This window comes from Campylobacter sp. RM9333, assembly GCF_020137705.1.
GTDB lineage: Bacteria > Campylobacterota > Campylobacteria > Campylobacterales > Campylobacteraceae > Campylobacter_E.
The window spans coordinates 1-49,203 of sequence record NZ_JACGAY010000014.1 but is presented as its reverse complement, the minus strand read 5'-3'; the positions used below and the strand labels follow the sequence as shown (position 1 = coordinate 49,203).

Annotated in this window: 49 protein-coding genes, 1 tRNA gene, 2 pseudogenes and 1 CRISPR repeat array; of the genes and pseudogenes, 21 read left to right on the top strand and 31 right to left on the bottom strand. The window is 27.5% G+C overall.

Annotation, left to right across the window (positions count from 1 at the left end; genetic code table 11):
* Window positions 1-83 precede the first annotated feature (83 nt).
* The 6 genes from AVBRAN9333_RS06150 (at window position 84) to AVBRAN9333_RS06125 (ending at window position 8,354) form a co-directional block, all read left to right on the top strand.
* Entirely contained in the window at window positions 84-641 is a 558-nt protein-coding gene (locus AVBRAN9333_RS06150; RefSeq protein WP_336609612.1) for a response regulator transcription factor, read from the top strand.
* Window positions 613-759, top strand: a complete 147-nt coding sequence (locus tag AVBRAN9333_RS06145; RefSeq protein ID WP_336609611.1) for a helix-turn-helix domain-containing protein — start codon at window positions 613-615, stop codon at window positions 757-759. The genes AVBRAN9333_RS06150 and AVBRAN9333_RS06145 overlap by 29 nt, the downstream gene beginning before the upstream one ends.
* A gap of 40 nt (window positions 760-799) precedes the next feature.
* Window positions 800-1,807: a sensor histidine kinase gene (locus tag AVBRAN9333_RS06140; protein ID WP_336609610.1), complete on the top strand. Its 1,008-nt coding sequence runs from the start codon at window positions 800-802 to the stop codon at window positions 1,805-1,807.
* Window positions 1,808-1,882: 75 nt separating this feature from the next.
* The gene (locus AVBRAN9333_RS06135; protein WP_336609609.1) at window positions 1,883-5,998 is read left to right on the top strand and encodes a hypothetical protein; all 4,116 of its coding nucleotides are present in this window, start codon (window positions 1,883-1,885) and stop codon (window positions 5,996-5,998) included.
* A 161-nt stretch (window positions 5,999-6,159) separates the two neighbouring features.
* The gene (locus AVBRAN9333_RS06130; RefSeq protein WP_214150245.1) at window positions 6,160-7,431 is read left to right on the top strand and encodes a hemolysin family protein; all 1,272 of its coding nucleotides are present in this window, start codon (window positions 6,160-6,162) and stop codon (window positions 7,429-7,431) included.
* Window positions 7,428-8,354 carry an exopolyphosphatase gene (locus AVBRAN9333_RS06125; RefSeq protein WP_214118727.1) on the top strand — a complete coding sequence of 309 codons (927 nt, stop codon included), beginning with the start codon at window positions 7,428-7,430 and terminating at the stop codon, window positions 8,352-8,354. Before AVBRAN9333_RS06130 ends, AVBRAN9333_RS06125 begins: the two co-directional genes overlap by 4 nt.
* 112 nt (window positions 8,355-8,466) lie before the next feature.
* Here the strand turns inward: AVBRAN9333_RS06125 and AVBRAN9333_RS06120 are convergent.
* Window positions 8,467-8,543 (bottom strand) — tRNA-Met (locus AVBRAN9333_RS06120).
* Window positions 8,544-8,758: 215 nt separating this feature from the next.
* Between AVBRAN9333_RS06120 and AVBRAN9333_RS06115 the strand changes: the two genes are divergently transcribed.
* Window positions 8,759-9,073, top strand: a complete 315-nt coding sequence (locus AVBRAN9333_RS06115) for an HU family DNA-binding protein (RefSeq protein WP_214118724.1) — start codon at window positions 8,759-8,761, stop codon at window positions 9,071-9,073.
* Window positions 9,074-9,103: 30 nt separating this feature from the next.
* Here AVBRAN9333_RS06115 and AVBRAN9333_RS06110 read toward each other — a convergent pair whose 3' ends face one another.
* From AVBRAN9333_RS06110 to msrP, 3 genes are read right to left on the bottom strand one after another with little or no spacing between them, the layout of a single operon-like run.
* The gene (locus tag AVBRAN9333_RS06110; RefSeq protein ID WP_214150241.1) at window positions 9,104-9,778 is read right to left on the bottom strand and encodes an MqnA/MqnD/SBP family protein; all 675 of its coding nucleotides are present in this window, start codon (window positions 9,776-9,778) and stop codon (window positions 9,104-9,106) included.
* Window positions 9,759-10,244, bottom strand: coding sequence for a hypothetical protein (locus tag AVBRAN9333_RS06105; protein WP_336607622.1), 486 nt, complete (start codon window positions 10,242-10,244; stop codon window positions 9,759-9,761). The genes AVBRAN9333_RS06110 and AVBRAN9333_RS06105 overlap by 20 nt, the downstream gene beginning before the upstream one ends.
* Complete coding sequence (msrP, locus tag AVBRAN9333_RS06100; protein ID WP_336609608.1) at window positions 10,244-11,110, bottom strand: protein-methionine-sulfoxide reductase catalytic subunit MsrP; 867 nt, start codon at window positions 11,108-11,110, stop codon at window positions 10,244-10,246. The genes AVBRAN9333_RS06105 and msrP overlap by 1 nt, the downstream gene beginning before the upstream one ends.
* A 99-nt stretch (window positions 11,111-11,209) precedes the next feature.
* Here msrP and AVBRAN9333_RS06095 point away from each other — a divergent pair, with 99 nt between their 5' ends.
* The 4 genes from AVBRAN9333_RS06095 to AVBRAN9333_RS06080 all read left to right on the top strand — a co-directional run bounded on the left by AVBRAN9333_RS06095 (window position 11,210) and on the right by AVBRAN9333_RS06080 (window position 14,404).
* The gene (locus tag AVBRAN9333_RS06095; RefSeq protein WP_214118718.1) at window positions 11,210-12,127 is read left to right on the top strand and encodes a branched-chain-amino-acid transaminase; all 918 of its coding nucleotides are present in this window, start codon (window positions 11,210-11,212) and stop codon (window positions 12,125-12,127) included.
* Window positions 12,128-12,299: 172 nt separating this feature from the next.
* Window positions 12,300-13,361 (top strand): SPFH domain-containing protein, encoded by a 1,062-nt coding sequence (locus AVBRAN9333_RS06090; RefSeq protein ID WP_214118716.1) that lies wholly within the window; start codon window positions 12,300-12,302, stop codon window positions 13,359-13,361.
* Window positions 13,361-13,876, top strand: a complete 516-nt coding sequence (locus tag AVBRAN9333_RS06085) for a DUF2393 family protein (protein ID WP_214120301.1) — start codon at window positions 13,361-13,363, stop codon at window positions 13,874-13,876. Before AVBRAN9333_RS06090 ends, AVBRAN9333_RS06085 begins: the two co-directional genes overlap by 1 nt.
* 9 nt (window positions 13,877-13,885) lie before the next feature.
* Window positions 13,886-14,404, top strand: coding sequence for a DUF2393 family protein (locus tag AVBRAN9333_RS06080; RefSeq protein WP_214118712.1), 519 nt, complete (start codon window positions 13,886-13,888; stop codon window positions 14,402-14,404).
* Window positions 14,405-14,620: 216 nt separating this feature from the next.
* A CRISPR array of direct repeats spans window positions 14,621-15,084; the repeat unit is 36 nt; unit sequence GTTTCAATCCCCTAAAACGGGGCAATGTTCTCTAAC.
* Window positions 15,085-15,152: 68 nt separating this feature from the next.
* Here the strand turns inward: AVBRAN9333_RS06080 and AVBRAN9333_RS06075 are convergent.
* The 7 genes and pseudogenes from AVBRAN9333_RS06075 to AVBRAN9333_RS06045 all read right to left on the bottom strand — a co-directional run bounded on the left by AVBRAN9333_RS06075 (window position 15,153) and on the right by AVBRAN9333_RS06045 (window position 19,795).
* Window positions 15,153-15,308 (bottom strand): hypothetical protein, encoded by a 156-nt coding sequence (locus AVBRAN9333_RS06075; protein ID WP_336608986.1) that lies wholly within the window; start codon window positions 15,306-15,308, stop codon window positions 15,153-15,155.
* 422 nt (window positions 15,309-15,730) lie between these two features.
* Window positions 15,731-16,522, bottom strand: coding sequence for a hypothetical protein (locus tag AVBRAN9333_RS06070; protein WP_336609607.1), 792 nt, complete (start codon window positions 16,520-16,522; stop codon window positions 15,731-15,733).
* Between the two features lie 27 nt (window positions 16,523-16,549).
* On the bottom strand, window positions 16,550-16,783 hold the full coding sequence (locus AVBRAN9333_RS06065; protein WP_214118708.1) for a tautomerase family protein: 234 nt from the start codon (window positions 16,781-16,783) through the stop codon (window positions 16,550-16,552).
* On the bottom strand, window positions 16,784-17,977 hold the full coding sequence (aroC, locus tag AVBRAN9333_RS06060) for a chorismate synthase (protein WP_214118706.1): 1,194 nt from the start codon (window positions 17,975-17,977) through the stop codon (window positions 16,784-16,786).
* Window positions 17,970-18,638, bottom strand: a complete 669-nt coding sequence (gene rnc / locus AVBRAN9333_RS06055; RefSeq protein ID WP_336607624.1) for a ribonuclease III — start codon at window positions 18,636-18,638, stop codon at window positions 17,970-17,972. Before rnc ends, aroC begins: the two co-directional genes overlap by 8 nt.
* Before the next feature lie 66 nt (window positions 18,639-18,704).
* Window positions 18,705-19,094: pseudogene (rnhA, locus tag AVBRAN9333_RS06050) on the bottom strand (ribonuclease HI); the annotation flags it as partial.
* Window positions 19,091-19,795 (bottom strand): tetratricopeptide repeat protein, encoded by a 705-nt coding sequence (locus AVBRAN9333_RS06045; protein ID WP_214118702.1) that lies wholly within the window; start codon window positions 19,793-19,795, stop codon window positions 19,091-19,093. The pseudogene rnhA and the gene AVBRAN9333_RS06045, both read right to left, overlap by 4 nt.
* 46 nt (window positions 19,796-19,841) lie before the next feature.
* Between AVBRAN9333_RS06045 and dnaG the strand changes: the two genes are divergently transcribed.
* Complete coding sequence (gene dnaG, locus AVBRAN9333_RS06040; RefSeq protein WP_336609606.1) at window positions 19,842-21,569, top strand: DNA primase; 1,728 nt, start codon at window positions 19,842-19,844, stop codon at window positions 21,567-21,569.
* Window positions 21,570-22,541 (top strand): argininosuccinate synthase domain-containing protein, encoded by a 972-nt coding sequence (locus AVBRAN9333_RS06035; protein ID WP_214118699.1) that lies wholly within the window; start codon window positions 21,570-21,572, stop codon window positions 22,539-22,541. It begins immediately after the preceding gene.
* A gap of 107 nt (window positions 22,542-22,648) precedes the next feature.
* Here AVBRAN9333_RS06035 and AVBRAN9333_RS06030 read toward each other — a convergent pair whose 3' ends face one another.
* The 16 genes and pseudogenes from AVBRAN9333_RS06030 to AVBRAN9333_RS05955 all read right to left on the bottom strand — a co-directional run bounded on the left by AVBRAN9333_RS06030 (window position 22,649) and on the right by AVBRAN9333_RS05955 (window position 39,294).
* Complete coding sequence (locus AVBRAN9333_RS06030; RefSeq protein WP_336609605.1) at window positions 22,649-23,626, bottom strand: hypothetical protein; 978 nt, start codon at window positions 23,624-23,626, stop codon at window positions 22,649-22,651.
* A 14-nt stretch (window positions 23,627-23,640) separates the two neighbouring features.
* The gene (locus tag AVBRAN9333_RS06025) at window positions 23,641-24,606 is read right to left on the bottom strand and encodes a hypothetical protein (RefSeq protein ID WP_336609604.1); all 966 of its coding nucleotides are present in this window, start codon (window positions 24,604-24,606) and stop codon (window positions 23,641-23,643) included.
* A gap of 64 nt (window positions 24,607-24,670) precedes the next feature.
* Window positions 24,671-25,678, bottom strand: a complete 1,008-nt coding sequence (locus tag AVBRAN9333_RS06020) for a hypothetical protein (RefSeq protein WP_214120485.1) — start codon at window positions 25,676-25,678, stop codon at window positions 24,671-24,673.
* A 328-nt stretch (window positions 25,679-26,006) separates the two neighbouring features.
* Entirely contained in the window at window positions 26,007-26,927 is a 921-nt protein-coding gene (locus AVBRAN9333_RS06015) for a hypothetical protein (RefSeq protein WP_214118587.1), read from the bottom strand.
* A 380-nt stretch (window positions 26,928-27,307) separates the two neighbouring features.
* The gene (locus AVBRAN9333_RS06010; protein ID WP_214118591.1) at window positions 27,308-27,499 is read right to left on the bottom strand and encodes a hypothetical protein; all 192 of its coding nucleotides are present in this window, start codon (window positions 27,497-27,499) and stop codon (window positions 27,308-27,310) included.
* Window positions 27,496-29,322 (bottom strand): RNA polymerase sigma factor RpoD, encoded by a 1,827-nt coding sequence (rpoD, locus tag AVBRAN9333_RS06005; protein ID WP_214118593.1) that lies wholly within the window; start codon window positions 29,320-29,322, stop codon window positions 27,496-27,498. Before rpoD ends, AVBRAN9333_RS06010 begins: the two co-directional genes overlap by 4 nt.
* A 64-nt stretch (window positions 29,323-29,386) precedes the next feature.
* Entirely contained in the window at window positions 29,387-30,013 is a 627-nt protein-coding gene (locus tag AVBRAN9333_RS06000; RefSeq protein WP_336609603.1) for a uracil-DNA glycosylase, read from the bottom strand.
* The gene (locus tag AVBRAN9333_RS05995) at window positions 29,994-30,515 is read right to left on the bottom strand and encodes a ribonuclease HII (RefSeq protein ID WP_214118597.1); all 522 of its coding nucleotides are present in this window, start codon (window positions 30,513-30,515) and stop codon (window positions 29,994-29,996) included. Before AVBRAN9333_RS05995 ends, AVBRAN9333_RS06000 begins: the two co-directional genes overlap by 20 nt.
* Complete coding sequence (locus AVBRAN9333_RS05990) at window positions 30,502-31,554, bottom strand: hypothetical protein (protein ID WP_336609602.1); 1,053 nt, start codon at window positions 31,552-31,554, stop codon at window positions 30,502-30,504. Before AVBRAN9333_RS05990 ends, AVBRAN9333_RS05995 begins: the two co-directional genes overlap by 14 nt.
* Complete coding sequence (pckA, locus tag AVBRAN9333_RS05985; RefSeq protein ID WP_336609601.1) at window positions 31,551-33,110, bottom strand: phosphoenolpyruvate carboxykinase (ATP); 1,560 nt, start codon at window positions 33,108-33,110, stop codon at window positions 31,551-31,553. The genes AVBRAN9333_RS05990 and pckA overlap by 4 nt, the downstream gene beginning before the upstream one ends.
* Before the next feature lie 32 nt (window positions 33,111-33,142).
* Window positions 33,143-34,465 (bottom strand): annotated as a pseudogene (locus tag AVBRAN9333_RS05980) (sodium-dependent transporter); the annotation flags it as partial.
* 396 nt (window positions 34,466-34,861) lie between these two features.
* A complete protein-coding gene (locus tag AVBRAN9333_RS05975) occupies window positions 34,862-35,614 on the bottom strand; it encodes a UDP-N-acetylmuramate dehydrogenase (protein ID WP_336609600.1) in 753 nt (250 codons plus the stop codon).
* Entirely contained in the window at window positions 35,604-35,873 is a 270-nt protein-coding gene (locus tag AVBRAN9333_RS05970) for a hypothetical protein (RefSeq protein ID WP_214120447.1), read from the bottom strand. Before AVBRAN9333_RS05970 ends, AVBRAN9333_RS05975 begins: the two co-directional genes overlap by 11 nt.
* On the bottom strand, window positions 35,873-37,078 hold the full coding sequence (gene eno, locus AVBRAN9333_RS05965; protein ID WP_336609599.1) for a phosphopyruvate hydratase: 1,206 nt from the start codon (window positions 37,076-37,078) through the stop codon (window positions 35,873-35,875). Before eno ends, AVBRAN9333_RS05970 begins: the two co-directional genes overlap by 1 nt.
* A complete protein-coding gene (recA, locus tag AVBRAN9333_RS05960; protein ID WP_214118609.1) occupies window positions 37,056-38,111 on the bottom strand; it encodes a recombinase RecA in 1,056 nt (351 codons plus the stop codon). The genes eno and recA overlap by 23 nt, the downstream gene beginning before the upstream one ends.
* Window positions 38,112-38,124: 13 nt before the next feature.
* On the bottom strand, window positions 38,125-39,294 hold the full coding sequence (locus tag AVBRAN9333_RS05955) for an MFS transporter (protein ID WP_336609598.1): 1,170 nt from the start codon (window positions 39,292-39,294) through the stop codon (window positions 38,125-38,127).
* A 63-nt stretch (window positions 39,295-39,357) separates the two neighbouring features.
* Here AVBRAN9333_RS05955 and thyX point away from each other — a divergent pair, with 63 nt between their 5' ends.
* From thyX to AVBRAN9333_RS05940, 3 genes are read left to right on the top strand one after another with little or no spacing between them, the layout of a single operon-like run.
* Window positions 39,358-39,981, top strand: coding sequence for an FAD-dependent thymidylate synthase (gene thyX / locus AVBRAN9333_RS05950; protein ID WP_336607608.1), 624 nt, complete (start codon window positions 39,358-39,360; stop codon window positions 39,979-39,981).
* Complete coding sequence (locus AVBRAN9333_RS05945; protein WP_214118615.1) at window positions 39,968-40,834, top strand: menaquinone biosynthesis family protein; 867 nt, start codon at window positions 39,968-39,970, stop codon at window positions 40,832-40,834. Before thyX ends, AVBRAN9333_RS05945 begins: the two co-directional genes overlap by 14 nt.
* Window positions 40,831-41,349, top strand: coding sequence for a cysteine hydrolase family protein (locus AVBRAN9333_RS05940; protein WP_214118617.1), 519 nt, complete (start codon window positions 40,831-40,833; stop codon window positions 41,347-41,349). Before AVBRAN9333_RS05945 ends, AVBRAN9333_RS05940 begins: the two co-directional genes overlap by 4 nt.
* Before the next feature lie 51 nt (window positions 41,350-41,400).
* Here the strand turns inward: AVBRAN9333_RS05940 and AVBRAN9333_RS05935 are convergent, their stop codons facing one another.
* The 3 genes from AVBRAN9333_RS05935 to AVBRAN9333_RS05925 all read right to left on the bottom strand — a co-directional run bounded on the left by AVBRAN9333_RS05935 (window position 41,401) and on the right by AVBRAN9333_RS05925 (window position 44,795).
* Window positions 41,401-42,447, bottom strand: coding sequence for a hypothetical protein (locus AVBRAN9333_RS05935; protein WP_214118619.1), 1,047 nt, complete (start codon window positions 42,445-42,447; stop codon window positions 41,401-41,403).
* A gap of 97 nt (window positions 42,448-42,544) precedes the next feature.
* Window positions 42,545-43,696, bottom strand: a complete 1,152-nt coding sequence (locus AVBRAN9333_RS05930; RefSeq protein WP_214118621.1) for a hypothetical protein — start codon at window positions 43,694-43,696, stop codon at window positions 42,545-42,547.
* 7 nt (window positions 43,697-43,703) lie between these two features.
* Window positions 43,704-44,795, bottom strand: a complete 1,092-nt coding sequence (locus AVBRAN9333_RS05925; RefSeq protein WP_214150546.1) for an amidohydrolase — start codon at window positions 44,793-44,795, stop codon at window positions 43,704-43,706.
* A gap of 100 nt (window positions 44,796-44,895) precedes the next feature.
* On the opposite strand from AVBRAN9333_RS05925, the gene AVBRAN9333_RS05920 reads away from it, so the two are divergent.
* Both AVBRAN9333_RS05920 and AVBRAN9333_RS05915 read left to right on the top strand, forming a co-directional pair.
* The gene (locus tag AVBRAN9333_RS05920) at window positions 44,896-45,558 is read left to right on the top strand and encodes a hypothetical protein (protein ID WP_239803031.1); all 663 of its coding nucleotides are present in this window, start codon (window positions 44,896-44,898) and stop codon (window positions 45,556-45,558) included.
* Window positions 45,555-46,019 (top strand): YjiG family protein, encoded by a 465-nt coding sequence (locus tag AVBRAN9333_RS05915; RefSeq protein ID WP_214118626.1) that lies wholly within the window; start codon window positions 45,555-45,557, stop codon window positions 46,017-46,019. The genes AVBRAN9333_RS05920 and AVBRAN9333_RS05915 overlap by 4 nt, the downstream gene beginning before the upstream one ends.
* Before the next feature lie 31 nt (window positions 46,020-46,050).
* Here the strand turns inward: AVBRAN9333_RS05915 and AVBRAN9333_RS05910 are convergent, their stop codons facing one another.
* Entirely contained in the window at window positions 46,051-46,353 is a 303-nt protein-coding gene (locus AVBRAN9333_RS05910) for a c-type cytochrome (RefSeq protein ID WP_336608962.1), read from the bottom strand.
* Between the two features lie 163 nt (window positions 46,354-46,516).
* Between AVBRAN9333_RS05910 and AVBRAN9333_RS05905 the strand changes: the two genes are divergently transcribed.
* The 3 genes from AVBRAN9333_RS05905 to AVBRAN9333_RS05895 form a co-directional block, all read left to right on the top strand.
* Window positions 46,517-47,191 (top strand): response regulator transcription factor, encoded by a 675-nt coding sequence (locus AVBRAN9333_RS05905; protein WP_239803033.1) that lies wholly within the window; start codon window positions 46,517-46,519, stop codon window positions 47,189-47,191.
* Window positions 47,181-48,173 carry a sensor histidine kinase gene (locus tag AVBRAN9333_RS05900; RefSeq protein WP_336609597.1) on the top strand — a complete coding sequence of 331 codons (993 nt, stop codon included), beginning with the start codon at window positions 47,181-47,183 and terminating at the stop codon, window positions 48,171-48,173. Before AVBRAN9333_RS05905 ends, AVBRAN9333_RS05900 begins: the two co-directional genes overlap by 11 nt.
* A gap of 63 nt (window positions 48,174-48,236) precedes the next feature.
* Window positions 48,237-49,203, top strand: a 967-nt coding sequence (locus AVBRAN9333_RS05895; protein ID WP_336609596.1) for a cache domain-containing protein, incomplete at its 3' end; no start/stop codon positions are given.

Genomic DNA, 49,203 nt, shown 5'->3' with positions numbered 1-49,203 from the left:
TGATTGAAATATCCTAATTTAGACACTTTTTAGCTAAAAATAATATTAAAAAACTAAAATAAACATTTTTTAAGGAAGTAATTATGAATATTTTATTGCTTGAAGATGATTATTTATATGCTACTAGTATTTGTGAATATTTGCAAGATTTAGGATTTAGTGTTGATGTTTTTAGTGATGGCGACTTAGCCTGTAAAACTATCGCAAATAAATTTTATCATCTTTATATACTTGATATAAAAGTAATAAATACTAATGGCTTTGATGTATTAAGTTATATAAAAAGCTTAAATATTACTAACCCTATTATGATGATGACTTCAAGAACTGATATAGCAAGTATTAAAAAAGGATATGAACTAGGCTGCAATGAATACCTTAAAAAACCTTTTGAACTAGATGAATTAAAATATAGAATTAAAGAATTATTAAAACAATTTTTTAACACTCAAAGTAATGATACAATCACAATTTCAGGCGAGTTTGTATATGATTATATTTCTAAAAGTCTTAGCAAAAATAAAACTCTAATAGAGCTTACTAGTAAAGAAATCACATTGATTGAATATTTGTTAAGCAATAAATCAAGTTATGTAAATGTAAGCAGTATTTATGAATATGTATGGGGGGGGGGCAAATGAAGAATTTGAAACCAATGGTTCAAGCGATGTAAGAGTGTATGTAAAAAGAATTAGAGCAAAAACTTGCGATGATTTTATAATATCATCTAGAGGACTTGGCTATAAAATCAATGTCTAAGCAAACAATACTATTAACCCTTATAGCTTTAGTCATATCAATGTTAGCTATAAATATATTGAAATTAAGTGTAGCTAATGATAAAAACTCTACACTATTAGAACTAGCAAGTTATATAAATAAGGATTTAAATAACTTAAAAGATATAAAAATATGTATTTTCAATAATGAAGAAATTTTAAAATGCGAACTTGATATAAACTATATAAAAGATGATTTTATATATAAAACTCATAATTCTTTGCTTTATTACAAATTCCAAAAACAAATAAACAATACAACATACAATGTGGTGCTATCAAAACCTTGCGTTTATAACAAAAGCATAATCAATGCTGCTATAGTATTTGGTGGGGGAACTTTTATATTATTTGTTTTAATTTACTTAGTTTATAAAAACAATATCAAAAGTTTAATTTGGTATAAAAACACTATGAATACATTTTTTTATGATGCAATGCACGAGTTAAAAACGCCATTGGGTATAGCCTTATTAAATGCTGATATGTTAGAAAGTAATAAATATCAAAAAAGAATTAAAGCAGCACTAAATCAGATGAAAACAACATATGATGATGTAGGATTTTATATAGAAAATCCAAATGCTAAATACCCACTAAAAAATATTAATTTTTCTAATTTTTTAAAAACAAGAATTGATTTTTTTAATAGTATTGCTAGTATGAAAAGTGTGGAATTTCATTTAGAAATCACTAATGATTTATATGTATTAATCAGCGAAGTAGAGTTACTAAGAATTGTAGATAATAATATTTCAAATGCAATTAAATATACAAAAGTTAATTCTAAAATTACAATATCTTTAAACCAATCAAATGAAAAAATAATTTTTATAATACAAGATGAAGGAATTGGCATAAAAGATACAAAAAGAATTTGGCAAAGATATGCTAGAGAAGATTTGGCTAAAGGTGGATTTGGCTTAGGTCTTAATATAGTAAGAAATATTTGCAAAAAATACGATATTGCATACGAAGCATTTAATTATGAAAAAGGGGCTATTTTTAAATACTCTTTTAAATCATAATTTTTTAATTTAATCTTAATTTAAAAACTAAAAAATATAATTAATTAACTTAAAATCTTAACTAAAAGGTGCATAATGAAAAAAGTCCTCATATCACTACTCGTAATATCTAATCTTTATTCTTATGAATATACAAATAAAGTTCATCCTTTCGGAATGTATTTTGGAACTCAAAACCATAAACAACATACAGATATAGATTTAGCTGATTGCGTTATAAATAATACAAGAAATAATGATAAAGGCAGAAGCGCTTGTTTTCAACTTTATCAAATCTTTAACATAGATGATCATTTTAATAGAACTGATGCTGAAGACGAGCAAAGAATTATTGTAAATTGGGGATTTAATTGGGATTATGCTTGGGCTAAACTAGATTATCAAAATAGCATTGTGAAAAAATTTGGCTATTTTCAAGACAATCAATCATCTCATCATACCGATTCAAGAAGATTTAGAGAAAATGTATTTTGCGTAAATTACGAAGATAATGCAGCGGGAACTAATTATAATCCTAATAATTACGATGATTTTATTTCTCATCAAAACTCAAAACCTAAAAAGCTAGATAGTGTAAAAAATACTGAAATTACTTTTCCAATGAAATCTTATTTTTATGATGAATCTTATATTCAAGATGTGTTTAAAGAATTTGAAGTTAATACAACAGGCAAAATCATACTTTTAGCAAGTAGCAATAATGATTCAATTTTTAGCTATTTTTTAAGCGAACAATTACTAAATAATGAAAAAAACTCAAATGCTTATAGATTTGCAAATACTTATCTAGGCTATCAGCACGGCTCAAACACAACTTCTGATAGCGAAAACGCATACAATGATTTTGTAAGATTTATGAAAAGCAAAGGTTGTAGATTAAATCCTGACCAAGGATTTGCTAGCGGAATACCTTTAACGCTAGATGAGAACGAAGTAGGTGCGACCTTAACTGATAATGCTTATTATACAAATGATGAATGTGCTAAATATTCAGAACAATTTTTCTTAAAAAATAATGCCTTGTATTCTCCTAAAGAATTTTTAAAAGGTAATGCTAAATGGGGATTTTTAAATAATCAATATTTCGCACAAAATAAATCAGGACTAAGCAAATGCTACACATTTAATATGGAATATTACGACGGATATTATTTTTCTAGCAATGGATATTACAATGAAAAAAGTCAGTGGAAATCAAACGAACATAAAACCTATGATATAAAAGCTTTAAGGCTTAGGAATTTCGTTTATAACAACAATCAATCACTTGCAAATGCTAAATATATTCAAAGATTTTCTCCTTACATAGATACAACACAAGAAAGAAGTATTTATAGTATTCATAAAACTAGAGATGGAGCAATAGGCGAAAAAGCAATATATAAAGAAATCAAAAATTCAAAAGATTGTATAATCAAAGTTGCACCTGGATTATTTGATATACGAAAAGAATGTAAGAATTCAAAATACAAACAAAACGGCATAAGAGAAAGAGCTGGAATTATGCCTAAAGATATAGGTAATCAAGAAAATATAAGCACAAAAATCTTTAGCCTACATTTAAGACCAACTTCATTAAAAGAAGAATATAAATACTATAAAGATAATATGAAAAAATACACAGCAAGTCCAGGGGATTTATACGCTCATTTAAAAAATCCAAAATATTTTACATCTACAGATATTGTAAATTGGGGTAAAAATTATGGAGATGGGAAATTCCCTGCTGATACAATTGTAGGCATTTATAAAAATAAGCCTGCAATTAATGCTAATTTTAAATTCTTATTCTATCCTGATGCAAATAGCACTAAATTTAGTTTAATTTCAAAAGATTTAAATCCAGCAGGCAGTGCAAAGGTAGGAGATAAAACATATCCTATATTTAATAAAATTCCTGAAGTTCATATAACTCCATTTTATAATGGTCAAAACTTAGAAAAAAGATATGATTATACAAAGACTAAAGATGGAAATTATATAAAATGTTGTGATAAAGATTTAAGCAAATATTATGTAGATTTAAGAGTTCAAATTAGCACTTTAGCAAAAAATGGAAATGATTACGCTATAAAATCAAAGCAACCAAGTGTGATTTATTATGAATTAGATTTAGATTACGCTAATTCAGAAAACTTAGAATACTTCATAAGAGAACTTAGCTTTAAATTAAAAGAACCATCGTTAATAGAAATTACAACAGAAAGAATTTACGATAACGATAAAAGACCTATGTTTGAAGTAGATAGTAAAAATATTATAAAAGGTGTTAGTGAGACTGCAGCATTTATTTTAACAGATGAAGAAATAGTACAAAAACAACACTATTTTGGAAGTATTTGGAAAATACTAAATAGAAAACCTAGTCTAGGAGAAGATTTAAGACCTAGTATTAAAGATTTAAATGATAAAAAAGCAAAAATAGCTAATGATACATATACAAGAATGGTTGGAGATAATGTATATATAGGTTTTGTTCATGTAGCTGATAAAACTAGAATTAGTTTCTTTTCTAATACTGCAAGTGTAAATCACGATGATGGAAGAGCTACTAAGGTTTTAATATACGATAAAGATGATTTTAGAGTAAATCCTGATAATCAAATGATGGGAGATTTTATAATTGAATTTATCAATATAACTCCAGGTCGCCACGATATTTGCTATACTCAAAAAGATATGCAAGGTAAATTATTAACCCCTACTCCAATATGCAAAAACTTTATGGTAAGACCAGCTGAAATAAAAATAAATAATTTTGTTACTAAAGCAGGAGAAGGATTAAAAAAACCTTTACCAACTACTCTTAAAGCAAGTGTATTAGATACTCAAGATAGAAAATTAAGTATTAATTCAAATATAGGAATTAAAGAAGCTAAATTAAAAGTTACAAATAGCAAAGGTAGTTTTTATACATTTGATTTAGAAACAAGTGCTTATAACAAAATTAGTCAACTAAATCCTATTAATTTTAAACGCAATAATAAAGATTATAGTTTTGATATGGTAGTTGCTTATCCTTTTGCTGGAAGTGGAATTATTGAGTTTAAAGACAATGATTTTGTAGGAAGTGATATTACTAATAAAAAATGTGAAAATACTGGATTTTCAAATACAATCAACGCTAATGGAAAAATATCTTGCCATATATTAATTAAGCCTATTAATGCTGATTTTACTAGCTCATCTACTACGAATTTAAATAATATAAAAACATCTGATGGTTTATCTGATGCTGTTTTATTTTCTGATGAAGTTGTAGGACAAAGCGAAGCTGATTTGGGTAAATGTTCTGGTATAAATTGTGATTTTACACATTCACTAAATATACCTGTAAATATAGAAAATAAAGGCTCAAGTTCTGCTAATAGTTTAGAATATGTATATAAGTATTTTCCTAGCGATATTGATATAGATTTTGATTTAAATTTCTTAGATAATAACGATACTCAAGCTAGTAGTAGATATAGAATTTATACAAATAAATTAAGTATTAAAAATATGAATATCACAAATCAAAAAATCAAAATGACTTTAAGTGCTAGCAATACTACACTAAATGCAATTTTTGATTCAAAAATGCAAAATTTAGATAACGAAGTCAATAAAAATTTAAATACTCTAAGTAGCGTTGCTAAAAAATACGAAGCAAGTCCTGATGATTTAGAATTTATTACAAAAATAGGCTATACGAAATTTCAAAAAACAAATGACTTAGCACCTAGTAAAGACATTTTAAATAAGCCTGATGTGAATGAATTTAATCTTGATACCACAAGTAGCATAACAATAGATAAAGGAACTCCTGTTAATTTTACAAAAAATTATCCATTTATTTTTGCTTATGCAATGTATAAAGATACTAAAGCAGATGCGGGTAAAAAATATAAAAAATTATTACCGAGTGATTTAAAATTAAAATATATAAATACAACTGGTAAAATTAGCGAATTATACACAAGCACAACTACTAGCGGACATTATTATCTAAAACCAATTGCTGATATTATTAATAATATTTCTTTTACAAGTGATTACAATTCTAATATCAAAAAACTTACCGATGGAAGTATTGAACTTGAATTATCAAGCGATAAAAAGACTAATGAATACATAAAAGATTTAATTAGAATGCACTCAAATAGCGAAATTAGTGCAAAAGAAAGCTTTAGCGTAGAATACACTAAATAATTTTTTAGGAATTTAAATAAATCAAATTATTTTAAATTCCTTTTAATTTTTAATATAAAAATGCCTTTTTATAATTCTTACTATTTTTTAAGTTTGTATGTTTATAATTTTGGCTTTATTTTTTACAAGGAGATTTTTTGGACCCCAGTTATACGGCATTAATGCTGTTTTTAGCATTGTTTTGTGTTTTTTTAAATGGATTTTTTGTATTATCTGAGTTTAGTATTGTCAAGATTAGAAAAAGTAAGTTAGAAGAATTTGTAAATCAAAAAAGAGCTAATTCAAAACTAGCTTTAGAAATGTATAAAAATTTAGATACTTATTTATCAGCTACTCAATTAGGTATTACTTTAAGTTCTTTGGCTCTTGGTTGGTTAGGAGAAAGTTCTGTCGCTGTTTTATTAAATAAAATTCTATCAAGCTTTGATGTAAATCCTATAGCAATACATAGTATTTCTGTTGCTATTTCTTTTATATTAATTACACTACTTCATGTAGTTTTAGGAGAAATCGTTCCAAAAAGTATAGCAATTGCAAAAACTGAAAGCGTAGTTTTATGGATAGCAAGACCACTTTATTTATTTAGAATAATTTTTGCACCTTTCATAGTTACATTTGATTTCTTATCTTTATCTATATTAAAAATATTAAGAATAAAAACAAACGAGCACGCAGCTCACTCTGAAGAAGAAATTAAATTCATAGCAAGCGAAAGTCAAAAAAGTGGCGTTTTAGATGAATTTGAAACCGAACTTATACAAAATGCTGTTGATTTTAGTGATATTGTAGCAAAAGAAATAATGACTCCTAGAAGAGATATGATTTGCTTAAATAAAGTTAATTCATACGAAGAAAATATAAAAATAGTTCATGATTATAAACACACTAGATTTCCTTTTATAGATGCTAGTAAAGACAATGTTTTAGGTATGATTCATATTAGAGATTTATTAGATAATCAAAATAAAGATTTAAATGAATGTGTAAGAAAAGTTCTATTTGTTCCAGAAAATATTAGTATTTCAAAGGTTCTTGTTCAAATGAATAAAGAGCAAATTCACACAGCCATAGTAATTGATGAATATGGTGGAACAGCTGGGCTTTTAACTATGGAAGACATTATTGAAGAACTTGTTGGAGATATAAACGATGAGCATGATAAAAAAGAACAAGATTTCAGAAAAATTAACGATAATGTTTATATAGTAAATGGAAGACTAGATATTGAAAGTGTTGAAGAAATTCTAGATATTAAATATGATGATGAATTAGAAGAACTTACAATTGGTGGTTATGTCTTTAATCGTTTAGGACATGTTCCAAGTGAAAAAGAAAGATGTGAAGATGAGCATTGTTATTATGAAATAAAACAAATGCAATCAAATAGTATAAAATACTTAAAAATAATCAAAAAAACAAAGGAAAAACTATGAATAAATATAGATTAATTACTAGAAGTGATATGGATGGACTTGTATGTGCTGTTTTGCTTAAACATATGGATTTAATAAGTGATATTAAATTCGTTCATCCAAAAGATATGCAAGATGGAACAATAGAAATTACAAATAATGATATTGTTACAAACTTACCATATTGCCCTAATGCTTATTTAGTGTTTGACCATCACGAAAGCGAAAGTATTAGAAACGGAAAAGCAGATAATCATATAATTATTCCAGATGCACCAAGTGCTGCTAGAGTTGTTTATGATTATTATGAAAAACAAGGCGTAAAATTTCCTGAAGAATGGCACGATATGATGGTAGCTGTTGATAAAGCAGATAGCGCTCAATTTTTAATGGAAGATGTACTTGAGCCTAAAGGTTGGGAATTCTTAAGCTTTTTAATGGATAGTAGAACTGGACTTGGTAGATTTCACGATTTTAGGATAAGCAATTATAACCTTATGATGGATTTAATTGATTATTGTAAAAATCATAAAATTGATGATATTATGAAATTACCTGATGTAGTAGAAAGAAGCGATTTATACATTAAATACGAAAAAGAGTTTAAAGAACAACTAAAAAGATGCTCTAAAGTTTATAAAAACCTTGTTGTTTTAGATTTAAGCAAAGAAGAAATCATTTATCCAGGTAATCGCTTTATGATTTATGCACTTTATCCTGAATGCAATATATCAATTCATAAAATCTTAGGATTTAGAGGTCAAAATATGGTTTATGCGACAGGTAAAAGTATATTTAATAGAACTAGCAAAACAAACATAGGTGAGTTAATGTTAAAATACGGCGGTGGCGGACACGAAGCTGCTGGGACTTGTCAAGTTGCTCACGAAAATGCAGATATTGTATTAAATGAATTAATTGCTAAAATTAACGCTGATGGTTAATCTTTCTTGCTCGTTTTAAATTCTTATATTTAAAACGAGTTTTCTAATAAAAATCAAAAAAATATAAAAACTATAAAAAATAAAATTGGAAAAATTATTTGAAGTTATGAAATGGTGCTTAGGGGGAGACTCGAACTCCCGACCTCCGGCTTATGAGACCAGCGCTCTAGCCAGCTGAGCTACCTAAGCGTGAATAAAAAAAGCAAATTATATATATTTTTGCTTAAAATTTTATAAAATTAAAAATATTTCTAATAAATTGCGTATTAAACTTGCCAACTATGCTATTTAAAAACTAATTTTGCTATATTTTTACACAAATACTAATATTTTTTTTGTTTTTTAGCTAAATATTGTTTTTTTATTGTAAAATAGGGCTTTTAATCAATATTAAGGAGTTTTAGATGACTAAAGCAGATTTTATTTCATTAGTTGCTGAAAAAGCAGAAATTACTAAAAAAGATGCTACAACTGCAGTAAATGCTGTATTTGAAGCACTAGCTGAGTCTTTAGAAAAAGGTGAATCAATTCCATTTAATGGTTTTGGAACTTTCTCAACAACTGATAGAGCAGAAAGAACTGCAAGAGTTCCAAGCACAGGTAAAGAAATTAAAGTTCCAGCAACTAAAGTTGTTAAATTCAAAGTTAGCAGCGTGTTAAAAGAAAAAGTTGCTGCAACAGCTTGCAAAACTGGTAAATGTGGTAAGAAAAAGAAATAATTACCCAATTTAGTGGCGTTTTTAATGCCACTAAATATATATTTTTTTAGTATAAATACTCAACGCTTTTAATTCTTTTTTCCCAATTTTATAATAAATATATTTTAGATAGTTTTTAATATCATCATTACTAATTTTTCTTGTATTTGAATAATAATCTAAAATATAATTAGGTATTTTTATTCTTTGATTTGCAGTTAGATTTTTTCTTATAAAAGGTTTTAAAATTCTTTTTGCACTATTATGATTTTTAATACTTGAAAACCTTGCAAACATAAAAGGCAATTTAGTTAATTCATACCATTTTTCACACATATCAATGTATTTTTCTTTATTATTTACATATTCTTTTAGTGCCTTATCTCCAATAATTACTTTACCATTTAATTTTAAAACCTTAGCTAAAGCATTTGAAGTGGCTGATTCTTTATCATTTTGTGCATTTGAGTTCTTTTCAACTAATACACTTAATACCTTTTTGTTAGCACAAATTCCTATATTTAAATTCTTATATTTTGACCTTTTACTTTCAATACTAGAAATAATTGCGCAATCTAATCTTTTTTCTTTCAATGCTTTATTTAATTTTGCAGGAACATCTTTTTTATACTCTATGCTTTTTTTTACATAGCTTGGTAATTTTGAGCTTTTTAAATAAAAATGCAGTGGTAATAAATTAATATAATCAATCTTTCCGAATATCATTTTTACTCCTAAATAAAAATAAAAATGCCACTAATATAACTAAATAATGCAATGTTTCAGGAATTTTCACACTTAAAGAATAATGAAATGCCGCTAGTAAAAACACAAAATTAGAATAATTTAAATACTTTTTATAAAACATTAAAATCATAAAAATAAATGCAATTAATCCTAAAAGATTTCTTATTGCAATAGTATTTGTAAATAATATTTTTATATTAAATTGATTATCTACTATAACAAAATTTAAAAAATGCAATATTGCAAAAAATCCAGCTAATTTACCAAAAAACTTTATAAAAACTAAGAATTTATTAGGTAAAGCAATACTTAAAAATAAAGATATTAAAGCAAGTTGCCCACTTGCTTTATAAATATCTTTTACATAATCATATCCTAATAAAACAGATGATATAAAATACCCAAAAGACATTAAAACTAAAAGAATTTTAATTGCAATAATCATTAAAAATTCTTTCTTAAATCTAAATCTTTATATAAATACCCAACTTCTTCTTCATAACCATTAAATAATTGAGTATCTTCTTTAAAAAAGCTACCTAAAACCCTATGCGATGCTTGAGACCATCTAGGATGTGGAACATTTGGATTAACATTTGCATAAAAGCCGTATTCATTCGGATTGTATTTTTCCCAAGAGCTAATAGGTTGTTCTTTAGTAAATTCAATTTTAGCAATTGATTTAATATATTTAAAACCATATTTCCAAGGAACAACTAAGCGAATTGGAGCTCCATTTTGAGCTTTTAATTTTTCTTTATAAAGTCCTGTTGCAAGTAATGTTAGCGGGTGCATTGCTTCATCTAATCTTAATCCTTCTACATAAGGATAATCTAATACTCCATTAAATCTTTGATCAGGAAAAATATCAGGGTCATATAAACTTGTAAATTTAACAAATTTTGCTTCACTTGTTGGCTTTGCAAGATTAATCAATTCTCTTAATTCAAATCCTTGCCAAGGTAAATTCATACTCCAAGCTTCTACGCAGCGTAATTTATAAACCCTTTCAACAATTTTAAAAGCTGATAAATCAGTTAAGGTCATTGGGTTTTCACACAAACCACCTATCTCAATTGAAATAGCTTTATCATTTAAGCTTGATTTGCTAGCTAATCTTACGCATTCGCTTTTGTTTGTGCTAAACTCATAAAAATTAACATAATTATAAGCATATTCACTATCACTTGGAACTAAATCAAGATTAGTTTTTGCTAATTCTTCAGCTATTGCTTGGCTTGAAACTATAGTTCCTGCACCTAATTTTAAAAAATTTCTTCTATTTAAATAATAATTTTTATCTGTTACCATTTTTTCTCCTTATTAATTTTTAATTCTAGGTAAAAAAAATAAATACTTATTATGAAAAATCTGTTAAACTTCGCAAAAATTTAATTTAAAGGAAAAAGTATGGCAATTAAAGCTGATTACATCTGGATGGATGGACAAATTATTAACTTTGCTGATGCAAAAGTTCATTTTTTAACTCACTCATTACATTATGCTAACGCAGTATTTGAAGGAACAAGAGCGTATAAAACAGAAAATGGTATGGCTATTTTTAGATTGCAAGATCACACTAAAAGATTATTAGAAAGTGCAAAAATCACTGCAATTACTCCACCATTTTCGCAAAAAGAATTAGAAGATGCTCAAATTGAATTATTAAGACGCAATAATTTTAATTCAAATACATATATTCGCCCTTTAATTTTCTTAGGCGATGGTATTATGGGAATTTATCATGCAAAAGCTCCTGTTAGAGTAGGTATTGCAGCTTGGGAATGGGGTGCTTATTTAGGAGAAGATGGACTTAATAAAGGTATTAAAGTATGTTGTTCATCATTAATGAGAAATAGCACAAAAGCAAATTTCAATAAAGCAAAAGCAAGTGCAAACTATCTAAACTCAATGATGGCTAAATATGAAGCTATTAATTCAGGTTTTGAAGAAGCTTTAATGTGTGATGAAGAAGGATTTATAGCAGAAGGCACAGGCGAGTGCTTTTTCATGGTTAAAAATGGCGTATTAATCACTCCACCAAATGATTATGCTCTAAAATCAATCACTCAAGATTCTGTTTTAAAAATTGCAAAAGATTTAGGTATTAGTGTAGAAAGAAGAAGAATTAGTAGAGATGAAGTTTATGTTTGTGATGAAGCATTCTTTACAGGAACAGCAGCTGAAATTACTCCTATTAATTCACTAGATCATAGAGTAATAGGAAATGGGGCTCGTGGAGAAATTACTAAAAAAATCCAAGATGCTTTCTTTGATATAGTATATGGAAGAAATGAAAAATACGCTTCTTGGCTAACTTATATTTAATTTTTAGAGCGAATTATCGCTCTAAACTTTATAATATATAGAATCTAAAATAAGAATTTGATTTTAACTTTTAATTTTATTAACAATAAGACTATCTTTTATAAAATCTTTTTTCTAATTATAAACTTATACAATGTAAAATGCTTTCTTTATCAATTAACAAGGAGTATAAATGCCAGCAGATTTGAATGATTATTTCAATAAAAACAAAAAAAATGACAATAAAAAAACAGATTTTAATATTGATTTTAATTTTAAAGGTTTTGGTAAATTTAACGGAGTAATAATTGCAGCTGTTGTTATATTTTTAATAGTAGTAATAGCTAAGCCATTTGTAGTTGTAAATTCAGGACAAGTAGGTATTAGATCAACTACTGGTAAGTATGATCCGATAGCTCTTCAACCTGGTTTTCACTTTATAATCCCGTATTTTCAAAAAGTTTTAATTGTAGATACTAAAGTAAGACAAATAAATTATGCTAGCGTTGAAGGTGCGAGTGAAAGAACTTATGGTAGAGAAAGCATAATCAATAAAGAATCAATCACGGTTGTTGATGCTAGAAACTTGCCTGTATCAGTAGATATAACAGTGCAATATCGCTTAGATGCAAGCAATGCACCTCAAACCATAGCTCAATGGGGACTTGATTGGGAAAATAAAATTATAGACCCTGTTATTTTAGAAGTTGTAAGAAGTGTGGTTGGAAAATATACAGCTGAAGAATTACCTATAAAGCGTAATGAAATCGCTGCTTCAATTGAACTTGAATCAAGAAAAAGCATAGACGCTCAAGATAATAAACCTGTATTACTTGAGAGTGTAAAACTTCGTGGAATAATACTGCCAACGAATGTTAAAGAGCAAATTGAAAAAGTTCAAATAGCTAAACAAGAAGCAGAGAGAACAAAATACGAAGTTGAACGCGCAAATCAAGAAGCACTTAAAAAAGCTGCACTTGCAGAAGGTATAGCAAAGGCTGCGATTATTGAAGCACAAGGTAAAGCAGATGCACAAAAAATAGAAGCAGACGCACAAGCTTATGCGAATAGAGAAATCGCAAAAAGTATAAGTAAAGAATTATTAGAATTAAAGCAAATTGAAACCCAAAAAGAATTTAACGAAGCTTTAAAGGTTAATAATGATGCTAAGATTTTCTTAACACCTGGCGGAGCTGTGCCTAATATTTGGCTAGATAATGCAAGCACAAAAAAGACAACCAGCCTTAATAATTAATGCAAAAATTATTAGATACTATTCATTTTTATCTAGCGAATTTCTATGCCCAAGATTTAATTCTTCTTGGGCTTTGTTTTTTATTTTTTATAGTGATTTTAATTCTTGCGATTTTTTTAAGAAAATTTCCAACTTTCTCAATATTTTTAATCATAGTAGGTATTGTTTTAGAATTTGTATTGTTTTTTATTGGAGAAAACTATATAAATGCTACATATCGTCCAGCAGAACTTGAAATAATCAAAAATGATAAATTAATTTTCAGCGATAATATATATTTAGATTTTAAATTACATAACAAATCTCAAAGAGATTTTAAAATATGCAAAATTAAATTCAATATAAAAAAAATCAGCAAAAATAACTTAGAACTAATCAAAAATACCTTAAAACCATTAAAAACAACAGAAATTATTTTAAAAGATATTCCAAAAAATTCATACGAAAAATCTTATTTATTAATACCTAGTAATGTTAAAAAATATACAATTGATACTTTAATTACTTGTTTTTAGGAGATATTTATGTATTTATCGCAATTTCATATCTTTGTAATATTTGCAGCTTTTGTAGTTTATATATTTTCACAATTTTTAATTATTTATTTTTTTAAAGAAAAAAACAAACTTTATACCTTTTCTTTTACACTCATAATTTTTGTATTGATTTTTGGATATTCAACTCTTCTTACCATAGATAGCTTTTTAAAAAGTGTAGAATTAAGAAATCAAAAAGACTATAAATCAGCAAATGAAGTAGTAATTAGTGGTCAAATATATAATAATGGAAAAGTCCCTGTAAAAACCTGTGAATTAAATATAGGAATAATAAATCTTGGTATCAAAAAAGTAGATGGAAGTATATTTGATTTAAGCAAAGGCTTTGACCCATTAAAACTTAATAAAATTCGCAATTTTTACTCTCACGATTTTAAAATAGAAGGGATTATCAATGAAAACGCATCAAAAAGCTTTAAAGTAAGTGTCCCTTATCCAAAACATTTTGAAGATTATAAATTAAGATATATTTTAAATTGCAAGTAATTTCTTGTGATTTAATATTCTTTTATTATCTTAACTAGCGTTAATAATACTTGCCGCGAATATAAAATAAATATTTTTGATTCTAAATTTAAAAAATCAAATATTAGATTTAAATTCTTTTAAAATATTTGTGAAATTAAATAAATAATTTATATTTTTTAACTTGTGAATTTATTAATTTTTAGCTTTTTTTGTTTTATCAAATAACTAATTTTATAAGCAATCCCCTAAAGCGGGGCAATGTTCTCTAACCAAAAGAAAATCAACTATCTAAAAATAATAAAATTAAGTTTCAATCCCCTAAAGCGGGGCAATGTTCTCTAACAGAAGACGAAGAAGATTTAGATTTAACACAATTAGATTCAATCCCCTAAATCGGGGCAATGTTCTCTAACATACGCTTGGTTGTATTTTACTTGGCGTGGTTGAGTTTCAATCCCCTAAAGCGAGGCAATGTTCTCTAACAAAAAATCAAAAACAGCAGAGAATGTGGCTAAATAGTTTCAATCCCCTAAAACGGGGCAATGTTCTCTAACAAAACGCACTAGAAAACGAGCTAAAAACAAGTGCAAGGTTTCAATCCCCTAAAACGGGGCAATGTTCTCTAACATGAATGGTATGATTTTGTAGATGAAGATATTGAAGTTTCAATCCCCTAAAACGGGGCAATGTTCTCTAACCCTTAATTTTCCCATACTTTGTAAAAGAACTAAAATAAAAAATCATTATAAATATCCTTAATTAATGCCTAATTATCAGCAAATAATTTTAATACAATAAATTTTTTAGAAAATGCCAAGCAAAAGTTAAATTTCACTACTAAAACGCCTATTTCATCATAAAAATTTTTAATTTGCTTAGCATTTTCTGATTTTAAGAAATCTTTAAAGTCTAAAAAGCCCATAATTAGGGCTTTTAAATCTTAAACAAAAAATTAATTTTAGAAAATGCCAAGCAAAAATTCACAAAAACCCATAAAATTAAAATATTTAAGCTAATTTTAAGCATAAAACTAGGTAAATGCGAGATGGTAAAATGGGGTTTAGCATACTAAATTAAATTCTTTTAAAATTTCAATAGGATTAATTAATTTAAATTAATAATGCAATGAATAAATTAAGTTAAAAGATAAAATTCTAATTTTAAATTTCATAGTGTTTTAAAAAGCCTATAAATTATTATTCAAAAAAAATATATAAATTATAATGCTAAAAATCAAGTAATAAAATAGAAATTTTATGAGTGTTAATGACAAAATATGATATTTCGGCAAGAATTTAATTAAAAATTTTAGTTTTTAAAATCCTAATTAAAATTCTTATAATTTTATAAATTATATCTATATTTGCAGCCAAAAAAATCAAAACAAGGCTCTTCATCAATAGCTCTATTGGTATTGCCACAATTGTCTATTTTTATGCTAGATTTTAATTGATGAGTTATGTTAGCACTATCTGTTCTGGTATATAAAAACTCTAAATATCCATTATTTATCTTAAATCCTTCATTAAAAAATACAATATCAAAACTATAAGGAGTAGATAAAAATAATGGTTTTTCTAGTAGTTTTGGTAAGTTTGCTAAATAATTTTTAGTGTTTATTTTGTGTTGTTTTAATTTTTCTAAATCAAATAATTTTAAATCATTAAATTCCTTAACCTCATCAAGAATATAAAAATAAATCCTGTCTTTTTCATACTTATTAGCTATATTTTTATAATAAACTATAGTTTTATCTAAAAAATCATTAGTAGCTATTCTTAAAAGCTCATCTTTACTTAAAATCTTATTTTCTTTTACGCAATATCCTTGCAAGTCTTTTTCATAATTGCTTTTAAAAACATAACTAAAATTATTAAAACTAGAATAATCAACCACAGGTCTAATAAAAAGCATTTCAAAACTAATAATTATTAGGCTAATGGTTAAAAAAGTTTTGAATTTTAGTTTTTTTATTTTTTTGATAAATAATAAAAATAAGATTGTAAAAATCGCTAAAGATATTAAAGGAAAAGTAGCATAAAGAATTTTAAAGGCTTTCCATATAAAATAAAAAAACCCATAAATTACTGAAAGAAAAATTGCAATAGCAAATAATATAATTAATAAAATTTCCATAATTACTCCCTTAAATTAGGGAGCTTTTTATCTATCATCATCAAGTTTAAAATTATTAACAAAATCAGCATTATTAATAGTTTCAACACTTCTTCCGCCAAAACCTATATGAGATTGCGGAATTTCTTCTAGCATTACCACTATTCTCTCACGCTTTTTGCCTAATTTTGTTTCAAAATAATTTGTTAAATCACTTATTATTTCTTCGCATTTTTCTTTATTTGGCATTGGTGCTGCTAATTTTACATTAATTATTGGCATTTATTCTCCTTTGTAGATTTTTTTAAGATTGCTTATTTTAGCAGATGAATTTAACATTAAAAAATCAGCTATTATAAAACTTAGCATAGCTTTTAAGACAACAGCTCCACGAACACCTACGCAAGGATCGTGCCTTCCATAAATTGCATCTTTTATTAGGCTAAAGTCTTTATTTAACATAGTTTGTTCTTTAAAAATTGATGGAGTTGGCTTAAAATGAGCTTTAATATAAATACTCTCTCCTGTGCTAATTCCACCGATAATTCCACCACTAAAATTATGTCTAGTATGTAAAAATAAAGGCTTATTAATATTAGTTTTTGCTACTTTAAATGACTTAAAATTAGGGCTTTGTTTTAAAATAGAGCTATTTTGATTTTGCATTAATTCATCATTGCTAACGCCTAAAATCTCATCATTTGCAAAAGAGCCATTCATTGAGCTAAGCTTTCTTCCTGCTCCAATTTCAACGCACTTTACAGCATTTAATCCCATAAACGCACTAGCAATTCTAGCATCTAATTTATCATAAAGCCCATCTCCAAGCCCTGCCATTACGCCAAATGCTGCTACGCTAACACTTGCACCTACGCTATCATTGTTATTTTTTGCCTTTGTGATTTCATCTTTAAATAATTCTTTAAATAAATCATCACCTAAAGCATTAAAATCTTTTTCTAAAGCCCTTTTATACTCTTCTTCGCTGAATTTAAACTCATCTAAACTAACACCACCTACCCCACAAATACTAGCATAAGTTCTAATGTTAAATTCTTTTAATATTAAATCAGCAAAAGCACCTGCAATAACCCTTGCTACGCTTTCTCTAGCACTACTTCTACCACCGCCACGATAATCAAAATGCTCGTATTTTGCATAATATGTAAAATCAGCGTGTGCAGGGCGTAAATGCTCTTTATAATCTTTACTTCTTGTATTATTATTTTCTACTAGCACACAAATTGGAGCACCTGTGCTAATATCATTAAATACTCCACTAATAATATTAACTTCATCAGCTTCTTTTCTAGGAGTGCTAAACGCTCCACCACCTTGTCTTAATTTAAGCAAGGAATTTATATAATCAGTATCAATTCTAACCCCTGCAGGATAGTTATCAATAACCACTCCAATTGCTTTTCCGTGACTTTCTCCAAAAGTGCTAAATTTTAAAAATGTTCCAAAACTATTCATCTTCTAACTTCTCTAACGCTAATTTAGCAGCACTTTGCTCTGCTTCTTTTTTGCTATTACCCATTGCTTTTGTAAATAATTCATCATTTAAAAAAAGCCCTATTTCAAATTCTTTTTTATGATCAGGCCCTTTTGTGTGTAAAATCCTATATTCAGGAGTTTGAGCCATTATTGCTTGGGTTTTTTCTTGTAATTTTGTTTTATAGTCTTTAATTAATTCTATATCAATCTTAGGAAAAACTTCATTTAATATCTTAGAGCCAACAGCACAAGCAATCTCATATCCACTTTCTAAATAAATTGCACCTATTATTGCTTCGTAAGCATCTGATAATAAACTTGGTTTTTTTCTTCCGCCGTTATTTTCTTCAGATACTGATAATTGCAAAAACTCTCCAATTTCAAGATAACTAGCAATTTTTGCAAAAGACTTTTCATTCACTAAAGCTGCTCTTAATTTGCTTAAATCCCCTTCACTATAACGAGAAAAATCCTTGTATAAAATATTTGCTACTATCAAATCAAGCACCGCATCACCTAAAAACTCAAGCCTTTCATTATGAGTTTTGCTAAAACTTTTATGAGTTAAAGCCTGATTTAATAGGGTTTCGTTTTTAAATTTATATCCTAGTTTTTCTTCAATTTTATGATATTTTGAAATTCTTTTTTCTAGCACTACATTAGCATTTATAGTGTTATTTTCATACTCAAGTGCCATACTTCTAGCTAGTTCATCACACATTTCATTGTATTTATCACCATTATGAGCTTTAACCCAAATTGCATTAATATCGTGGATTTTGCTAACTTCTAAATAACTCTTCCATAATTCAACATTTTTTTTGCCTTTAAAATCAGTCTTAACCCAACCACTAAGCCATTCATTAATACCCTTAACTACATATTGACTATCGCTATATAAATCAATCTTGCAAGGTTCTTTTAAGCTTTTTAAAGCGTTAATACAGGCGCTTAATTCCATAATATTATTGGTTGTAAGCTTATCTCCACCACTATCTTTAATGATTAAATCATTATCTATAATAATCCAAGCCCAACCCCCTGCTCCAGGATTTTTAAGGCAACTCCCATCAGTATAAATCGTTAATTTTTTCATATCCTTATCCTTAAATTAGCTTGCATTGTATCACACTTAAAACACTGCGAACAAAACGGAGTGTAAAAAATAGATTGTGAAGAGCAATTTTTACATAAATAAAATTGACTGATATTATTTGGATTTATTGTTTCATCATCAATTTTAATTTCTTTAAAACTTTTAGTATTAAAGCTTTTATAATTATTTATAAATTCTAAATCTTTTTCATAATCTCCTAAAACGCACAAACATTTATAAACTTCTTTGCATTCATTGATTTCGTTTAATTTAAAATGAATATATCCAAGACATAATAGTGCTAATTCATCTCTAGCACGAGATTTTAAAATCTTTAATAAATTTTGTTTAGCGTCGTTTAATAATCCAAGCCTTAAATCACAAACAGATAATAAGTATAATAAATCTTTATCATTTGCAAATTCATTTAATAAATTAATCAAAACATATTTGCACTCTAAAAACATTGAAGCTTTAAAAAATCCATTAGCTAAATTAAGCCTTTCATCAAAACTTAAACTACTTAAATACTTAGGCTCAATTGCATTAAAATTAGCAAGATATTTTTTGATATTTTTATTAGTTTGATTTTCTTTTAAACTTGCAAAAATTATTTGAGCTAAAGCAATAATTAAAACAAGGCTAATTAAAACTAAAATTCCAAAAATAGGATTTCTATAATAGCTAAGTATTAAATCCACTAATATCCTTTAAATAAAATTAATTAATTATACATATAATACTTTTATGATTACAAACGAGAGCATTCAAAGATTAAAAGATAGCATTAACATTGTTGATTTGATTTCAAACTACATTCCCGTGCATAAAAATGGTGCGAATTATATGTGCGTATGTCCGTTTCACGCTGATAAAAATCCTAGTATGGCTGTTCGTGAAAATGAAGGATATTTTCACTGCTTTGGGTGTGGGGCGAATGGTGATGCTATTAGCTTTATGCAAAAATATCATAATTTAGAATTTATAGACGCAGTAAAAGAATTAGCAAATATTTATGGCTTTATTTTAGAAGATGATAAAAAAACAAAAATTATTCAAAACAACGACGCTTGTAAAATACTCAACGAATATTATATAAGTGAATTAAATATCCGTGGGAATTTGATTGCCTATCTTGAAAAGCGAAAAATCACAAGGGATTTAAGAATTAAGTTTAATCTTGGCTACGCACCAAGTGCAAATGATACTTTAAGGATTTTGCAAAAATCAAATATAGCTTTAGAGCAAGCATTGATAGAAGGGGTAGTTAAAAAAAACGATAATGGACTTTATCCATCTTTTATAGAAAGAATTACCTTTCCAATCTACGATAATACAGGTTATTTAGTAGGTTTTGGAGGACGCACATTAAATCCACAAAATCCTGCAAAATATGTAAATTCTCCCGCTTCAAAACTATTTGATAAAAGTAGTATATTTTACGCTTATCATCTAGCAAAAAATGATATTAATAAACACAAAAGAATGATAATTTGCGAAGGCTATATGGATACAATAAGTCTTCATAAAGCAGGACTTACATATTCAGTAGCAGTGCTAGGAACTGCACTAACAGAACAGCATTTAAAATTAATTAAAAAAGATTGTTTTGTATCTTTATGCTTTGATAAAGATGCAGCGGGAAATGCAGCTGCTTTTAAAGCGGGAGTTTTATTGAGTAAATTTGGCTACAACGCCGAAGTAATAAGGCTAAAAACATATAAAGACCCAGGCGAATACATTGAAAATAATGAAGAATTAAAGCTAAAAACCGAACTAAATAATACTATTAATATAATTAGTTTTTGTATTGAATATATATTTAAAAAAGAATTGAATTTAGATTATATAGACAAATTAAGCATAAGCAAAATTGAGCCATTTTTAATCAAACAAGCATATTCAGCCGTGCTAAATTACACCAATACTATTGATAAATTTTTAGCCAATACTCATCTTAAAATATTTTGCGAAAATTATGGGCTTGATTTTGATTTATTAAACGGAATAAAAGCAAAAGTAATAGATAAAAAACCACAAGCTAAACAAGCTCAAAGCAATTCTTTAGAAGATGCGATAATTTATTTTTTAGCTATTTCAAAAGCTAATTTTAATATTCTTATTTTAAGAGAATATTTTCATAATAATTTAATTGATGATGTATTAAATAAAAACTACGCAAATGCTAATATGCTAGAGTTTTTAAACAATATTCACCCTACTAAAAAAGTAGATAATATCTTAGTATTTTTTAATAATTTAGCCAATTATTACGCAAGTTGTAATATCCTAAACGCCTTGCTTTTTAAAAATTACGCTAAAGAATTAATAAAAAATCATAAATTAATTCATAGTAATGATGGTTTAAAAAAGGCTTATCATTGCCTAGTAGAACTAATAGCAAATCATAATAAGCAATTAAGCGATGATGAAAGAGCAAGGCTTAAAGATAATATAAGAAAATTAGGAGAATAAATGAAAGCATTAGCTTTATTTAGTGGTGGTCTTGATAGTATGTTATCAATCACTACCATTGCAAAGCAAGGAATAGAAGTTGAAGCTATTCACATTGATACAGGGTTTGGCGGAAAGAATTTCGCCCTTTTAGAGCGTCGTGCAAATATGGCTGGAGCTAGTTTTAGGGTTGTTGATATTAGTAGTAAATATTTACAAGATGTATTGTTAAATCCAAAATATGGCTATGGAAAGGCTATTAATCCTTGCATTGATTGTCATGGGTATATGTTTAAAACTGCTCTTAGTATGTGTGATGATTTAGGTGCTTCTTTTGTAATTAGTGGAGAAGTGCTAGGTCAGCGTCCAATGAGCCAAAGAGCACAAGCATTAAATAGTGTTGCAAAACTTAGCGAAGATTTAAATAATATCATTTTACGCCCACTTAGTGCAAAATTACTAGCACCTACTATGCCTGAACTTAAAGGCTGGGTTGATAGAGAAAAATTATTTGATTTTAGTGGTAGGGGTAGAACTAGACAAATGGAACTTGCAAAAGTTTATGGTTATAGCGATTATGAAAGCCCTGCTGGTGGGTGTTTGCTAACCTTACAAGCATATAAAAACAAAATCCAAGATTATCTAAAATACAAAACGCTAGATAGTAAAAACGCTGAATTGTTAAGATATGGAAGGCATTTAAGACTGCCAAATGGTGCTAAAATGATAATTTCAAGAAATGAAGAAGAAGGTCTAAAAATCTTAAAATTATTAGATAATGAAGAGATAAAAATGAGCGAAATTAGAACCGATTTAATAGGTGCTATTTCTTTACTTGATAATGACGCTAGTTTAGAAGATATTAAACTTGCTTGTTCTTTAGCACTTGCATATGCAAAAAATCCTACTAATAAAGATTGTGAATTTATGCAAAATAATTATTTTGCTAATGCACTGAGTAAAGATGATGCTCAAAAATACTTTATAGTTTGATGAAATTCTTATTTGAAATTCTAGAATTTAAAATAAGAATTTCAAATTCTAAGATTTTATATAAGTATCAAAATAACTTAATTTTAAGCATAAATAAAATCATAAAACTAGACTTTTATATCTAAGATTTTGTTATTTACTAAATCTTCTACCACACTAATACTTAAGTCAATTTCTACACTATTTGCAATCGCATTTGCACTTTTGCCTAATTTTTCTAAGATTTTATTATCATCACTTGTAAGTGAATTTAAGCCTTGTTGTTTGATTTTTTGAGTTATTTGCATAAGTTTTGCTAAAAGCTCGGCTTGTTCTAATTCTTTTTCTTTTTGCTTGTTTTTAATTTCTTCGGTACTTTGACCTTCTTTTGCAAAATAAGCAATTGACCTTTGAAATTCATTTTGATAGCGTTTTATATCTGTATTTTTCTCTTTTAATTCACTTTTATAATCTTGTTCTTCGCTAATATTTTCAAAATTAATCTCAGCAAAACTCAAAACCCCATCAAAATCCCTATCACTAGATATTACACTATCTAAATACTCGCTAATACTTGTGCCAATTTCTAAAGTTAATTTATCATATGTTTTAGTATTTATAAATCTTTCATCACTTAATTTATTTACTACATAAATATATCCATTAAACTCACCATAAACCCCAACCTCAAGCCTTGCATTACTTAATTCATCATTATTTATCCTACCATCTTGATTGCTATCAGCTTTTGCAAGTCCTAAATCATAAGCAATTGTTTTAAACCAGCTTGAGACAAAATTAGCAGCATTACCATTTAAAATAAGCTTATCATCACTTAAGATAAAATCAGCTTTATCAAAATGAGCCATTAATTTTTCAATAGTATTTTTACTAAGATTAACTCCTTGAGTATTATTATCAAAACTAAAAACAACATTTATATTGTCTTTATCACTTGTTTTTAGAACATAATTTTGATTTGTTATATCATCTTTTATAGCATTAATTTGCTCTTGATTTAAATTGTGAAAATTACTCAAATTCGCCTTATGATAGCTAGTATCAAATACTTTTGAAATATCAACATCAAAACCACTAATTCTCATAAAATCTCCTAATATCAAACCTTAATATCAATTAATCTTGTATCGCTTAAATCTTTTTTAAATTCTTTCGTAAAATCTATAAAATCTCCTAGCTTATCATTACTAATTAAATCTTTTAATTTATCTTCGCTTATTTTTAATTCATTACTTATGTTTTGGATATTAAATTTTTGTAATATTTCTTTTTCGTTATTATCTAAAGATTGTGATTTTTTAAGTTTTGCAATTATATTATTAAGTTTAATTTGTTCTTTTAATCTCTTAAGCTCTTCTTCTGCTATATTAAATTTAATTTTTTTATGTGGAATACTCATAAAAGAGTGATTTTCATCATCATATACAATCCCAAACTCATTTATATAATCTTTATCTTCCACATTCCAATATTCACCCGCTGTAACTTTACCATCTAAGTCTTTGTCCATATCAATTATAATATCTAATGCCTCACTTAAATCAGACTTACCTTCAATACTATGAGCTATTCTATTTGAATCATAAGTTTCATCTATATTTGTTGCCTTTAGGAAATATTCTTTATTTTCATCTTGTAATAATTCATAATTTACATTAACTAAGTCAAACAAATTCCAAGCTTCTAAAGCCGTAATTTCTCCATCATTGTCTTTATCGGCTGCAAGATAATTTCTTGTATATGCCGTATCAGCAAACCAACCCACTACATAAGACGCTGCGTCTTTATCTAAAATAATTCCTTTATTAGTATTAATAAAATTGTCTTCATCAAAAAAGTCTTTTAATCTATTAATATTATTTTCACTAAGCTTTACTCCGATATTATCTTTATCAAGTCTAAAAAATACATTGTAATCTTGCTCTTTATTTGTCTTAAAGCTAAAAGAATTTGAATTAATACTTGCATTTAATTTATTTATATCAAGAGTGTTTAATTCTTTAATTTTTATATCACTTTTCCTAGCAATAGCAGTATTTTTTACTTGCGAGATATCTATTTTCATAAAGTTCCTTAATGTTTATTACCCTAAACTAGCCCATTTTATTACAAAGAATTTAAATTAAAAATTAAGCTTTTATATCAAGTAATTTTGTTTCACTAAGAGTTATTGCAAAATTTCCACTAAAATTTACAAAATCATCTAATTTATTTTCACTTGCTAGGCTTTCTACTTTATCAGGACTTATATTTAGTTTATCACTTATAATCTGTTTTAATTTAAATTCGCTCTCATAAGGTGCAGGGTCAATTCCTAGTTGAATTAATACATCTTTATCACTTTGGTCTAACTTATCAACCCCAAGCTTTTTAATCTTGGCTATTACTTCAGTTAATTTTTCTTCAGCTTTTTCGGCAAGCTGCCTAGAATGCTTGGTAAGTCCATTTATCAAATCATCAAGGCTAATTGCAGGAGCACTAGAACCACTTTCGCTCATAAAATCTTCAAAATATCCCTTTTCACCTACATCCATAAACTCACCAAATGTAATAATACCATCAAGATTTTTATCATCTTTTATAGCATCATTGATAGAATTTGAAATATCTGAATAATAACCATCATTTTTTGGTAAAAAATCACTTTTCTTATAAGTTTTCGTAATAGAATTTGAAACTATATATTTTTCTTTGGTTTTTTCATCGCTTATAAGAACTGCATCTTCATCAAATCCACTTAATGTATTCCTTGCTTCTTTGTGAGTTAATTCTCCGTTATTGTCAATATCTGATTCAAGAAATTTTTGTTTATATGCAATATCACTAAACCATCCAGCGACATAAGAAGCTGCATCTTTATCTAAAATAATTCCTTTATTAGTTTTAATGAAATTATCTTCATCAAAAAAATCTTTTAATTTTTCAATACTAGCTTCATTTAATTTCACTCCAATGTTTTCATTACCAAATTTAAAATAAGTATTATAATCTTGTGCTCTATTTGTTTTAACGCTAAAAGAATTGCTCTTTATACTAGCATTTATACTTGCTAGTTCTTGTGTGCTTAACTCTTTTTTAGCAATATTATCTTGCCACATAATTGGAGTGTTAGAAGTATTGTTAATATAGTGTTTCATAAATAATCCTTAATGTTTATTACTTTAATTAAATATTTAAAAACATAACGGCAATAAAGTCTGCCGTTAAATCAATAATTCATACACATATACTTGCGATATTTATAGCTATAACCACAATTAATTGATCTTTAATATCTTTAGAATACTTACAAAAAAGCTATCTTAAAATACCAAAACTTATGATACGAACTAGTATTTTTGTGAAATTAAATATATTAAAATTGATTTGAATTATTATAATTTGATTTTATTTAATACTATTACTATTTTATTTAATATCTTGATAAATTGTAACTTTTAGTAACATTAAATTAAAAAAAATATTTTAAACCTTAATGTTAATTAATTTTATATTATTTAATTCTTCTAAAAAGTCTTTAGTAAAATCTATAAAATCATCTAATTTATTATTTTTAACTAATTCATTTATTTTATCTTCACCTATTATATTTATTAGATTAATTTCTATATTTAAAGAATTTAAGATTTTTTTCTCATCTTCACTAAGCTTACTATAATCATCATTATTTATTTTTATAAGAGCATTGGCTAAATCGCTTTGTCTTTTAATGTCTTCTTGAGTTGCTTTAGTAATACTTTGTTGCAATTTATTTTTATCAATATTATTCATAATTATTTCTACTACATAATTAATCCCAGCTACTCCGTTTTTCTCCAGACCTGTTATTGCTAAATCATAATTTTTATCATCTTGAATATAATAATTCATCATATTACTAATACTTGTATAGTTTTGCAATTCTCCTAAAAGCTCCAGACAATCTATATCAGTTTTACTAATATTAGTAAAAACATTGCTATTTGGAAATTGAAGTTTTATATCTAACATTTCAGTTTTATTTAAAACACCATTTTTATTAATATCTGCATTTAAATAGTTTTGCTTAAAAGCAACATAATTAAACCAAGAACCAACATAAGAAGCAGCGTCTTTTTGCAAAATCAATTTATCATCAAAATATTTAAAATTATCTTCATTAAAAAATTCTTGTAATTTTTCACGATTTTTATTGCTTAAATCAAATCCTATTGTTTTTTGATTAAAAGAAAAATAAGTATTATAAAAATCATTTTTATTAGTTTTATACTCGGTATTATATATGCTTTTTACATCAGTAGCCTTTACTTGCTCTGCTTGATTAAAAACAACTTGGTTTAAAGCTCTAATATCTTTACACACAACATTCAAAATAGGCTTAGTAATATTAGTATTTGATAATCTCATTTAAACAACCTATATATATATTCAAATAAATTAATATTATTTATAAAATAATTTTTGCATTATAACTCAAGCTTTATAAAATTATTAATATTATTTTATGATTTATAATTATATTGTTTCGTTTAGTAATAAAAAATATTTAATATTAACCCCTAGCAATGTTAGAAATGTTTTAGAATATATCTTATAGCTATGTTAAATTGATTGTTAATATTAAAATCAGCACTGAAAATTCTTTCATAACCTAGATTTAATCTCAAATCGTTATTTAGCTTATAATCTTAACTAATATTAAAATAAAATTGATTGTTTTTTGCTTTATAAATTCTAACGCTATAAAAAGGCTTTTTAATAATAATTTTTAAAAAGCCTTTTGAAATTCAAATCTCTTTGCCTAATTTAAAGCCAAGTTCTTCTAAGCATTTGCTAAGATAATCTTTATCATCGCAATCAATGATAATTGTTTTTAAATCATCACTAAAAGTAATATTATTAAACTCATCTTCTAAATTATCTTTAATTTTTTTAACACAATGAGAGCAATTTACATTAAATATTTCATATTTTTTCACGAACTTGCTCCTTTTAATTGTTTTCCGTATTTAGGGAATTTAAGTTTTTTAATAGCTGTGCTTTCTATTTGTCTTACACGCTCACGAGTGATTTTTAACTCACTTCCTATCTCTTCAAGAGTTCTATCACTCTCATCATCAGTTAGTCCAAAACGAAGTTTAATAACGGTTTTTTCCCTTTCATTAAGTTGCTCTAAAACTCCATTTATTTGCTCTTTTAAATCTTCTTTTAAAATATGCTCAAGCGGACTAATGCTACTTCTATCTTCTACGCTATCGCCAAATCTTCCATCATCATCACTTCCAACAGGTGCGTCAAGACTTACAGGTTCTTTTGCTATTTTCATAACTTGCTTAACCTTATCTTCACTCATACCTATTTCTTTAGCAATTTCATCAATTGTAGGCTCTTTTCCACATTCTTGCACACGCTTTTTACTAAATTTATTAATCTTATTAATCGTATCAATCATATGGATTGGAATTCTAATTGTCCTTGCTTGATCAGCTACTGCACGGCTAATTGCTTGTCTAATCCACCAAGTAGCATAGGTTGAGAATTTATATCCACGCTTATATTCAAACTTATCAACCGCTTTCATAAGACCGATATTTCCTTCTTGAATAAGGTCAAGAAATGCTAAACCACGATTGGTATAGCGTTTAGCAATACTTACAACTAATCTTAAGTTTGACCTAGCCATCTTACCTTTTGCAGTATCGCTAATATTTTTACCACGCTTGATTTGCTCTAAAATCTCTTTTAATCTTTCTTTATCCATATCAAAGCAATTTTCACTAGCTTCTTTTGTCTGGAATAGCTTTTTAATCTCCATATAAGTGCTAACCATAGTATTTTCTAAAGCTAATTCTGTGATTTCTTCTTTACTTAAATTAGTAATATTATCTAAGATTTTTTTATGTCTTTCTTTTAATTCATCGCTAAACATAGGCAAACGATATTCTAAGCGTTTTAATTCTTTATCAAAATCTACATCACTTTTTAAAACCGTTTCCATAGATTTTACGATTTCATTAATTAGTTTAGAAGTTGGCCCTAAAGCTAATAATTTTTCTTTTAAAATATTCTTTTTGAAAGCAATATTTATATGATTTTGCAATTCATCTTTGCTAAGTTGCTCTTTGTGTGAGCTTTTTAACCATTCTTTTTTTGCCTTTTCTAAAGCTTTAAAGCTTTCAATGACTTTAATTGCTCTTTTATCTTCTTTTAAAGATTTTACAGGCTTTCTTTCTTCATCGCTATCATCTAATTCATCTTCTTCTAAATCTTCTTCATTTTCATCTTCATCATTATCAAAATTCTTAAACAATTCTTTCACACGACGCTCGCGATTAATTAAAGCATCTTTATAGTCTAATATGAAATCAATTAGATAAGGAACGCTACAAAAAGCGTCAATTATAATATCTTCGCCAAGTTCAATTCTTTTGCTTATTTCAACTTCTTCTTCTTTGCTAAGCAAATCAATCTGCCCCATCTCTCTTAAATACATTCTAACAGGGCTTTCACTTCTACTAATTTCGCTTAAATCATAATCTTTGCTTAAATCGCCTTCTAATTCATTTTCTCTTAATAATTCTCTTTGTTTTGCTCTTTCTTTTGCTTCTTTTAGATTTCTCATTTTAGCAATTTCTGCCGAGCTTAGAAGATTTACATTATATTCTTTTACTAAATTCTTAATAGTCTTTATATTTGCTGCTGTTGGAGCTTTTTTAAATAACTTAACTATCATCTCATAAGTTAAATAATCATCTGTATTGTCCTTAAACAAAACCTCTAATTCTTTATCTAAATCTGCCATTTTTGCTCCTTTTTGAAAAAACTTACATTATACAAAAGATTAATAAATTAAGCATTATTAAAAACTATTCTAGCCAATTAATTAGGCTTTTATTTTTTGATTTTAAGTATTCATTACACTTTAAAAAATGTTGATTGTTAAAAAATTTACCCCTTGCAAGTGGGCTTGGATGAGCCGAGCTTAATATTAAATGCCTTTTAGTATCAATATATTTTGCATAATTATTTGCAAAACTCCCCCACAACATAAAGACTAAATTATCATAATCATTATTAATCCTTTGTATAACATAAAGGAAAAAATCTTCCCATAAATGCTTGTGAGAATTAGGTTTGCTCTTTTGCACGCTCAAACTTGCATTTAATAATGCCACGCCTTGTCTTGCTAAATAGCTCAAATCACTTTGTAAAAATACAGCTTCATTTGGATAATCATTTAAGATTTCTTTAAAAATATTTCTTAAACTAGGTGGAATTTTAATACTAGATGAAAACGCTAAACCATCAGCACTTCCATCGTGATATGGGTCTTGTCCTATAATCACTACTTTTGGAATTTCACATAATTTAAAGGCTTTAAATAAATCCTTTTTTTGTGGATAAATTATATTATTTTCATATTCGTAATCTAAAGCATTTAAAAGCTCTTTACCCTTAGCAGTAGCTAAATAATCATCTACTATATTTAGCACAAAAGCTCCTTCTATGTAATAAACTTAAGCCGTGAATTTTAATAGCTTCTATGTGAGCTTTGGTTCCATAGCCTTTATGAGATTTAAAATCATATAAATTATCATCTAAATTAGCCATAAAATTATCCCTACTAACCTTAGCTAAAATACTTGCAGCCATAACGCAAGGCTCTATCTCATCAGCATTTATTAGAGTTTTTATACCCATTCCATAATCAGTATTACCATCAAATAATAATTCATCTTTTTCAAAATGCTCTATAATTTCTCCTAAAGCTTTTTGATAAGCCGCTCTAATTCCATTTAAATCTATATATTCATTATCAACAAAAACTACTAAATAATCAGAGTTTTGTTTAATTATCTCATACAAATTCTCACGCTTTTTTGCACTTAGTTTTTTACTATCATTTAATTCGTTTATATTTATTTTTAGCTTACAAGCTGCAAGCACTAATGGACCTGCAAACGCTCCACGCCCAGCTTCGTCAATCCCAATCATTTAATTCCTTTGAAATTAGCCAAGTATTTAAAGTAAGTCCTATAAATCTAATTTCATCATTAACGAAATTAAATTGCTCGTTTAATGATAAAACTAAGATATTTTTAAGCCCTAATTCTTTGGCTTTTTTGCTTAATTTTTTGCTTTTTAATTTTATAAAATCTTTATTAGTAAAAGCTTCGCATAGTATTCCTAAACTAGCCGAACTAATAATAAAATTTATATCATCATCATAAAAAATCTCATCATAAACCATCAAAAGTTCATTAGCTATTAAATTCTCATAAGTTTTAGAAAAATCCTTTTTAAAACTAAGTGAGTTTTTCATTGAAAAATCATAAAAATAAGGCTTTTTTAGATTTTTTTTAATATGCTTTACCCAATGCAATAAAAATCTATCTTCTAAAGAATAAACGCATTTAAAAAAATCATTTTTTGCTATTTTTTTATGTTTTAAAAACTCACTAAAAAGACTTAAAATACTTGTTTGAACGCCTATTTTTAAAGCTAATTCTTTAAGAGTGATTATTTCGTTTTCACTTAAATGCTGTTTTAAAATAGCTTGAGTATTTAAAGCAGCATTAAGTGGGTCTAAATCCACATTGGCAGGATTTTGCCCTAATAATAAATAATTTGATAAATGCTCGCTAGGGCTATAATTTTTCTTTGAAAATGAAATAAATTCTTCATAATCTAAAAAATTAAGCCTTATTTTAATAAAGTCTTTATAAGAATAATTTTTATTAGAGCTTAATATATAACAACGCTCTAAATTTCCTAATTCAAATTCTAAAAAAGGCTCATTTATTATTAAATTTTTGATTTTATTTTTTTCTATGAAGCTTTTAAAATCAGTATTTATAAATCTTAAATCACTCATATTAATATAAGTAAATTCATCTAAATTATAAAATGCTAAAGATTTTTTACCACTAGAAATTGCCCCATAAATTAGGGCAAATCGTGGTAAGGTATCTAGTTTTCTTGGTTTTAAACCATCTTTGTTTATTTTAAATTGTAAAAAACTATCTAGGCTCATAGCTTAGGACTAGCGTCTAAAAACTCATTAGCCTTATCGCCGTATCTTTTGAAATTCTCTATAAACATTTTTGCTAATTTATCTCTTGTAGCTATGAAATCAGCTTCATTTTCCCAAGTTTTAATAGGATTTAATAATTTTTCATCAACCCCATCTAAGCTCTTTGGCACTGCTAAATTAAATACATCATAATTGTAATATTCACAATTTTGAATAGAGCCATCTAAAATAGCGTTAATGCAAGACCTAGTTGCTTTTATACTCATTCTTTTACCAACGCCATAACTTCCACCGCTCCAACCGGTATTTACTAAATATACATTTACATTGTGTTTTTTAATCTTTTCGCCCAATAATTTCGCATAAACACTAGGACTAAGTGGCATAAATGGTTCGCCAAAACAAGCAGAAAATGTAGCAACAGGCTCTTTTATGCCACGCTCAGTTCCTGCAACTTTTGCAGTATATCCACTTAAAAAATAATACATTGCTTGAGTGTTGTTTAGTTTTGATACAGGAGGTAAAACACCAAAAGCATCAGCACATAAGAAAATTATATTAGATGGATGACCTGCTTTTAAGCTTGGTTCGTGATTTTCAATATGCTCTATTGGATAGCTTACACGAGTGTTTTCTGTCTTACTAGCATCACAAAAATCAACTTCTTTAGTGCAAGTTATAACTACATTTTCAAGTAAAGCATTTCTCTTAATCGCTGCGTAAATTTCAGGCTCACTATTTGGGTCAAGATTAATACATTTTGCATAACAACCACCTTCGTAGTTAAACACACCATTATCATCCCAACCATGCTCATCATCACCTATTAAAGCACGATTTGCGTCTGTGCTAAGAGTAGTTTTACCTGTGCCACTAAGACCAAAAAATAAACAAACATCTCCATCTTTACCAACATTCGCACTACAATGCATACTCATCTTACCTTGTAAAGGCAGCCAGTAATTCATCATAGAAAACACACCTTTTTTCATCTCGCCACCATACCAAGTGCCAAGAATTAATCCTATGTTATTTTCTATATCAAATCCTACGAATACATCGCTATTTAAATCTTGATATTTATACATTTCATTTTTTAATTTGCACGCATTTATGATTACAAAATCAGGTTTGAAGTCTTTAAGCTCTTCATCACTTGGGCGAATAAACATATTTTTAACAAAATGCGCTTGCCACGCAATTTCTGTTATAAATCTTATTTTTTTTCTACTATCAAGACTAGCTCCACAAAATACATCCATAACATAAAGCTTTTTGCCATTTAAATATTCTTTTGCTCTTCTTAAATTATCATCAAAAATATCTTTAGTGCAAGCTCTATTTACATTGCCCCACGCTATATTTTCACTTGATGGATGAGAATTTACAAAATACTTATCCTTAGGGCTTCTACCCGTAAAAATACCTGTATCAACTGCAAATGTGTCATTTTGACAAACTTCACCTTCACGGCACTCTAACTCGTGAGCTCTTAACTCATCATAACTTAAATTGTAAAAAATCTTCTCCGGCTTTATGCCTAAATCTTCTAACATTTTTAACTCCTGTAAATAAAAATTGCCTAATTCTACTTTAAAAAACTTCCTAAGGGGTAAAAATTATTAATTAATATCAAAATTATTATAATTGGTGTTACAAATCTTAAAAAAATAAAATAAAACTTAGTTAAATTTTTGCCAAATATAGGTAAAAAGATTTTAAAGAATGAATATCTTTTCATTAAAAATCCAGCATAAATACTAGAAAACAACACTCCTAAAGGAAGCATTATATTACTTGTGAAAAAATCTAAAGCATTAAAAGTATTAAAGCTAAGCTTATTAGCCATTCCAAGAAGAGCTAAAATACCTATTATATAAACAAAAATTCCAATAATAATCAAAGCTTTTTTTCTACTCATTTTATTTTCAAGATAAAAAGTAAATGGTTCAATCATAGAAACAGCACTCGTAATTCCTGCAAAAAATAAAGCTATAAAAAAGCTAAATGATAAAATCTCACCTAAAAAACCAAATTTTGAAAATAAAGTAGCAAGGCTAACAAATACAAGTCCTGCTCCACTCTCATTAGGATTTGCTCCGAATTTAAATACAAAAGTAAAAACAATAAGTCCCATCATAAGACCTATTAAAAGATTTATAAACACTACAAATAAACTTGATTTTAAAATATTAGTTTTTTCATCTAAACTAGCAGCATAAGTGCTAATACAACCTATCCCAAGACATAAAGTAAAAAGACTAAGTCCTAAAGCATCAAGCAAAGAATTAAGCCCTAATTTAGAAAAGTCAGGCTTAAATAAAAACTCACACGCATCTAAAAATCCATCTTGAGTAAAGCTAAAACCTAGCATTAATAAAAGTATTACAAATAATGCAGGCATTAAAATCACATTTAATTTCTCAATCCCATTAATTATCCCACGACTAACTATATAAATAGTCATAAAAAAGCAAATGCTAAAGCAAATTATGCTAATAAATAAATTCTCGCTTATTGCATTATTAAAAAGTGCTCCTGCTTCATCTAAGGTATTAGGTAAAGAAAAACTTAAAAATATATAGTGAAATACTAAAGATAAAACCACTAAATAAAACGATAATACAAGTATTCCAGTAAGCATAAAAACCCCACCCATTTTGCATAATTTTGGCTTAAATCTAGCAAGGGTAAAATAACTTGTAGCTAAATCGCTTTTAGTAATTTTTCCTAATGCAATTTCTGCTAAAAATAAAGATAAACCTAAGGTTAAACATAAGAATAAATAAAGTAAAACAAAGGCAGAACCACCATTAGTCCCAACCATTGTAGGAAATTTCCACGCATTTCCAAGTCCAACAGCACCACCCGCAAGGGCTAAAACAAAACCTACTTTAGAAAAAGTGCTCCTAGCTGAGCCAAAGTAAACTCCTCATAATAATCTCCTTTTTTAAAAAATAAGCCAAAATAATAACCTAAAAGATAGCAAAATGCAAGGAAATTAAAAATTATTTGTATATTTTTAATAAAAATATTAATTTTAATGATATTTTAAGATTAATTGCCCAAATCAATATGATAAAAGCTTTAAATAATTTCAAAACTAAGCAAAATAGAATAAGCCGTAAATGTCAATAAACCTACTAAAATCAATACAAATATGATAATTTTGAAAATATTCAAAACAAATTCCTTAGAATATAGATAATTTATTAAATTTTTAAATTGATAATGATTATAATACCCCCCCCCCCATTAACAAAAGTAAATAAATTAAAAATTTTTTGAAATATTTTTATATTGGAATTTAATTTAAAATAAGAACTTCAGGTTCTAAAAGTATATTAAATTGCTTCAAAACCTCATCTTGTGCTAGATTTATCAAATACAATGCGTCTTCAAAACTAGCTTTATTAAAATTTATTAAGAAATTTGCGTGCATTTCGCTAATCTTTGCACCGCCTTTTACCTTGCCTTTAAGCCCTGCTTTATCAATCAATGCTCCTGCACTAAAGCCTTGTGGGTTTTTAAAAATACTACCAAAACTAGCACCTTTTGGCTGATTTTCTCGCATTTTGCTAAATTGCTCTACTAATTCAAGGCTAAAACCTTTGTTTAATCTAAGCCTAATAGCATAAATTGTGCCTTTTATATCACTATTTCTATAAGTAAAATTTGGATTAATCCATTCATTATCAACATTTACTTCTAAAATATAATTTTTTATTTCAAATTCTTTCATTCCTGCATTCATTTTAGTAATGCCGCCCATTTGTCCTGGTAGGTGTGATAAGAATTCTAAACCTGTTAGATTGTTTTTCTTACAATAATTAAATAATTTATATGAGCTAGTTCTAGCCCCTATTTCTAAATAATCATTATATTCTTTAATATATTCGTATTTTTTGCCTAAAATTGCAAGATTTTTAGGCTGATTGATTAGCAAATTACTAGCATTTCCAATGACTAAATAATCGTGTTTAATCATCTCATCAATTACTTTTACTTCACAATTTGCGCCGATTTTTACGCTTGAGTATTTTGAAAAATCAATTATCATAATCGCCTTGAATGCTTAGCAATTCAAAATAATCTTTTTGCAATTGTGCATTGGTTTTATTAAGCTCGTATATTTGATTTTTTAGCTTTTCTATCCTTGTATCTAGCATCATAGTTGTCTCTATTGATGATTTAGAAAACAATATCGCAAAAAGCCCAAAAAATAAAATAAATACATAAAGGGCAATTTCTAAAATGCCCTTTGTAAAAATCTTTAAATTAGACTTTTTATAATTATGATTGTCTAATAATTCTTGCATTAAAATCCTGCTTCAATTTCAAGCAATCTATTATATTTAGCTGTTCTTTCTCCCCTTGCAGGAGCACCTGTTTTAATATACTTGCAAACTAATGAAAAATCAGCTATGAAATTATCTTCACTCTCCCCACTTCTATGGCTCATTATAGTATTATAGCCATTTGCGTGAGCTAGTTTAATAGCGTCTATTGTTTGAGAGATTGAGCCGATTTGATTAGGCTTGATTAAAATCGCATTTGCCATACCTTCATCAATGCCTTTTTGTAATAATTTAACATTAGTTACAAATAAATCATCTCCTACTAATTGTGTTCTTGAGCCGATTTTTTTAGTTAAATTAACCCAGCCTTCATAATCTTGCTCTGCAAGTGCATCTTCTATGCTTAAAATAGGATATTTTAATAATTTTTCATACTCATTAATCATCTCATCGCTGCTTAGCTTTTTGCCCTCATAATCATATTTTCCATCACTATAAAGCTCACTTGCTGCAACATCTAATGCTAGATTGATTTTGCCACTAAAACCTGCTTTATTAATAGCTTCTAGTAATAATTCAATAGCTTCTTCATTGCTTCTTAAATTAGGTGCAAATCCGCCTTCATCTCCTAATGCTGTGCTTAAGCCTTTTTGCTTTAAAATATCTTTTAAAGTATGATAAGTAATTGCACTTGAGAATAATTTTTCTTTAAAAGTATCAAAACCTGTTGGAAGTAACATAAACTCTTGAATATCTATATTATTATCAGCATGAGCTCCACCATTTAATACATTTAGCATAGGTGTAGGAAGTGCGTTAAACTCTCCACATAAATATCTATATAATGGTAAATTACTAGCATTTGCTCCTGCTTTTGCAACTGCCATTGAAATTCCTAAAACTGCATTAGCACCTAAGCTAGAATAATTACTCGTGCCATCAACTGCTAATAAATGCTCATCAATTTCTCTTTGATTAAATACGCATTTGCCTATAAGTCCAGCTGCAACATGCTTAGCATTATTTACTGCTTTACTTACGCTTTTACCGAAGAAATAGCTCCCACCATCTCTTAATTCTAAAGCTTCATTAATCCCTGTGCTAGCACCACTTGGAACTATTGCTTCACCACTTATACCATTTTCTAAAACTACCTTAACCTTAACGCTAGGATTACCCCTACTATCTAGCACTTCAAGTGCATCAATCTTCGCTATTTTCACCAACTTCTCCTTCTAATGTAATATCATCGCCTATACTAGCTTTAATTTTTTCTGCAATTTCGTTTGCTATTTCTTTGTTTTCTTTTAAGAAAATTTTAGCATTTTCTCTACCTTGACCTAGTTTATTACCACCATAGCTAAGCCAAGCACCACTTTTATCTACAATATCAAGCTTAATACCATAATCAATTAATTCGCCTTCGTAGCTAATGCCTTCTCCATACATAATATCAAATTCTGCTGTTTTAAATGGAGGTGCAACTTTATTTTTAACTATTTTTGCTTTTGTTCTATTTCCAATAGGCTCTTCGCCTTGTTTTAATGTAGCGGTTTTTCTAATATCAATTCTTACACTTGCATAGAACTTAAGTGCATTTCCACCCGTTGTTGTCTCTGGGCTTCCATAACCTGTTTGACCTATTTTCATACGAATTTGATTTATGAAAATTACCATTGAGTTCATCTTGCTAACTACTGAAGTAAGTTTTCTTAAAGCTTGGCTCATAAGTCTTGCTTGAAGACCTACATGAGTATCTCCCATCTCTCCATCAATTTCAGCCTTAGGAGTAAGTGCAGCAACACTATCTACTACTATAAGCTCTACCGCTCCACTACTTGCTAAGCGTTCTACAATCTCTAATGCTTCTTCTCCGCAACTTGGTTGAGATACTAAAACATCATCAATATTTACGCCTAAATTCTTAGCATACACAGGGTCAAGTGCATGTTCAGCGTCAATAAAAGCACAAGTATAACCCATCTTTTGAGCTTGAGCTACGATTTGAAGTGTTAGCGTTGTCTTACCACTACTTTCTGGCCCATAAATCTCTACTATTCTTCCTTTAGGAACTCCACCAATTCCAAGTGCAATATCTAGCCCAAGTGAGCCTGTAGAAATTGGCTCAGCCTTTACAATAGGCTTATCTCCAAATCTAACAATAGCACCTTCTCCACAAGCTTTATTAATGCCTTTTAATGCAGCTTCAAGGGCTTTTGCCTTATCTTCAATTACTGCTGTTTCTTTTGCTTTTGCCATACCTTTCCTTTTTTTAATTTCTTAATTTGATTTTTAACCTAAGATTATAAATAAATAAGAATATTGCAATAAACATAGCTATTAAAAATGCGTCTCTTGGATGATGAAGATTGAAAATATGTTCTAATAATTCATCTATTAATGGACTAGAAAATTGTCCGCTAAATGTCGCAATACTAGCTAATGCCATATTTGTAGCTAGGTTTTGTTTTTTACTTCTAGTGCTAATTTGTGAAAACAAAAATGGTAAGCTAAAGCCAACTGCAAGACCATTTAAAATAGCTGCAATTATTCCTATAATTAACATTAAATTAATTCCTGCGATTTCTATATGTTCGCTAAATCTTATAGCAAAAAGTAAAAAGGCTAAAATATAAATAAATGCTCCTAAGATTTTGATTTTTGTTCTAATTTTTTTGACAACTTTATGTAAATTCATAGAAGCAATTGCACCAAACAAGCCATTAAATCCCATAATTACACCAATAAAACTTGCGCTAATAATTTGCTCTTTTTGATAAATTATTGAAAAATTATTCGTAAAATTAAAAAACAAAACTTGGACTAAAAATAAATTAATATAAATTCCACTAAGATTTTTTATATTTCTTAAATCTATTTTCTTTTTCTTCTCCGCTATTTTTATACTAGGTAAAAAAATCATATTTAAAACAAATAAAACCAAAGCAAAAAGATATATTAAAAAGCTATATTGCCAAGAAATTGACGCTAAAAAGCCAGAAAAACTAACGGTAATAACTGCTCCTAATTGATTACACATTGCACTAAGTCCCATTAGTTTTCCTTGCTCTTCTTTTTTAAATAAAAAGCCAAGTAAAGAAACGCTTAATGGCATTAAAAAGCCAGTGCCTAAGCCTAAAATCGCTCTAAACACCAAAACCTGAATTATGTCATCTAAGAAAAACGGAGCAACCCCGCCAACTATAAACAATATAAAACCTATAAAAGCAAGTTGCTTAACGCTTAAATAATTTGCTAATTTTGCAAAAATTAAGCTTGAAAAGATAATAAAAAGTGAAGGTAAAGTAATAATTAATTTAATAAGTAATTCACTATCATTTGAAAAATGCTTAGCAATAAGTCCTAAAGCAGGTGCAACGGCAGCTCCACCTGTAACGGTTGCTAAGGAAATACTTAAAATTGAGATTTTTAGCATATTCATTGAAGTTTCCTTAAGATTTATATAAAAAAACTATAATGAAAAAAATCAAATTAAAGGCAAATAATGAGAATTACACTACTTAATTACACCCCACTAAATATCTGTTCTCACGCTATGAGAACTTGTTGGCAAAGCTTTGATAAAGGCGATAATGGAGGAGAAAAAGACTGCGAACTAATAAATCGTATCGGAAATATTTATAAGCATTCTAGCACGCTTGAACATTTAAATTATAATTTTTATATTCAAGGCATTTCAAGAGCTTGTTTGCAAGAATTAGCAAGACACCGCCACGCAAGTTTATCGGTAAAAAGCACTAGATATACTCTAAAAGAACTAAGAAATGAAAGTGAGTTTAAGGAATTTGATTTTGCTAATGCACAAAAATATATTGTGCTAACTGGAAATCGCTTGGTTGATAATGCTAGTATTTGTGCTTTAGAAAAACTAAGAATTATTTTAAATACCGAAGGAATGACACAAGATATTGCCAAATATGCCTTGCCAGAATGCTATAAAACCGAGCTTACTTGGAGTATAAATGCAAGAGCTTTACAAAATTTCTTAACTCTTAGAACTAGTAAAGCCGCACTTAAAGAGATTAGAGAACTTGCATTTAATATCTATGAAGCTTTACCTAAAGATCATAAATTCATTTTCAAAGGTTGCTTAAATGAAGCAAATTAGCCTAGCTCATAGCCCTGATGCTGATGATATTTTTATGTATGCAGCAATTCGCTATGGTTGGATAAGTTCGGAGTTTAATTATACTAGCGTTGCTGATGATATAGAAACACTAAATAAAGCAAGTTTAAATAATATTTATGATGTTTGTGCAATTTCTTTTGCTGTGTATCCTAAAATTCAAAGCGAATATGCCTTGCTAAGATGTGCTACTAGTTTTGGCAATGGCTATGGTCCAAAACTAATCACTCTAAAAGATAAGGTTTTAAAACCTAATTTTAAAGTGGCTTTAAGTGGGGAAAATACCACAAATGCTTTAATTTTTAAACTAGCATATCCTAATGCAAGAATTACTTATATGAACTTTTTAGATATAGAAAAAGCTGTTTTAGATGGTAGTGTAGATGCTGGGGTGTTAATACATGAGAGTATTCTTAATTTTAGTGATAAATTAAGAGTTGAGCGTGAGATTTGGGATATTTGGGCGGAGTTTTGCAAGGCTGAATGTGGCGAAGTGCTTACCTTACCACTTGGTGGAATGGCAATACGCCGCTCTTTAATGCTAAGCGATGCGATTAAAATTGAAAATGAGCTAACTCGTGCAGTAAAAGTCGCTACTCAAAATAAAGCTTTATTAAGTCGTATATTGCTTGGCAAAAACGAAGTGAGAGTAAATGAAGATGAGCTTAATAAATATCTAAGTCTTTATGCAAACGATGATAGTATTAGCTTAAAAGATGAGCAAATAAAATCACTTGAAGTATTGTTTAAATTAGGTGAGCGAGTTGGCTTTAGTCCTTGTGATGTAAGGCTTAATCTAATTCCAAGCGAATACGAAAGCTTAAGAAATTCATGAAAAATCTTTTAATAATAGTAGATTTTCAAAATGATTTTGTAACAGGCTCTTTAGGGTTTTTAAAGGCACAGAATTTAGAAAATATCATCTTAGAAAAATATGAAAAATATCTTAAAAATAATGATGAGATAATCTTTACTATTGATACACATAATGATGATTATTTAGACACTATAGAAGGGCAAAATCTACCTATTAAACATTGTATTAAAGGCACAAATGGGATAGAAATTTATGGAAAATTAAATGAGTTTTCTAAAAACCATTTATGCTTTTATAAAAATACTTTTGGCTCAATTGAACTTGGAAATTATCTAAGCAATAAAAATTATAAAAATATTGAAATAGTTGGACTTGTAAGCAATATTTGCGTCTTATCAAATGCAGTGATTGCAAAATCTGCACTTCCTAATGCAAATATTTTTATAGATAAAAACGCAACCGCTAGTTATGATGAAGACTTGCACCAAAAGGCTTTAGATATTTTAAAAAGTCTTCATATAAATATTATTTAAAAAATACCTAATTCAAATTCTAAAATTGAATTTGAATTAAATCATATTAATTTATGCTAATTTATCTAGCGTTTTATTCTTTAGCAAATCTTTTACTATATCAGCACTATCGTGAGTAAAATCACCTAAAAACTCATCGCTTTTTGCCATTTTCTCATCTATATAAGTCTTATCAACATTTAAAAAATTAGCGTAATGCTCGTTAGCTTTATCACTAGCTTTGTTAAATTGCTCTAAAAGTTGAGGATTTTGCAATGAATTTGGGTCAATGTTTAAGATTTCAAGTTTATCTAAATCAGCCTTACTAAGTGCTTTTACCCCGTTTGTATTAATTGTATTTTTAATCCTTGTTAGGCTTGATAGTGCGTTTGCGATTTCTTGCTTTTTCTTTGCTTCTTCATCATCAACATTAGTGCTTTTTATTTCATTTGATGCTAGATTTACATTTTGAGTGCTTGTATTTTGTGTGTTTAGGTTTTGTGGGTTTTTATTAGCTGCAAATTCTTCGCTCTCACCTAAAGTTATCGTATCATCAAAATCACTATTTGATAATATTGTTTGATTTAATGCTTCATCAATATTTTTAGGCACAGAATCTAAAATCGTAGTATTATCAGCTAAAAAACGCTCAATTTTTTGATAGCTTTGATAATTTTGCGGATTTGTTCCATCTAAACTAAACTTAGCTACTACATTAAGCTCTAATAATTCATCTTTATTTAAAAAATCATTATTGTTTTTATTAGCAGCTACATATCCCCTAGCATAAGCAATGTCACTAAACCAACCACTTATATATTTTTCTGCATTACCATTTAAAATAATACTGCCATCTTCACGCTTATAAAAGTCTTTGCTATCAAAATGGCTTTTTAATTTATCTAAACTCTCATCACTAATACTTGCAGAACTTATGCCATTTTTACTTTCAAAATAGATTTTATTGCCACTATTATTGCCTGTTTTTATATCATCAATTTTATTATTTTTGATATTTTCATCAATTTGTTTTAATTCGTTTTCGCTCTTTACTCCACCAAAACTCTCGCCCATTTTATGATAAGTATTATTATAAATATTAGATAAATTAACTTGCATTAAATCTCCTTTTTAAATAATTAATTTTCGTTTAATTTTATTTAATGATACTTAAAAATTTTTGAAAATTATTACAATAATTACTTATATATTTATATTAAATTTCATTCTTTAAACAAAATGAAAATTCTTTAGCAAAAAAGTTTATATTGATATTTCCTTTTTCACAAGGAGTGATTATTTTGCAATTTTGATAACAAGGCAAAATCCCATAAAATTCTAATACTTTAAAATTATCATTACGAACACTAATTTCATTAATGCCTTGTGATTTTAGCTCTTTTGCTAATTCTTTATTTAAATGATAATTTTTAGCAAAATGCTCGTTTTCATCAACAAATCTATATAAAAATGGATTAAATATCACAAATAAAAAGCTAATTACTAAAGAAATCAACACAAAAAATAATATCACATTATGTTTTGCTCTAAATTGTGGTAAATGCACTTTAAAAGAAGTTAAAAAATTAGCAATTATTAAAGGTATAGCAGGTAGTAAAAATGGTAAAAACTCGGCAATTTCTGGCTTTTGTCTAAATGATAATAATAAGCATATTATAAAAGCACTCGCACTTATACAATATAGCAAGTCCTTTTTACCCTTAAAACTAATATAATAAATCGTATAGAAAAAATACAAAAATAAAGGCGGAGAAAACACAGCCGACATAATAGCAAGTGAGTCTAAAAAATACCCCCTAGGTCTGCCTGAAAAATCATATCCATACATTATAAAAGTAGCAAACATTAGTAAAATTGATAAAATTAATAACTTTGATAATCTATTAAAATAAGCATAAAAAATACAAGCAATATATAATGAAATCATAGCTTTATCAATATAAATACAAGCAATCAATACTCCATAAAATATATAAAATTGCCTTTTTATAGCAAGATATACAAGAAGTAATGAAGTAAATATAATAATTCCTGCAGGATTAATTAGTAATGCTGAAGCAAGGCTTCCTGGAGTAAGATTAAAGATAATATTAGATATATAGGCGTTATTTTTAAGGTATTTAATTGATATTTTATATAGCAAAATATTGCTTAAAATATGCAAGATTATATAAGCAAATCTTATATTTTCATTGCCAAAAACACTTAAGGCAAAATTAGCAAAAAGCCCATTAAAACTATTTGAGCTAAGCTCGTTTAATTCATAAGGGCTAATACTTAAAAAGCTGTTTTGCCACAATAAAACGCATAAATCAATTAATAAAATAACGCCTAATTTATAATTCATCTAATTCCTATTTTAAATTCTCAAGCTCAAGCATTAAATTAAGCCACAATTTAACACCATTTTCTAAGGCATTTTTATTTAAACTCATTTCAGGATGATGAAGTCCAGGAGCACAATCAACTCCTAAGCCCATAAATGCTGATGGAATGCCTAGTTTAATAGGATAGAAGAAAAAGTCTTCCCCACCAGGTGTAAATTGCTCTTTGATTAAATTCTCTTCTCCTAAAGTATTGCTTATAACTTTTTCGCAAATCTTAGCTAAATCTTTGTTAATTACAGCTGCGGGAATATTGATTAAGTATTCAAAACTCACCTTAGCATCATAAGCATTTGCTATATTTGTTATGATTTTTTCAAGTTTTTCTTTCATCTCTTGCATACTATCATTATATTGAGCTCTTAAATCAAATACCAAAATAGCTTCACTAGGAATTGAATTAGTAACCCCACTATCACATATAAATCTAGTTGCTTTTATACTACTTGGTTTATTTGGGTCTATATAAATTTTTCTAGCAGCATCAATAATGCTAACACCTACATCAATTGCGTTAATTCCTAAATGTGGTCTTGCTCCGTGAGCTGCTTTGCCTTTAATATTAATTTTTATAGCTGAACTTGCTGCATAATACATTGAAGCTATTGCTTTAGGACTTGGGCATTCTTGAATTGGGCGAATATGCATTCCAAAAATAGAGCTTAAACCTTCACAAGCTCCTAATTCTATCATCTTTAAAGCCCCACTGCCTAATTCTTCAGCAGGTTGGAATATAAATCTTATTTTGTTATTTTTAATGATATTTTGCTCTTTTGCCCTTAAAGCTGCACTAAGTAGCATAGACATATGTGCATCATGCCCACAAGTATGCCTTGCACAAGCTTTATCATCAATTATATGACCTAAAGCATCAATATCAGCCCTAAGTCCAATTATCTTGCTACCACTTCCTAACTCCGTATAAAAACCTGTATCTCCTATATTGGTTATACTAAAACCTGCATTTTTAAGAGTAGTTTTTAAATACTCACTCGTTTTAAATTCTTTAAATCCAAGCTCTGGAATTTCGTGTAAATACTCATAATGTTTGATAACTTCCATATTAACTCCTTTAAAAAATATAAATACTAATAACTATTTCTTATTGTTTTCTTAAAAAATATTGTAGAATAAAAACTTTATTTTATTTAAAAGGAGTAGTATGCAAAAAGCTACAGAATTTGAAGTAGGAAAAGTAAAACCTAGTGCTTATCTTGCTTTAATATTTTTAATCTTATTTTTTTCAGGACTTTTAGCAGGACATGATATGCTAAAGGCTTTTGATTTTTCTACTTTAACAGGTGGTTTTGGTAAAATCCCAAAAATCCTAGATGAAGCTAATATAAAAGCTACGACTTTCATAGGAGATGGTGGAAGTGGTGCTAGAGCTGGATTTTTATTTGCATTTAGCTTAATTCCTGCTGTAATGCTTGCACTTGGAGTAATTGAAGTAATGGAGCATTATGGAGCTATTAAGGCTGCTCAAAAATTATTAAATCCTATTTTAAAACCTATTTTAGGAGTTCCTGGATTATGTGGGCTTATATTAATTACTGATTTACAAAGCACAGATGCAGGTGCTGCTATGAGTAAAGAAGCAAGAGATAAAAATTATATAAACGATAAAGATTTAGTAGTAATTTGCGCTTGGCAATATAGTGGGGCTGGTATGATTAATAACTTTTTTGCAATAGGTTCAGCATTATTAGGACATTTAGTATGCTTACCAATAATTCCACTTGTATTAATGCTAATTATGAAATTCGTAGGAGCTATTTTTGTAAGAATAGTTTTAAATACATTTTATAAAAAGGATTTTGAATGAATAATGAGAGCAAAAACCCATTAGATATTTTTATAGTAGGTGCTAAAAAAGGTTTTAATATCGCTTTATATAATCTAATTCCTAATGTTTTAATGGCTTATGTAATAGCTGAAATGTTAAAAATCTTAGGAGTTATGAAATTCTTAGGAGATTATTGTGGCGTTATTATGAATATTTTTGGCTTACCAGGAGAAGCAATTACTATACTTTTATCAGCGTGGCTTAGCACTTCGGCTGGAGTTGGAATTGCTGTTAATTTATATGCAAATGGGGTTATTGATAATATTGGCGTTAGCATAGTTTTACCTGCTATATTTTTAATGGGAGCTCAACTTCAGTATTTAGGAAGATTATTAGCTGTTGCAGGAGTTGCTAAAAAATACTGGATACTGCTAATAATAACAAGTATTTTAAATGCTTTTATTTGTATGTTTATGATGAAAATTGTTGTTAGTTTGTAAAAGAGTTCAGGATTGCTCCTGAACTTAAGAATTATTTTAAAGTTACGATATAAGCAGCTAATGCTTTCATATCATCATCGCTAAGATTTTTAACTTGTAATTCCATAGTTTTCTTAGCTTTTCCACCAAATGTTCCAGCTTTATAACCTTGTAAAGCTTCTAAAATTGTTTTTTCATCTAAAGTATTGATGATAATTTCTGCACCTGGAGCTTTTTTCTCAGCTGCTTTACCATGACAGGCAATACATTTTTTAAATAATGTAGCTCCATCATTAGCCATTGCTGCAGTGCTTAATAAAGATAATGCTGCTAAACTTAATAATACTTTTTTCATTTTGTCTCCTTTTTTTAAAAATGAGTGAAATTGTATTTATTTTTGATAAACAAACCAAAATTAATTTAGTATTTAGAATTTATTTAAATTAATAATTATTTTCATATTATTTTTCTTACTTATTTTTTGTAATATTTTCAATATTTTTTAATTAGGATAACTTATGCAAGATTTACCTTTGGTGTATGTTTTAGAAGATGATTTAAGCATTAATAACTTAATAAAATATGCTTTAGAAAGCAGTGGTTTTAAAGTCATTAGTTTAATTAATGCAAAAGAGCTTTTTAGCGAATTAAACAATCAAATTCCACATATTTTAGTGCTTGATATTATGCTACCTTGCGAAGATGGTTTTAGTATCCTAAAAAAAATAAAATCTAATGAAAAAACAAAAGCTATTGAAGTAATTTTACTAAGTGCGTTAAATCAAGAAAACGATAAAGTAAAAGGTCTTGATTTAGGAGCAAGTGATTATATTACTAAGCCTTTTTCTATTTTAGAATTCCTAGCAAGAATTAGAAATATTTTAAGAAGAATTGATTGTAATAATGAAATCATTTTTAAAGATTTAAAAATTAACCTAAAAACTAGAATAGTAAGCATTAATGAAGAAGAAATAAACCTTACTTTAAAAGAATTTGAATTACTTACAAAACTCATTAAAAACCAAAACATTTGCCTTAAAAAAGAAGATTTATTAAAAGAAATTTGGGGAGCAAATATTTCAAGTAGGACTTTAGATATACACATAAATACTTTAAGAAATAAATTAAAAGATTATGCAAAATACATAATAACAATTCGTGGAGTAGGATATAAAATAGCTTATGAGAACTAGGATATTTTTTGCTATATTTTTTGTTTCATTTTTTGTTTTGATACTATTACAAGCAGCGATTTTTAGCGTTTTTGATAATATTTATTTTATAAATCTTGATTTTAAAATAGAAATTTTTAAAACAATATTTTTAGTATTTTTACTAATAACATTACTTAGCTTAACTCTTGCATATTTTATAAGCAAAAGCATAGTAAAACCATTATACGAACTTGACATAAACGAGCTTGATAAATCATTTCAATACAATGAATTAAAGACTTTTTTATCTCAAGTAAAAGAACATAATAAACAATTTAAAAAGATAAGAGCTGAGTTTAGTGCAAATGTTACTCACGAGTTAAAAACTCCACTTACTTCAATAATGTTAAGCTCTGAAATGCTTAAAAATAATCTAGTAAAAAAAGAAGATGAAAAGCAATTCATAGATACAATTTACAATCAATCAAGTGCTTTACTTGAGATGATTGATGAGATTATTAAATTATCATTTTTAGATGAAGTTAATAATTTTGAGATGACAAATGTAAATATAAGCAATGTTTTAAGTCAAATTATTAAAGAATTAGATTTTAAAATCCGTGAAAAAAATATAAAAATACTTATGAATATAGATGAGTTTATATTTTTTTCCAATGAAAAACTAATAAAAACTATGCTTTATAATATAATTGATAATGCGATTAAATACAATATAGATAATGGCAAAATATTTATTAGTTTAAACATTAATAAAAAACATATAATTTTATCTATAAAAGACACTGGTATAGGCATTAGCAAGGATATTCAAAATAGAATATATGAGAGATTTTTTAGACAAGACATAAGCAGAAACAAGCAAATAAAAGGCACAGGTTTAGGACTTTCAATAGTAAAAAAGATAGCTAGAATACATAAAATTAAAATAATGTTAAATTCCGAGCTAAATAAAGGGAGTGAATTTTTACTACTATTTAAAAATACAAAACACAAAGATTAAGTTTTAATTAATTCTTAATATCTATAATCTTTCATTTAAGCAATTACTTTTAAAGGAAAATCTATGAAATTAACTAACAAAATACCACTATTAGTAAGCATTCCATTAGTTATTTGTTTTATTCTATTAGGGTTGCTAAATTATAACAGTTCTAAAAATGACGCTGTAAATTATTCTAATTTAGGTAAACAAAAAACACTTGAAGCTACAATGCTCTATGTAGATTCATATTTCTCTGGTAAGATGAATTTTTTAACAAAATTTGCTAAAGCTATTGAAGAAGTTAATATTGATACAGATGAAGATATGATTTTAAGAAGACTAAATTTATTATATTCTCCATCAGGACTTAATGCTTTATATTTTGCTAAGGTTAAAGATGGCAAAACATTCTATAAGGGTAATGAAGAAGCAGCACATATAATTAAGGATTTTGATGCTAGGGAACGTAATTGGTTTAAAGAAGCTTTAGTTGATAAAGTTGTAAATTTAAGTGACGATATTTATTATGATGATAGATTAAAGACAGTTATAGCGACAATTTATGCTCCGGTTATGCAAAATGGAAAAATTATTGGAGTAATTGGCGGAGACTTAACTCTAAAACCATTAAAAGATAGTGTATTAAAACTAAAATACTCAGCTACAAATGCGATATTTGCATTTGATACACACAATCAATTTACTTTACATATAAATCCAAAGTATGAATTAAAACAAAATCCTGTTATAGACACAATTAAACAAGAATTGTCTAAAGCACAAGATTATAACGGGTTTAAAACTATTGAATACAATTTTGAAAACCATGATAAAAATGCAGTTTGTACAACTTATGATAAATTAAATTGGACAATTTGTAGCACTAATGAAAACAAAGATTTTGATGAAAATTTAAATAATTTATTAAAACAAAACCTAACAATGTTTATCATCTCATTGCTAATAATTTCAGCTATTTTATATTTATTAATCAAGCAATCTTTACGCCCACTTGAAATCATTCAAAAAGGCTTAAGAGAAGTATTTT

Excerpts from the sequence above, each read along its gene's own strand:
- AVBRAN9333_RS05940 (WP_214118617.1), top strand. The coding sequence starts at position 40,831 with ATGAAAAATCTTTTAATAATAGTAGATTTTCAAAATGATTTTGTAACA.
- AVBRAN9333_RS06035 (WP_214118699.1), top strand. The coding sequence starts at position 21,570 with ATGAAAGCATTAGCTTTATTTAGTGGTGGTCTTGATAGTATGTTATCA.
- pckA (WP_336609601.1), bottom strand. The coding sequence starts at position 33,110 with ATGTTAGAAGATTTAGGCATAAAGCCGGAGAAGATTTTTTACAATTTA.
- AVBRAN9333_RS05975 (WP_336609600.1), bottom strand. The coding sequence starts at position 35,614 with ATGATAATTGATTTTTCAAAATACTCAAGCGTAAAAATCGGCGCAAAT.
- AVBRAN9333_RS05995 (WP_214118597.1), bottom strand. The coding sequence starts at position 30,515 with ATGATTGGGATTGACGAAGCTGGGCGTGGAGCGTTTGCAGGTCCATTA.
- AVBRAN9333_RS06090 (WP_214118716.1), top strand. The coding sequence starts at position 12,300 with ATGCCAGCAGATTTGAATGATTATTTCAATAAAAACAAAAAAAATGAC.
- AVBRAN9333_RS06110 (WP_214150241.1), bottom strand. The coding sequence starts at position 9,778 with ATGATATTCGGAAAGATTGATTATATTAATTTATTACCACTGCATTTT.
- AVBRAN9333_RS05970 (WP_214120447.1), bottom strand. The coding sequence starts at position 35,873 with ATGCAAGAATTATTAGACAATCATAATTATAAAAAGTCTAATTTAAAG.
- AVBRAN9333_RS06135 (WP_336609609.1), top strand. The coding sequence starts at position 1,883 with ATGAAAAAAGTCCTCATATCACTACTCGTAATATCTAATCTTTATTCT.
- AVBRAN9333_RS06085 (WP_214120301.1), top strand. The coding sequence starts at position 13,361 with ATGCAAAAATTATTAGATACTATTCATTTTTATCTAGCGAATTTCTAT.
- msrP (WP_336609608.1), bottom strand. The coding sequence starts at position 11,110 with ATGGTAACAGATAAAAATTATTATTTAAATAGAAGAAATTTTTTAAAA.
- dnaG (WP_336609606.1), top strand. The coding sequence starts at position 19,842 with ATGATTACAAACGAGAGCATTCAAAGATTAAAAGATAGCATTAACATT.
- aroC (WP_214118706.1), bottom strand. The coding sequence starts at position 17,977 with ATGAATAGTTTTGGAACATTTTTAAAATTTAGCACTTTTGGAGAAAGT.
- recA (WP_214118609.1), bottom strand. The coding sequence starts at position 38,111 with ATGGCAAAAGCAAAAGAAACAGCAGTAATTGAAGATAAGGCAAAAGCC.
- AVBRAN9333_RS06095 (WP_214118718.1), top strand. The coding sequence starts at position 11,210 with ATGGCAATTAAAGCTGATTACATCTGGATGGATGGACAAATTATTAAC.
- AVBRAN9333_RS06140 (WP_336609610.1), top strand. The coding sequence starts at position 800 with ATGTTAGCTATAAATATATTGAAATTAAGTGTAGCTAATGATAAAAAC.
- AVBRAN9333_RS05900 (WP_336609597.1), top strand. The coding sequence starts at position 47,181 with ATGAGAACTAGGATATTTTTTGCTATATTTTTTGTTTCATTTTTTGTT.
- AVBRAN9333_RS06145 (WP_336609611.1), top strand. The coding sequence starts at position 613 with ATGAATATGTATGGGGGGGGGGCAAATGAAGAATTTGAAACCAATGGT.
- AVBRAN9333_RS06025 (WP_336609604.1), bottom strand. The coding sequence starts at position 24,606 with ATGAAAATAGATATCTCGCAAGTAAAAAATACTGCTATTGCTAGGAAA.
- AVBRAN9333_RS06080 (WP_214118712.1), top strand. The coding sequence starts at position 13,886 with ATGTATTTATCGCAATTTCATATCTTTGTAATATTTGCAGCTTTTGTA.
- AVBRAN9333_RS06075 (WP_336608986.1), bottom strand. The coding sequence starts at position 15,308 with ATGGGCTTTTTAGACTTTAAAGATTTCTTAAAATCAGAAAATGCTAAG.
- AVBRAN9333_RS05930 (WP_214118621.1), bottom strand. The coding sequence starts at position 43,696 with ATGAATTATAAATTAGGCGTTATTTTATTAATTGATTTATGCGTTTTA.
- AVBRAN9333_RS06030 (WP_336609605.1), bottom strand. The coding sequence starts at position 23,626 with ATGAGAATTAGTGGTTTTGATGTTGATATTTCAAAAGTATTTGATACT.
- AVBRAN9333_RS05920 (WP_239803031.1), top strand. The coding sequence starts at position 44,896 with ATGCAAAAAGCTACAGAATTTGAAGTAGGAAAAGTAAAACCTAGTGCT.
- AVBRAN9333_RS06015 (WP_214118587.1), bottom strand. The coding sequence starts at position 26,927 with ATGAGATTATCAAATACTAATATTACTAAGCCTATTTTGAATGTTGTG.
- AVBRAN9333_RS05935 (WP_214118619.1), bottom strand. The coding sequence starts at position 42,447 with ATGCAAGTTAATTTATCTAATATTTATAATAATACTTATCATAAAATG.
- AVBRAN9333_RS05910 (WP_336608962.1), bottom strand. The coding sequence starts at position 46,353 with ATGAAAAAAGTATTATTAAGTTTAGCAGCATTATCTTTATTAAGCACT.
- AVBRAN9333_RS06070 (WP_336609607.1), bottom strand. The coding sequence starts at position 16,522 with ATGGAAATTTTATTAATTATATTATTTGCTATTGCAATTTTTCTTTCA.
- AVBRAN9333_RS05955 (WP_336609598.1), bottom strand. The coding sequence starts at position 39,294 with ATGAATATGCTAAAAATCTCAATTTTAAGTATTTCCTTAGCAACCGTT.
- AVBRAN9333_RS05915 (WP_214118626.1), top strand. The coding sequence starts at position 45,555 with ATGAATAATGAGAGCAAAAACCCATTAGATATTTTTATAGTAGGTGCT.
- AVBRAN9333_RS06065 (WP_214118708.1), bottom strand. The coding sequence starts at position 16,783 with ATGCCAATAATTAATGTAAAATTAGCAGCACCAATGCCAAATAAAGAA.
- AVBRAN9333_RS06130 (WP_214150245.1), top strand. The coding sequence starts at position 6,160 with ATGCTGTTTTTAGCATTGTTTTGTGTTTTTTTAAATGGATTTTTTGTA.
- AVBRAN9333_RS06115 (WP_214118724.1), top strand. The coding sequence starts at position 8,759 with ATGACTAAAGCAGATTTTATTTCATTAGTTGCTGAAAAAGCAGAAATT.
- AVBRAN9333_RS06125 (WP_214118727.1), top strand. The coding sequence starts at position 7,428 with ATGAATAAATATAGATTAATTACTAGAAGTGATATGGATGGACTTGTA.
- thyX (WP_336607608.1), top strand. The coding sequence starts at position 39,358 with ATGAGAATTACACTACTTAATTACACCCCACTAAATATCTGTTCTCAC.
- AVBRAN9333_RS06105 (WP_336607622.1), bottom strand. The coding sequence starts at position 10,244 with ATGATTATTGCAATTAAAATTCTTTTAGTTTTAATGTCTTTTGGGTAT.
- AVBRAN9333_RS05990 (WP_336609602.1), bottom strand. The coding sequence starts at position 31,554 with ATGAGCCTAGATAGTTTTTTACAATTTAAAATAAACAAAGATGGTTTA.
- AVBRAN9333_RS05905 (WP_239803033.1), top strand. The coding sequence starts at position 46,517 with ATGCAAGATTTACCTTTGGTGTATGTTTTAGAAGATGATTTAAGCATT.
- rpoD (WP_214118593.1), bottom strand. The coding sequence starts at position 29,322 with ATGGCAGATTTAGATAAAGAATTAGAGGTTTTGTTTAAGGACAATACA.
- AVBRAN9333_RS05945 (WP_214118615.1), top strand. The coding sequence starts at position 39,968 with ATGAAGCAAATTAGCCTAGCTCATAGCCCTGATGCTGATGATATTTTT.
- AVBRAN9333_RS05925 (WP_214150546.1), bottom strand. The coding sequence starts at position 44,795 with ATGGAAGTTATCAAACATTATGAGTATTTACACGAAATTCCAGAGCTT.
- AVBRAN9333_RS06020 (WP_214120485.1), bottom strand. The coding sequence starts at position 25,678 with ATGAAACACTATATTAACAATACTTCTAACACTCCAATTATGTGGCAA.
- AVBRAN9333_RS06150 (WP_336609612.1), top strand. The coding sequence starts at position 84 with ATGAATATTTTATTGCTTGAAGATGATTATTTATATGCTACTAGTATT.